Source organism: Burkholderia sp. MSMB617WGS (genome assembly GCF_001532025.2).
In the GTDB taxonomy this organism is placed as follows: Bacteria; Pseudomonadota; Gammaproteobacteria; order Burkholderiales; family Burkholderiaceae; genus Burkholderia; species Burkholderia savannae.
Genome location: NZ_CP013458.1, coordinates 1313139 through 1369417 on the forward strand (window position 1 = coordinate 1313139; position 56279 = coordinate 1369417).

Here is a 56279-nt window from a genome sequence, read left to right on the forward strand (position 1 = left end):
CGCCGAGCGGGTTGCCGCCTTCGCCCGCGCCGAACGTGATGCCGGGCACCGTGCGCAGCGCTTCGGTGAGCGTCGCCGCGCCGCTGTTCTGGATCAGCGCCTGCGGGATCACGGTGACGGACTTCGGCGTGTCGACGAGCGGAGCGGTGAATTTCGCCGACGAGGAAAAGTCGGCCTTGTAGCTGTGCTCGGCGGCGCCCTTGACCTGGATCGGCGCGAGTTCCTTGTCGTGATCGGCGGTCGCGGCGGGCGGCGCGGCGTCCTGCGCGAACGCAGGGCTCGCGGCGAGCACGCCGCAAAGGGTGGTGAATTTTCCGAGCTTCAACTCGTCGGAACGCGGCTTCATCAGTGGTATTTCCTCGCCAGATGTGACTCGATCGGGCGAAGCAACCGCCGGTGCGCGACGCACCCCACCCGAATATTACAAATTGTTTTCGGGCGCCATTTTAGTGAATATTTTTATAAATGAGAAGCGTTCTTGTTACGTTTTCTTGAGCAATCGCCGAAAAACCGGCTATCTGATTGAAAGATAAGGAACAAGCGGCTGACTACGCGCAGGCGGGCGCGAACCCGCCTGCGCGCCGCCCTGCGCGCCGGAATCAGTCGATTCCGTGGAACGTCGCGTCCTCGGGCCCGAGATACGCGGGCGGGCGCCAGGTCGCGTCGCGCATCGAGTGCTGGACCAGATGCTCGACGCCGAGCAGCACCGCGAAGATCGCCATGCGCACCGGAATCCCGTTGTCGGTCTGGCGGAAGATCGCGAGGCGCGGGTCGCGGTTCAGGTCGGTCGACAAGTCGTTCGCGCCCGGGCGGCTGTCGCGCGGCAGCGGGTGCATGATCAGCGTGTCGCGGCCGCACGCGGTGTCGACGAGCGCCTGGTTGATCTGGAAATCCGGCGTGTAGCCTTCGAACGATTCGTCGGTGAAGCGCTCCTTCTGGATTCGCGTCGCGTAGACGACGTCCGCGCCCTTCAGGCCCGCCGCGAGGTCGTGCGTCTCCTCGACCACGTGGCCGTTCTTCGAGATCTGATCGACGATGTACGCGGGCATTTCGAGCGTCGGCGGCGACACGAGCGTGAACTTGAGCCCGCGATACAGCGCGAGCAGCTTGACGAGCGAGTGAACGGTGCGCCCGTACTTCAGATCGCCGACGAGCGCGATGTGCGCGCCGTCGACGATCTTGCCGAGCCGCGAGAATTCGCGCTGGATCGTGTACAGGTCGAGGAGCGCCTGGCTCGGATGCTCGCCGGGGCCGTCGCCGCCGTTGATCACGGGCAGGTTGATCGCGCGCGCGAACTCGGCGACGGAGCCTTGCTCGGGGTGGCGGATCACGAGCGCGTCGACGTAGCCTGCCATCACGCGGCTCGTGTCGTAGATCGATTCGCCTTTCGCCATCGACGAGAACGTGAAGCCCGTCGTGTCGCACACCGAGCCGCCGAGCCGGCAGAACGCGGCGCCGAACGATACGCGCGTGCGCGTGCTCGCCTCGAAGAACAGATTGCCGAGCACCGCGCCCTCGAGCACGCGCGAAATCTTGCGGCGGCGGGCGATCGGCTGCATCACGTCGGCGACCCGAAAGAGCGCCTCGACCGAGTCGCGCGAGAACTGGTCGACCGACAGCAGTTGCGGCTTGCCTTCGAACAGAAACTGGCTTGCGAGCGGCGGCGGAGCATCTACGCGATGCGTATAGACTTCGGCGGATTCCGGGCGCGCGACGATCTCGGAGACGAAGCGCTCGACGATTTCTGGCATCCCGCGAGATTCCTGCGAATCGTCGGGCAAAAGCCACGTGTCGAGTGCGCGGCGGCTAATGCCGATGCGGTTCGCGAACGCGTCGCGGGTCATGTTGAGGCGGCGCATCGCGTCGCGCAGGAACGCTTGTTGAGGAACGGTCATCAGTCGGCTCGGCTCTCTAAAATATACGCGATGCGTATGGTAGGTCGACAGCGGCCGAAGTCAAGCGGAAAATGCGAACGAGTTGACGGATGACGGATGACGGATGACGGACGGCGGCGCGGCGCACGAAGCCGCCGTACGAGCCGCGACACGTTTAACAATTGCTTTGCCCCGTGCGGCGCGGCCCGTCCGTATAATCGGGACCAGTCCCCGCGCCTTGGCGCGGGCGGATTCGGATACGTCGGTCGCACGCCAAGCGCCCGCATTGACAAGGAGAGTGAGAATGAACCGCGCGATTGCCGCCGCCCTGCTGATCCTGACCGCCGCGCTTGCCGGCTGCAACACGATCGCGGGCGTCGGCCAGGACATTTCGAAGGGCGGCCAGGCGATCTCGGATACGGCCGAGAAGGCGAAGTAAGCGAGGTCGTTTTCCCGTTGAGGGAATCGCCGCCGTGACGGCGGCGGTATCGGCGGGCCCGGCGCGATGCCGGGCCCGCGTCGTTTCGGGCGGGCGCGAAGGCCGGGCCGCGCGCGCCATGATTCGCCGGCCTCGTCGTCGGCTCTCCTTCGAGCGGGCGTCCCAGACCGGCGAACCGCGCGCACGGCTCGGCCAGCCGGATCGGCGCGCCGCGTTCCGGCCGCGGCAGCCGGCATTCGGCGGCGCGCGACATTCGGCCCGCGACCCATGGCGCATGACTCACGGCGCATGACTCACGGTGCACGACTCACGACTCACGGCGCATGGCGCACGGCCCGCGACATCCGGCGCGCACGCGCGTCACGTCACAGCACGTTCATCATCGCGAGCGCGGTTTCCTGCAGGGGCGGCAGCACGCGCTCGAGCGCGGCTTCGGCGCTTTCGCCGCCGATCGGCATGTTGGTGCTGAGCGCGGCGACGACCTCGCCCTGGCGGTTCTTGAGCGGCACCGCGATTCCGCGCACGCCGACCTGCAACTGCTGCTCGATCAACGCATAGCCGTCGATGCGCGCGCGGTCGATCTTCTCCTGCAGGCGCGACTGGTTCGTCAGCGTGTGCGGCGTGAACGGCGGGAACTCGGTCGAGTCGAGCCACGCGCGCACCGCGTCCTGGTCGTCCTTGTACGCGAGCAGCACGACGCCCGGCGAGATCAGCGGCGCGGGCACGCGCGCGCCGAGCACGAAGCCCGTCGTCATCACGCGCGACACGCCGTTGCGCGCGATCACGACGAGCTCCCATTCGTCGAGCACGCTCACGTACGCGGATTCGTTGAGCGTCGCGCTCAGCTGCTGCAGATACGGCTGCACGGTGCGCGGCAGCCGCGCCGAGTCGAAGTACGACCAGCCCACCCGCAGCACGCGCGGCGTGAGCCCGTAGAGCCGCCCGTCCGTGTACACGTAGCCGAGCGATTCGAGCGTGAGCAGATAGCGGCGCGCGGCGGTGCGCGTCAGGCCGGTGCGCGCGGCGGCCTGGGTCGGCGTCATCCGCGCGTGCTGGCTGTCGAACGCCTCGAGGATCGCGAGGCCCTTTTCGAGGCCCGCGATCCAGTCGCGCTTGTCGAGCGGCGTCTTCTTCATGCTCGGCTCATGGGTGTTTCACGGACGCTTTTCATGCACGTTCGGCCGCCGGCGCTCAGGCGGCGCGCATCCGCGCGGCGACGAACGTCGAGATCAGGCAGCCGATCGCGAGATACGCGGCGACGAGGTGCCACGAGCCGCCGCCGAAGCTGACGAGCGCGACCGCGATGAACGGCGTGAAGCCGCCGCCGACGACGCTCGCGAACTGATAGCCGACGCCCGCGCCGCTGTAGCGGTACTCGGCGCCGAACAGCTCGGTGAAGAGCGGTTGCTGGACGCTCACGACCATGTCGTGCGCGACGTTCGCGAGCATCACCGAGAAGATCACGATCCAGACGGTCGCGCGCGCCTCGAGCGCGACGAAGAACGGCACCGCGCTCGCGAGCCCGACGAGCGCGCCGACGATGTAGACGCGGCGCAGCCCGAAGCGGTCGGCGAGCCACGCGAAGCAGGGGATCGTCACGCAGCTGATCGCGCCCACGAGAAGGCCGATGTTCAGGAACAGGTCGCGCGACATGCCGAGGTTCGACGTCGAATAGCTGAGCGCGAACGCGGTCACGATGTACATCGTGAACAGCTCGGCGAGGCGCAGCGCGACGATGTAGAGGAACGCCTTCGGATGGCGGGTCAGCGCCTCGATCACCGGCAGCTTCAGCTTGCGGCGGCCGTGCTCGACCTTCTCGACGAATTCCTGCGATTCGTCCATGCTCGCGCGCACCCACAGGCCGATCAGCACGAGCACGATGCTGAACACGAACGGCAGCCGCCAGCCCCACGCGTGGAACGCGGCGTCGCCGAGCGTGTGGCTCAGGATCGACACGATGCCCGTCGCGAGCACGAGACCGACGCCGTAGCCCACCTGCACGCCGCTGCTGTAGAACGCCTTTTGCTTCTGCGGCGCGCTTTCGACCGCCATCAGCGCCGCGCCGCCCCATTCGCCGCCGACCGCGAAGCCCTGCACCGCGCGCAGCGCGACGAGCAGCACGGGCGCCCACCAGCCGATCGTGCCGAAACTCGGCAGCAGGCCGATCGCGACCGTCGACAAGCCCATCAGCATCACGGTCAGCACGAGCATCCGCTTGCGGCCGAGCCGATCGCCGTAGTGGCCGAACACGACGCCGCCGAGCGGCCGGAACAGGAACCCGACGCCGAACGTCGCGAATGCGGCGAGCGTGCCCATCGTCGGGCCGACGTTCGGGAAGAACGCGTGGTTGAACACGAGCGCGGCGACGATGCCGTACAGCAGGAAGTCGTACCAGTCGACGACCGCGCCGACGAAGCTGCCGATCGCGGCCTTGCGGGCCTGGTTCTTGTGGATGGGTTCGGCGCCGACCGCGCCGGCTGCGTCAAATGCTGGGGTCATTCCTTGTCTCCTGTTGTCGTCGGCGCATGGCCGCCGCGGCCGCGACGCGTCTGCGGCGTGGCCGACGCGGCTCGCGCAAGCCGTCGTGCCGGGTTGACACGCAGCATAGGAGCGGCGGCGGCTTCGGAGCAACGGAACGGCACGTCATGATGAACGATCATCGAACGCAGGCGTGCGATTATCGAACGGTTTCGGGGTTTGCACTAGGCCGGCGCAAGCCCGTCGCCGGCGTGAACAGGCCCTGGGCGGGCGGCCGATGCGCGCCGCGCGTCGACACCGCTTGGCATCGTGAACGATTTGGTTAAAATTGCCGGCGCCGTCCGGCAATCGACGATCGCCCGCCGTCGCGCCGCGCCGCCGCGATTGCGCACGGCCGCGCCGATCGCAGGTCGCGTAAGATCTACCGCCAGCCCAGGAGACACCGATGCCCAGCCCCGCCAGCTCCCCGTCCAGCGCCCCCGCGTTTACCGGCCCGCCGGGCGACAATCCACTCGGGATGGCCGGACTCGAGTTCGTCGAATTCGCGTCGCGCGAGCCCGACGCGCTCGCGCGACGCCTCGGGCAGCTCGGTTTCAAGGCGATCGCGCGCCACGTCAGCAAGGCGGTCACGCTGTACCGCCAGGGGCACATGAACTTCCTCGTCAACGCGGAGCCCGACTCGTTCGCCGCGCGCTACGCGGACGAATACGGCACGGGCGTCTGCGCGATCGGCATCCGCGTCGACAACGCGCAGCGCGCGTTCGACCGCGCGATCGAGCTCGGTGCGTGGGCGTTCGAGGGCGAGCGGATCGGCGTCGGCGAGCTGACGATTCCGGCGATCCAGGGGATCGGCGCGTCGCACATCCATTTCGTCGACCGCTGGCGCGGGCGGGGCGGGCTGCGCGGCGGCGTCGGCGACATCTCGATCTTCGACGTCGATTTTCGCCCGATCGACGTCGCGACCGCGCAGGCCGACCTCGACTACGTCGGCACGGGCCTGCGGCAGGTCGACCACCTGACGCAGACGGTCGGCAGCGGCCGGATGCAGGAGTGGCTCGATTTCTATCGCGATCTGCTGCATTTCCGCGAGATCCACGAGCTCAACGCGAACTGGCACGTGTCGGAGGAATCGCGGGTAATGGTGTCGCCGTGCGGCGACGTGCGGATTCCGGTGTACGAGGAGGGCGCGCGGCGCACCGAGCTGATGCACGAATACCTGCCCGACCATCCGGGCGAGGGCGTTCAGCACATCGCGCTCGCGACCGACGACATCCTCGCGTGCACCGACGCGCTCGTCGCGAACGGCGTGGAGTTCGTCGAGCCGCCGGCGCGCTATTACGACGAGATCGACGCGCGGCTGCCCGGCTGCCGGATCGACGTCGACGCGCTGCGCACGCGCGGCATACTGGTCGACGGCGAGATCGGCGACGACGGCGTGCCGCGGCTTTTCTTCCAGACCTTCGTCAAGCGGCGGCCCGGCGAGATCTTCTTCGAGATCGTCCAGCGGCAGGGGCATCACGGCTTCGGCGAGGGCAACCTGCGCGCGCTCGCGCACGCGCGGGGCGCGGGCGGCTGAGCGGATTCGCGGCGTCGCCCGCATGCGTTTGCGGCGGACTCGCCGGGGCGGGCGACAGCGCTTCGCGCGCGGACGCACGTACGAACCTGCCAACGGGCACCCCGCCGCCGGCGCCGCTCATCCGTCGATCTTCTCGAACAGCAGCGATGTCGCGGTGAGCCCCGGTCCGAACGCCACCGACACGATCTTGCCGCCGACGGGCACCGCGTCGTCGCCGAGCATCGCCTGCCAGATGTGCGGCACAGTCGCCGACGACATGTTGCCGCACTGCTTCAGCACGTCCCAGCTCCAGTGCATCCGCGCGCGATCGACGCCGAGGCTCGCGACGATATGATCGAGAATCTTCGGCCCGCCGGGATGGATCGCGTAGAGCAGCGCGTTGCGCTCGCGCGCGAAGTCGATTCCGCATTGGCCGCACAGCTTCGTGAAGAGCGGCGCGATCGCGTCGCGTATGTAGAGCGGCACGCGTCGCGACAGATACATCTCGAAATTGTGCTCGCCGGGCTTCCAGGTCATCTCGTGGGTCGACGCTTCGATGATCGCGGTTTCCGCCGCGAGCAGGCGCAGCCCGCGCTTGTGCCGGCGGCGCGCTTCGTCGCCGCGATACGCGGAATACTTGATGAACCCGTCCGCGAACAGGGTGAGCGTGACGAGGTTGCCGCTCGACAGATCCGAAAAGTCGCCGTGGATCGACAGCAGCTCGGTGTGCACGACGTCGACGCGGCGCTTCGGTTTCGGCAGCAGGCAATGCGCGGCGGACAGATAACCGGACGCCATGTGAACGGGCGGAAACGCGCCGTAGCAGCCCATGTGGTACGAGTGCGTGACGTTCGTCGAGAGCCAGCGCTTGCGCGACACGAGCTTTTGCGCGGCGCTCGGCGACAGGTAGCCGGAGCAGCTCACATGGATGATGTCGTCCGGCGCCTCGCGCTCGTTTTGGTAGAAGCGCTCGAAACATGTGTCGGCGACTTCCGCGAAGTAGTCGAGGCGCTCGCCGAGCCCGCGCCCGCGCGGCGACTCGACGCCGACTTCGTTGAAGACCGCACGGTCCCACGTGTCCGGATCGCCGTTCAAGCGGGTCGACGAGGGAAGCGCGTGCAGTTGCCGGTGGCCGATGTGCTCGGGCGCGACGCCATAATGCCAGACGCGATCGCGAATGTAGGACGACAGATCGGTCCGGACGGCGTCGCCGACATCGACATCGTCGCGTTCGACTTCAAAGCGGCTCGATTCCCGGCCGCTCTTTTGCTCGATGAGCCATGCGATGTAGTCGAGCGATCGAGCCTGCGGCATCGGCGGCGACAATTGTTCGGAACGGAAATCCGTCAGCACGACGTCGAGTGATTGGGCCATGGCGATCTCCCTGTTCGAGTGGGGGATGGTGTCGGGAACGGCAAACGGCGTCGCGGCGGCTTGTGCGGAACGCGCGCCGGGGCGCGCCTCGGGGCTGCCGCGCGTCCCCGGCCGACGCGCGCCGATCGGCGCGCTAGCCCGCCGGCGAGCGAACCGGCGACGATTCGTCCGAGGCGGCCTCGCGCGTTGGCCGATCGATGAGGCCCAGGGCCGGAGCGGCGCGCGGGCGATTCGAGAAGACGCGCTATCGGCCGCGCGCGAGCGGCCCGGCGAGCCCCGCGATGCGCGCGGGCCGGACTGCTCCGCGCGGCGAGCGTCGCACGCGAATCATTTCTTGCCCTGCAGCGCGATGCCGACGTAGTCGCGCAAGCGCTGCACCGCGAATTCAACCGGCTTGCGCTTGCCCCATGTGAACGGCCGCGGCAGTTGCGATTCCATGCCGATGTCGCGAACGTTCCAGCGCAGCCCGCTTTGCATCGACGCGATCTCGACTGCGGTGTCCTTTTGCGTGCGCGTCAATCGGGTTTCGAGGTTGTCGAGCGCGTCAAGCACGACGCCCTCCGGGCCATAACGCTTGAACCAGACCTTGTCGTTGTAGTGCTCGCGGTACCACGCGACGAACTTGTCGGACAACTGCGATGTGCCGCCGATGCCGAAGCGGCTCGCGCCTTGCTGCAAGCGCTCGAACTGCTTTTCGGCGACATAGAAATCCTCGTAGGCGATCGCGCTCGTGAACGCCTTGCGCGGCGTCGTCAGATTGAAGATCACCTTCGCGAGCGGCGTGGCGAGCTTCTTCGACGAAGGCATCATCATCAGGAAGTGCCGGTTCGAATGCTCACGCGTGGGGACGATCAGCAGATAGATATGGACCGCGTACCATTCGCTCAAGTGCGGCTGCGCGAGCGTCGCGGCCGGCGAGAGCTCCGGATCGTAGTGATAGCGCAGATTCTGATGCCGCTCGCCCGCCACGCTTCTGCGGTGCACGTGCCTCGTGTGCAGCAGGTCGAGGAATCCCGCCGTCCACAGATCCCACGGCTGGTTGAAGTCGAACACGTCCGCCCTGAAGCAGGCCGGCAATGGCGCGTCGTCGCCGATGAGGCGCGTGAGCGGCTGTACGAACGGGATCGGCTCCGACGCGTCCGGATAGATCCAGATCAGCAGGCCGTCGTCGAGCGCCGGATAGCTGTATCGGCACGCGTCCATGCGATTCGACATGCCGCTCGGATGGCTGCATTGGCCGGCGCCGTTGAACTGCCAGCCATGGTAGCGGCAGACGATGTGTCCGTCTTCGACCGTGCCGATCGACAACGGCACCGATTTGTGCGGGCACAAGTCCTGCAAGCATTGAACGCGGCCGCTCGCGTTGCGGAACAGCGCGAGCGGCTCGCCGAATAGCGAGATGCCGTGCGGTAGCGTCGAGCCCACGTCGTGCGAGTAAGCGACGGGCCACCAGTTCTTGCGCAAGTCGTCGTTCGGCTGTCGCGGGCGGTTGCCGTGCGTGGTGTCGGTCTCGGTGATTTTCAGTTTCAGTGAGTGCATGTCGAACTCCTGTCGTCGAGATGCGGTGCCGTTGCCAGTTTCCTTCCGGTGGCGAGCGGTTCCGGCGCGCGCGGGCCGGATCTCGGAGGGCGGCGGCGAACGCTTGTCGTGTGGCGCGGCGTCGCGTGCGCAACGCGCCGCCCGCGAGCGATGTCGCCGGATGGGCGGACCAAGGCGGCGCGGAGCTGCTTCGAGTGCAATGATTCAACGCACGCCGGGCGCGACGGTGCGCTAATTGACGAAGCACGCTTGCGATGGCGGTCTCTAGCCGCAGCGCGCCGTTTGTCGGATGTCGTGGGGCAAACGCTTTTTCTACAAGATTTTTTTGCGATTTCGAAATCAGTATAGGTTCAGTTATTTTTTGTCGACGGCAACTTCATGGTATGGCCTCTCTAATCAATGACGATTTATTTTTAAAAAATAGCCAATTGTTTGATTTTGGCTGAATCATGAAAATCGGTATTGCGATCTGCTTGAAGAAAATTCTCGAAATCGCATTCATTTCGGATACGGCCCCGGCGATTCGCCGGCCGCGTGCGAATTAGGTCGCCACCAAGGTTTTCGTTGCACCGCGCCATACGATTCGCGCGGCGACCCCGCCCCGATTCGACGCGGCCGGCTCGCGCCGAATGCGCCAAATGCGCCGGATGTTCGTTTTCATCGCGTTTCCGTGTTTCGACTCGACTCGGCGTTTCGTTTCGAATGTTTACTTTATTTTTTGCGCGGGCACCGGTTTCAAACGACGACGAAGCGCGGCGGCGGCGGCTCGGCATTGCGATATGGGACACCCTCTGCGCGGCTCAAACGGTAAGCGGCGCGCACGCGCCGCCGGTTGGCGTTTTCGCACCTTTCACCCACCTTGACCCTCGGCTCGGCGAATGGCTCAATCAGTCAGCGCCGCGCTGGAATCCGCCAAGCGGGCCGCCGGCGGCGCGACCCGACCGAACAAGATCCAAGAGCAATTGGAGGAGATACATGAAGCTTGCGCGTTTCATTGGGGGCTGGAGTTTGGTGCTTGCCGCCTCGCTCGCCCACGCGGGCGTGTCCTGCCGCCCCGCGACGCCCGCCGAAGCGGCCGTCTACACGACGCCGTTCCAGTTTCCCGGCGTGAGCTCGCCGAAGGACGGCACCTGCTGGGTCAACAACCAGACCGTGACGGCGACGGACGGCACGCGTCTCACCGCGAACGTGTTCTTGCCGAAGATCACGAGCCCCGACCAGAAGTTTCCTGCGATCGTGATGATCTCGAGCTGGGCCGCAGCCGATTTCTTCGAGTATCTCGGCCAGCAGCGCAAGCTCGCGCAGGACGGCTACATCGTGCTCGCGTACACGGCGCGCGGCTTCTATCTGTCGGGCGGGCAGGTCGAGGTCGCGAGCCCGCAGGACGTGAAGGACGTATCGTCGGCGCTCGACTGGGTGTCGGCGAACACGCCCGCCGATCCCGACAAGCTCGCGGCGAGCGGCATTTCGTACGGCGCGGGGCTGTCGCTCCTCGCGCTCGCGCAGGACAAGCGGCTGAAGACGGCGGCCGCGCTCTCCGGCTGGGGCGATCTCGCCGATCAGCTCTACGGCGCGCAGTCGCCGAACGCGACGTGGAGCGCGGTGCTGTTCCTGTCCGGCAAGGTGACGGGGCGGCTCGATCCGATCGTCGACCAGTACGTGAAGGCGCTGCTCGATCCGAACACGACGCAGGCCAAGGCGGACGAGATCATCGCGTGGGCGCGGGTGCGCTCGCCGTCGACGTATCTCGACGCGCTGAACCGCCGCGGCGCGCCGGTCTTCATCAGCAAGAATTTCGAAGACGACATGTTCACGCCGAACTCGTCGCTGAAGCTGTTCTCGCAGTTGACGGTGCCGAAAAAGCTCGTGCTGAATCCGGGCATCCATGCGCAGGCCGAGATTCCGGGCGCGCTCGTCGGCGCGCCGAACGTTCCGTACGACCAGGCGCACCGCTGGTTCGACCGCTGGCTGAAAGGCGTGCAGAACGGCGTCGACACGGAGCCGAAGGTGTCGATGCAGATCAAGTTCACGAACACGCGCGAATCGTTCGACACGTGGCCCGCGAGCAACGTGCAGGCGCAGACGCTGTACGTCGCGCCGCGCGGCCCGCTGCGCTGGGATCTGTCGTGCCTGTGCAAGAAGGGCGTGTCGGGCGCGCTGCAGAGCGGGCCGAACCGCACCGCGGGCGGCGATCTGATCCAGAACTTCGCGGACACGACCGCGACGAGCGGCCCGATTCCGGTGCTGTCGACGTTCGGCGAGAGCCTCGGCGCGCCCGTCGTCAATCAGCTCGCCACCGTCAATCTCGCGACGGGCGTGCGCTACGAGGGCGCGCCGCTCGCGCAGCCGCTGCATCTGCGCGGCGTCGCGCAGCTGAACCTGCGCGCGACGCCGTCGCAGGCGCGCGCGCAGGTCGTCGCGTACCTGTACGACGTCGACGCGCTCGGCTTCGGCAAGCTGATCACGCACGGCGCGCGGACCGTGCACTGGGCGAGCCCGGGCGCGACGATCGATTTCCCGATCGAGTTTTCGGCGACCGCGTACGACGTGCCGGCGGGCCACCACATCGGCATCGTGCTCGACACGTACGACAGCCTGTATCAGCCGCCCGTCAATCCGGGCGAGCGCTTCGGCGTGACGTTCGAGTTCGATCCGAACAAGCAGTCGACGCTCGTGCTGCCGGTGCGCTCGTAACGCGCGCGCGACGCCGATCGACGGACGCGCCGCGGCGAAGTGACGAGGCGGCGCGCATCGGCGACGAAACGCCCGGCGCGAGCGGCCGGGCGTTGGCAAAAAAAATGGACGGCCGTATCGCTACGCCGTCCTCAAGCGCCTCTTTCGAGGTAGGGTATTCAGCCGTCGATTTTCGATCTCGTTCTGCTCGTGCCAGCCAGTTTGCTCCCCGTATGGTTCGGCCCCGTCGCGGCCCGGCGTGCGCCGGGCCTTCCTCGTGATGTCCGGCCTGCCTGTCTTTTTTCTATCCCCGTAGCTTTTTTCTATCCCCGTAGCGATTGTTCCGCGATCCGCGTGGCCGCCGCGCGTCACACGCGCGCGAGGCCGACCGGATCGATGATGCGAATCTGCTTGCCGCGCGGCGCGATCAGCTTGTCGCGCTGGAACTTCGACAACATCCGGCTGACGGTCTCGAGCTTCATTCCCAGATAGCAGCCGATTTCCTCGCGCGTCATCCGCAGGTTGAATTCCGCGGCCGAGTAGCCGCGCTTCTGGAAACGCTCGGAGATGTTGAGCAGGAACGCGGCGACGCGCTGGTCGGCCGTCATCGTGCCGAGCAGCATCATCTGGCTCGACTCGCGGACGATCTCGCTGCTCATCAGGCGATGCACGTGATGCTGCATCGGCTTCACGTCGCGGCACACGACTTCGAGCTGCGCGAACGGAATGATGCAGACGGTGCTGTCCTCGAGCGCGACCGCGTCGCTGTTGTGGCGGCCGGCGCACACGCCGTCGAGGCCCATCGTCTCGCCGACGATCTGGAAGCCCGTCACGTGCTCCTGGCCGTCGCGATGCATGACGACCGTCTTGAACGAGCCGGTGCGCACCGCGTAGATGCTCTGGAACGTGTCGTGCGTGCGGAACAGCGTGTCGCCGCGCTTGACCTGACGCGTCGAGCAGATCAGCGCGTCGAGCTTCGCGAATTCGTTGACGGTCAGGTCGGCGGGCATGCAGACGCTGCGCATCGCGCAGTTCGAGCAGCGCGTGGCCGGACGCTTGGCCGCGTCGTCACGCGCGGCCGCACGCACCGCTATCATCGCGCGCTGCTGCGCCGCGGGCGTCAAGGCGTTCTGCGTTTGCGCTTGCAACATGATCTGCTCCTGTCATTCGGCTGCGTGCGGTCGACGCGCGCTGGCCAGGGTCCTCACGGTGCGGCAGGCGGCGTCGACGTCGGCGGTCTTGTCGAAGAAGAAATCCGCTCCCGCGTCGCTGCATGCCGCGCGAAATGCCGGTCCGGACAGGTTGGTCAGCACGATCTTGACCACCTTCGGAGCGGCGCGCGTCAGCGCCGAAATCAACTCGAGTCCGCTGCCGCCCGTCAGTCTCAGCTCGATGACGGCGACGTCGGCGCCCGTTTCGAGAATGCCCGCGAGCGCGGCCGGAGCGTCCTCGGCCTCGCCGACCACCTCGACCCCGAGGATCGTCTCGAACAGCGACGTAAGGCGATCTCTGACCGGGGCCGCGTAGTCGGCGAGAAAGACTCTCAGCGGAGGAGTTGACTCGCGTGCATCCATGACCGGCAGTATGGTCGGCCCGGGCGCGGCGCGAAATCAGCGCCGGGTGAAAATGGGGTAGGCAATGGCGGGTTCGACGTAGGGATATTCCTACGAGGGATTGCGCGGATGCGGACAGGCGCCGGGGCGCGGGGCGGTGGAGGCGGAACGTGCGGCGGAAACGGCGCGCTCAGGGGGCCGGCGTCGAGGGCACGGCCGGCCCGGCCGTGGCGCATCGCGCGGAGGGCGCGGGGCGGCGAGCGGTCGAGTTGTCGAGCGGCGGCTCGTGGAAAGCGCGCCGCCGCAACGGCAGGCGGAATCGGGCCAAATCGATTCGAATCGGGCGGAATCGGTCAGCCACGGGCGACGAGCGCCGCCCGGTAAGGACGATAGCGGGCGAACGCAAGCGGCGAACCCGCGGCCGGCAGGCGGGCCGGGAAGCGCACGAACGAACGAGCGAGCGGCGCAGGCGCGCGCGGCCCGCCCGCGGCGACGCGCTCGATCAGACTTCGTCGCTGTCGTCGAACAGCTTGTGCCGCAGCGCGTAGCGCACGAGCGCCGCATCGTGCGGCATCTGCATCTTCTCGAGGATGCGCGCCTTGTAGGTGCTGACCGTCTTCGCGCTCACGTCGAGCGCCTGCGCGATCTCGGTGATCGTCTCGCCGGCGGCGATCCGGCGGAACACGTCGAACTCGCGGTCCGACAAGCGCTGGTGCGGCAGCGATTCGACGGGCTCGTTCAGGCTCTGCGCGAGCCGCTCGGCCATCGCGAGGCTCACGTAGACGCCGCCCGCCGCGATCTTCGTCAGCGCGCCGACGAGCTCCGCGCTCGCGCTTTCCTTCGTCATGTACCCGGACGCGCCCGCGCGAAACGCGCGCGACGCGTATTGCTGCTCCGCATGCATCGTCAGCACGAGGATGCGCAGCGCGGGCTTTTCCTCCTTGATCTGCTTGATGAGATCGATGCCGTTGCGGCCCGGCATCGACAGGTCGAGCACCAGCACCTGCGCGTCGGCCGAGCGCATCAGCTCGATGGTCGAGATGCCGTCGCACGCCTCGCCGACGACCTCGAAGCCCGTCGCGCTGCCGAGAATGTGACGCAGGCCGTCGCGCACGAGCGCGTGATCGTCCGCGATCAAGACCTTGATCATAGGAGCGCGTCCTGTTGCCGGATCGCCGCGAGCGGCAGCGCGACCTTGATCGAGAAGCCCTGTCCGGGCACGGAATCGATCGTGACGGTGCCGCTCAGCATGTGCGCGCGCTCGCGGATGCCGATGAGCCCGAACGACTTGTCGCCGTGCCTGTCGCGACGCTCGCCGGGCTGCACGCCGCGGCCGTCATCCTTGATCTGCAGCAGGCACAAGTCCTGGTCGATCGCGAGCGTGAGGTCCACGCGGGACGCGTCCGCGTGGCGCGCGACGTTGGTGAGCGCCTCCTGGACGATCCGGAACAGCGTCGTCGCGCCGGCGTTCGTGAAGCGCGTGTCGGCCGTGTCGAGCCGGCGCTCGACGTCGATCCCGTAGCGATTCGTGAAATCGTTTGCGAGCCATTCGATCGCGGGCACGAGACCGAGATCGTCGAGCATCACGGGCCGCAGGTCGGCCGCGATGCGCCGCACCGACGCAACCGTCGAATCGATGAGCCGCCGCATCCCTTGCAACTGCTGCTCGACGGCCGCGATCGGCTGCGCGTCGGCTTGCTCCTCGCGATGGCGGGCGAGTGCGATCGCGATTGCCGATACGTCCATCTTGAGCGCGGTGAGCTGCTGACCGAGATCGTCGTGCAGCTCGCGCGCGATTCGCGTCTTCTCCTCCTCGCGCACGTTCTGCAGGTTCGCGGACAGCTCGCGCAGCTCCTCGCGCGACTGGCGCAGCGCATTCTCGGCGCGCACGCGCTCGGTGACGTCGCGCAGCATCACCGTGTACAGCTTGCCGGAGCCGTCGCGGATCTGCGAGATCGACGCCTCGATCGGAAACTCCTCGCCGTTCTCGCGCAGCCCGAACAGCACGCGCTGGCGGCCCATCTGCCGCTCGGACACGCCCGTCACGCCGAACTGCTCGACGTGCTTCGCGTGCGCCGGGCGAAAGCGCTCGGGGATGAAGCGCGACAGCGACGAGCCGATCGCATCCATCGCGGACACACCGAACACGCGCTCGGCGGCCGGATTGAAGATCACGATGGTCTGCCTGTCGTCCACCGTGATGATCGCTTCCATCGACGAGCGGATGATGCCCATCATCCGCGCTTCGTTGAGCGGGCTGTCGTCGGCGTATTCGCTGCGCGCGCCGAGCCGGCCGACGAGCAGATACGCGAGCACCGCGAACAGCGCGGAGGTGGCCGCGCCGGCGACGAGCACCGTGGTCGCGACGGCGTTCGAGCGGATCGCCGCCCAGCGGTTCTCGGTCTTGTAGGCGAGGGTGAGCGGCGTGCCGCCGAAATTGAGCGGGTCCGCTCGCGTGAGCGGCGGATGCGACGAGTCCGCGCCGGCGTCGTCGCGATCGGTCGTGTAGACGAGCGCGCCGCGCTCGCCCGCCGTCAGGCGCAGGTCGATGTCGCGATCGTTCGACGTCGACAGCTCGACGAGCCGCCGCGGATCGAGCGTCGCGACCAAGAAGCCCGACGTGTCGGCGCGGCGGCGCTCCGCGGCGGGCAGCGCTTCGTTCGCGGCGTAGACGGGCAGGTAGAGCGCGAGCGTGCCGGCGCCGTTGTCCGGCGCGTACGTGCCGTCGGCCGGCGCCGCATGGGCGTCGAGCGTCGCGAGGCCGGAGTCGGCCGCGCGCAGCAGCGCGGCGCGCGCCTGCGGATCGACGCTCGCTTGCGCGGCGCCGACGATCGCTTTCGCGTCGATGAAGCCAAGCGAGCGGATCGGCGAGCGCGCACGGTCGAGATCGAGCTGCGCCTGATAGTTCGCCCAGCCGCCGGCGGCGGGCGACGCGTTCGAGCCGAGCATGCCGCGCGCGCCGCGCAGCACCGTCGTGGCGGTCAGCAGCTCCTGGCGCAGGGTTGTCGTCACATGTGCGGCGCGGCGCTCGAAACGGGCCTGCGCGGCGTCGCGCTCCTGCTGCAGCACGAGGCGCGCGACGCCGTACGACGCGGCGATGCCCAGCGCGGCGACGGCCACGGCCACGAGCGCGGCGCGCCGGTCGGTGCGGGACGCATCGCGCGATGCGCCAGGGCTGAACCCGCTGGCGGTCATGAATTCATACCTATGCTTCGTTATGCCGGTGTTGCTGGTTGGGGGGCATCGAGCGAATGCGCTCGATACGCGGCGGGTATTGGAATGCCGATATTTTGCGTGATTCCCGTCATTTTCGGCAATGCGACAACGCGGAGGCGCCGCGTGCCGAATTCTTTCAAATATTGCGCCGCGAGGCAATCGGTTCCCACCCGGCACAGCCGCGCGGACTCGACACGCGCGCGCGAGCCGCCGTCAACGTCCGCGAGCCGCGCATCGCATCGTGCGGTGCGGCATTCGCGCGACGGGCAAGAATGCGCCGCGCGCGCGATCGGCATTTTTTGCGCCGCCATGCGCGCGTCATCGATTTCACCGATATTCGGCGAGACCTCGCCATCGGCATTTTCCATGTCTTGGCGATCATTCGAATGGCGTGCGGCGCGAGTTTTCCGTTACCGATTATTTCGCTGCCGCGTCGGCGGATTCGGCCGCGCAATGGCGGCGCCCGGCCGATTTTGCATCGGATGCCGGCGCCGGCCCGATCGGCGCAAATGCCCGGCCGGCGCCGCGGCGCGCCGCCCCGGCCGGCGGCGGCGCGCGCTCCGCGCGGGCGCGACGGCGGCCGCGATTGGTTGCGTTACCTTTACTTTGCGAAGGGCCGTTGCTAGATTCAAAACCGTGCGCCTCACTCCCCCACAAGGATCGCCATGAGCCATTTCCTGGACAGGCTGCGCTTTTTCGCGACGGCCCGCCCGCAGTTTTCCGACGGGCACGGCGCGGTCACCGACGAGGACCGGAAGTGGGAAGAGGGCTACCGGCAGCGCTGGCAGCACGACAAGATCGTCCGCTCGACGCACGGCGTGAACTGCACCGGCTCGTGCTCGTGGAAGGTCTACGTGAAGGGCGGCATCGTCACGTGGGAGACGCAGCAGACCGACTATCCGCGCACGCGAGCGGACATGCCGAACCACGAGCCGCGCGGCTGCTCGCGCGGCGCGTCGTACTCGTGGTACCTGTACAGCGCGAACCGGCTCAAGTACCCGCTCGTGCGCAGCGCGCTCGTCAAGCTGTGGCGCGCGCGGCGCCGCACGATGGCGCCCGTCGACGCGTGGCGCTCGATCGTCGACGACGAAGACGCGCGGCGCGCCTATCAGAGCCGCCGCGGCCTCGGCGGCTTCGTGCGCGCGACGTGGGACGAAGTCAACGAGATCGTCGCGGCGGCGAATGTTCATACGATAGCCCGCCACGGGCCGGACCGCGTCGTCGGCTTCTCGCCGATCCCGGCGATGTCGATGGTGTCGTACGCGGCGGGCTCGCGCTATCTGTCGCTGGTGGGCGGCGTGTGCCTGAGCTTCTACGACTGGTATTGCGACCTGCCGCCCGCGTCGCCGCAGACGTGGGGCGAGCAGACCGACGTGCCCGAGTCCGCCGACTGGTACAACTCGACCTTCATCATGATGTGGGGCTCCAATGTCCCGCAGACGCGCACGCCCGACGCGCACTTCCTCGTCGAGGCGCGTTACCGGGGCACGAAGATCGTGTCGGTGTTCCCCGATTACGCCGAAGGCGCGAAGTTCGGCGACCTGTGGCTGCATCCGAAGCAGGGCACCGACGCGGCGCTCGCGCTCGCGATGGGGCACGTGATCCTGAAGGAATTCCACGTCGACGGGGCGAGCGACTATTTCTCCGATTATTGCCGCCGCTACACGGATATGCCGTGCGTCGTGCGGCTCGTGCCGCATGGCGCGGGCTACGTGCCCGAGCGGCTCGTGCGCGCGTCCGACTTCGGCGGCGCGCTCGGCGAAACCGGGCGTCCGGAATGGAAGACCGTGATGATCGACGACGCGACGGGCGAGTTCGTCGTGCCGGTCGGCTCGATCGGCTTTCGCTGGGCGCAGCAGGACGGCGGCGATCGCGGCAAGTGGAACCTGAAGGCCGAGACGTCGGCGGGCGACGCGCTCGCGCCGCGGCTGTCGCTCGCGAAAGCGCATGACGAAGTCGTCGACGTGCTGTTTCCGTACTTCGGCAACCAGCCGCACGCGCATTTCGATCACACCGCGCATCCGTCCGAGCTGTCGCGCAAGATCGGCGCGCGGCGCGTCGCGACGCCAAACGGCGAGATGCTCGTCGCGACCGTCTATGACCTGTTCGTCGCGAACTACGGAATCGATCAGGGCCTGGGCGGCCGCGACGTCGCGAAGACCTATGACGACGACGTGCCGTACACGCCCGCGTGGCAGGAGGCGATCACCGGCGTGAAGCGCGGCGACGCGATCGCCGTCGCGCGGCAGTTCGCGGAAAACGCGCACAAGACGCAGGGCAAATCGATGGTGATCGTCGGCGCGGGGATCAACCACTGGTTCCACATGGACATGACGTACCGCGCGATCATCAACATGCTGATCATGTGCGGCTGCGTCGGCAAATCGGGCGGCGGCTGGTCGCACTACGTCGGCCAGGAAAAGCTGCGGCCGCAGACCGGCTGGACCGCGCTCGCGTTCGCGCTCGACTGGCACCGGCCGCCCAGGCAGATGAATTCGACATCGTTCTTCTACGCGCACACCGACCAGTGGCGCTACGACCCGATGGACCCGGCCGCGCTCTTGTCGCCGCTCGCCGACAAGAGCCGCTTCCACGGCGCGCCGATCGACTACAACGTGCGCGCCGAGCGCATGGGCTGGCTGCCGTCCGCGCCGCAGCTCGCCGCGAATCCGCTGCGCGTCGGCGCGGACATCGCCGATCCCGCGCACGCGGGCGCGGAGATCGCGCGGCGGTTCGCGTCGGGCGAGCTGAGGATGGCGTGCGAGGACCCCGACGCGCCCGAGAACTTCCCGCGCAACCTGTTCGTGTGGCGCTCGAACCTGCTCGGCTCGTCGGGCAAGGGCCACGAATATTTCCTGAAGCACCTGCTCGGCACGACGCACGGCGTGCAGGGCGACGAGATCCGCGAAGGCGAAGGCGCGCGCCCCGAGGAAGTGACGTGGCGCGCGCAGGCGCCGCGCGGCAAGCTCGATCTGCTCGTCACGCTCGACTTCCGGATGTCGACGACCTGCATGTACTCCGACGTCGTGCTGCCGACTGCCACGTGGTACGAGAAGGACGACATGAACACGTCGGACATGCATCCGTTCATCCATCCGCTGTCGGCCGCGGTCGATCCGGCGTGGCAGTCGAAGAGCGACTGGGAGATCTTCAAGGGCATCGCGAAGCGCTTCTCGGAACTGGCCGACGGCCACCTCGGGGTCGAGCGCGACATCGTGCTTTCGCCGATCGCGCACGACAGCCCGGCGGAGCTCGCGCAGCCGTTCGACGTGCGCGACTGGAAGCGCGGCGAATGCGACGCGGTTCCCGGCAGGACGATGCCGGCCGTGACCGTCGTCGATCGCGACTATCCGAGTACGTACCGCAAGTTCACGTCGCTCGGGCCGCTGATGGACCGGCTCGGCAACGGCGGCAAGGGCATCGGCTGGGATACGAAAGACGAGGTCGCGCTGCTCGGCGCGCTCAACTATCGCGTGACCGAGGACGGCTGCGCACAAGGCCGCCCGCGGATCGACAGCGCGCTCGACGCGGCCGAGGTGATCCTCGCGCTCGCGCCGGAGACGAACGGCGCGGTCGCGGTGAGGGCGTGGCAGGCGCTCTCGCGCGTCACCGGCATCGAGCACGCGCATCTCGCGCATGCGCGCGAGGACGAGAAAGTCCGCTTTCGCGACATCCAGGCACAGCCGCGCAAGATCATCTCGTCGCCGACGTGGAGCGGAATCGAATCCGAGCACGTGTCGTACAACGCGGGCTACGTGAACGTGCACGAGCTCGTGCCGTGGCGCACGCTGAGCGGGCGGCAGCAGCTCTATCAGGATCATCCGTGGATGCGCGCGTTCGGCGAGTCGCTCTGCGCATACAAGCCGCCCGTCGATACCGGCAGCTACGCGCACATGGTCGGCCAGCGCTCGAACGGCAATCCCGAGATCGTGCTGAACTTCATCACGCCGCATCAGAAGTGGGGCATCCACAGCACGTACACGGACAACCTGCTGATGCTGACGCTCTCGCGCGGCGGGCCGATCGTCTGGATGTCGGAGCGCGACGCGCAGACGATCGGCGTCGCCGACAACGACTGGATCGAGTGCTACAACGCGAACGGCGCGCTGTGCGCGCGCGCCGTCGTGAGCCAGCGCGTGCCGCGCGGGATGGTGATGATGTATCACGCGCAGGAGAAGATCGTGAACACGCCGGGCTCGGAGATCACCGGCACGCGCGGCGGCATCCACAACTCGGTCACGCGCGTGTCGCTGAAGCCGACGCACATGATCGGCGGCTACGCGCAGCTGTCGTACGGCTTCAATTATTACGGCACCGTCGGCTCGAATCGCGACGAGTTCCTGATCGTGCGCAAGATGAAACGGATCGACTGGCTCGACGACGAAGATGAGCGCGAAGGCGGCGCGACTGCTGCCGGCGCATCGGCCGCACCGGCCGCACGCAATGCCGACGCAGGAGAAACGCGATGAAGATTCGCGCGCAGATCGCAATGGTGCTCAATCTCGACAAGTGCATCGGCTGCCACACGTGCTCGGTCACGTGCAAGAACGTGTGGACGAGCCGCGAAGGGATGGAGTACGCGTGGTTCAACAACGTCGAGACGAAGCCGGGCATCGGCTATCCGAAGGACTGGGAAAACCAGGAGCGTTGGCGCGGCGGCTGGAAGCGGCGCGCGGACGGCAGGATCGAGCCGCGCCTCGGCGGCAAGTGGCGGCTGCTCGCGCAGATCTTCGCGAATCCGCATCTGCCGGAGATCGACGATTACTACGAGCCGTTCACGTTCGACTACGCGCATCTGCAGGAAGCGGGCGACGCGCGCGCGATGCCTGTCGCGCGGCCGCGCTCGCTCGTGAGCGGCGAGCGGCTCGAGAAGATCGAGTGGGGGCCGAACTGGGAGGAGATTCTCGGCGGCGAATTCGAAAAGCGCTCGAAGGACTACAACTTCGATCACGTTCAGAAGGACATCTACGGACAGTTCGAGAACACGTTCATGATGTACTTGCCGCGGCTGTGCGAGCACTGCCTGAATCCGGCGTGCGTCGCCGCGTGCCCGTCGGGCTCGATCTACAAGCGCGAGGAAGACGGCATCGTGCTGATCGATCAGGACAAGTGCCGCGGCTGGCGAATGTGCGTGTCCGGCTGTCCGTACAAGAAGATCTACTACAACTGGCAAAGCGGCAAGGCGGAGAAATGCATCTTCTGCTATCCGCGCATCGAGGCGGGGCAGCCCACCGTGTGCTCGGAGACCTGCGTCGGCCGCATTCGCTATCTCGGCGTGCTGCTGTACGACGCGGATCGCATCGGCGACGCGGCGAGCGTCGAGCGGGAAACGGATCTGTACGGTGCGCAACTGTCGCTCTTTCTCGATCCGAACGATCCGGCGATCGCCGCTCAGGCCGAGCGCGACGGCGTGCCGGCCGCGTGGCTCGACGCGGCGAGGCGCTCGCCCGTCTACAAGATGGCGATCGACTGGAAGATCGCGTTCCCGCTGCATCCGGAGTACCGGACGCTGCCGATGGTCTGGTACGTGCCGCCGCTGTCGCCGATCAACGCGGCCGCGAACAGCGGCACGCTCGGGATGAACGGCTATTTGCCCGACGTCGAATCGCTGCGCATTCCGCTGCGCTATCTCGCGAACCTGTTGACGGCGGGCGACGAAGCGCCGGTGAAGCTCGCGCTCGAGCGGCTGCTCGCGATGCGCGCGTTCATGCGCGCGCGGCATGTCGATCGCGTCGACGCGCCGGGCGTGCTGAAGCAGGCGAGCCTGTCGATCGCGCAGGTCGACGAGATGTATCGCTATCTCGCGATCGCGAACTACGAGGATCGCTTCGTGATCCCGACGACCCATCGCGAATACGCGGAGGACGCGTTCGATCTGCGCGCGTCGTGCGGCTTCTCGTTCGGCAACGGCTGCTCGGGCGGCACGTCGGAGGCGAGCCTGTTCGGCATGAAGAAAGGCCAGCGGACGATTCCGATCAAGGAGGTGGAGCGATGAGCGACGCACCGCTCGAGCCGCGCGGCGCGGTATACGCGGCGCTGTCGGCGCTGCTCGATTATCCGGGCGACGCGCTCGTCGACGCGCTGCCTTCGATCGACGCGTGCCTGCGCGACGCGAAGGGATTGACGAACGGCGCGCGCGCGGGGCTCGCGCGCCTTGTCGCGTATCTCGGCGAGCGCGACTTGCTGACGCTGCAGGAGAACTACGTCGCGCTCTTCGATCGCGGCCGCGCGACGTCGCTGCATCTGTTCGAGCACGTGCACGGCGAATCGCGCGACCGGGGCCAGGCGATGGTCGATCTGCTGCAGATGTACGAGCGGCACGGGCTCTATCTGAGCGCGCACGAGTTGCCCGATTATCTGCCGGTGTTCCTCGAATATCTGTCGCGGCTGCCGGAGCGCGACGCGCGCAATCTGCTCGAGGAGACGGCCGAGATTCTGCAGGCGCTGGCAACGGCGCTCGCGAAGCGCGGCAGCCATTACGGCTTCGCGATCGGCGCGCTGTTGTCGCTCGCGGGCAAGGGGCGGGCGGACGTGCCCGAGTCGCCGGACGACGATGCGCACACGGCAGTCGATCACCGCGCGCTCGACGCCGACTACGCGGACGAACCGGTTCGCTTCGTCGGCGCGGAGACGCCGGGCGCGGCGGAGCCCGTGCGGTTTTACGACAAGCGGCCGGGCCGCTAGGGAAACGCTGATCAAAGGCCGGATTCGCGCTACTGAGCATGGCCCGACAAGGGTTTGCGGCGCTGCGAGCGATTGAATCAGTGTTTCCCCAGGTCGCGCAACGGGCCGCGCGCGGCCGTCTGGCCGACGGCGCGACGATGCGAAGGCCGGCGGCGCGGGCGGGCGGCGCAAGGCCCTGGCGCAGGATCAACGAAGTACCCGGCGAAAGTACCCGGCGAAGGATCAGGAGAAGCCCATGAGCGATTACTTGAATACGTTTCTGTTCGGCCTCTATCCGTACCTCTGTCTCGCGGTGCTGCTGATCGGCAGCCTGATCCGCTTCGATCGAGAGCAGTACACGTGGAAGAGCGATTCGTCGCAGTTGCTGCGGCACGGCGCGCTGCGGCTCGGCAGCAACCTGTTCCACTGGGGCGTGCTCGTCGTCGTGATCGGCCACTTCGCCGGCTTTCTCGCGCCGCACTGGCTCGTGTCGCCGTTCCTGTCGGCGTCCGCGCATCAGCTCGTCGCGATGGTGGGCGGCGGCGCGGCGGGCGCGGTCGCGATCGTCGGGCTCACGATCCTGATCGCGCGGCGGCTCGGCGACGCGCGCATTCGCCGCAACAGCCGCAAGTCCGACATCCTGATCGTGTTGATGCTCTGGGCGCAGCTCGCGCTCGGGCTCGGCACGGTCGTGCTGTCCGCGCGGCACATGGACGGCGCGATGTTCGAGGTGCTGACCGACTACGTGAAGGGCGTCGTCACGTTCCGGCCGGGCGTCGCGGATCTGCTCGCCGGCGTGCCGTGGACGTATCGCGCGCACATCCTGCTCGGCTTCACGATCTTCCTCGTGTCGCCGTTCACGCGGATGGTGCACATCTGGAGCGGGTTCGCGTCGCTCGCGTACCTGATCCGGCCGTACCAGCTCGTGCGCAAGCGTTGACGAGCAGCTGATGAATACGATCGACGAAACCCTCGACGCGGGGGCGCATGCGCGCGTGAGCGTCAACGGCGTCGAGATCGGCGCGGCCGAGATCGCCGACGAGCGCGCGCACCATGCCGACGCCGGCGATCCGCTCGACGCGGCGCGGCGCGCGCTCGTGGTGCGCGAACTGCTGCGGCAGCGTGCGATCGCGCTCGGCCTCTGCGCCGAAGGCGCGCCGCTCGACGACGACGCGCTCGACGCGTTGCTCGAGCGCGAGCTCACGCACTTGCCGCAGCCGGCGCGCGAGGACTGCGAGCGCTACTACCGGAACCACGCGGCGCGCTTTCGCCGGCGCGACATCGCCTACGCGAGCCACATCCTGTTCGCGGTGACGGACGCGACGCCGCTCGCGCCGCTGCGCCGCGAGGCCGAAGCGACGCTCGCGCGCGTGCTCGCCGATCCGCAAACGTTCGAGGCGCTCGCGCGCGAGCTCTCGAACTGCCCGTCGGCGAGCGTGGGCGGCAGCCTCGGGCAGCTGCTGCGCGGCGATTCGGCGCCGGAGTTCGAGGCGGCCGTGTTCGATGCGCCCGACCTCGGCGTGCTGCCGCGCCTCGTGAACACGCGCTTCGGCTTTCACATCGTGCGGATCGAGCGCCGCGTGCCGGGCGATCCGGTGCCGTTCGACGCGGTCGCCGCCGACATCGCCGCGTTCCTCGCCGAGCGCGTGCGGCACAAGGCGATCCAGCAATACGTGACGATTCTCGCGAGCGGCGCGCGCGTCGAGGGCGTCGCGTTCGGCGACGCGAACGGCCCGCTGGTTCAATGAACTGATCGGGAAAGGAGGGCGGACATGGTCTCACAGCACGATTCCGGCGCGCTCGACCATGCGCCGGCGATTCCCGCGCGCGCGTGGTCGGTGCTTTTCGCGAGCACGTTCGCGTTCCTCGTCTGCTTCGTCGTCTGGATGATGTTCGGCGTGCTCGGCATCCAGCTGCGCGAAGACTTGCATCTGAACGCGACCGAGTTCGGGATGCTCACGTCGACGCCCGTGCTGACGGGCGCATTGATGCGGCTGCCGCTCGGCGCATGGACCGACCGCTTCGGCGGGCGCATCGTGATGACGGTGCTGCTTGTCGTCTGCGCGGTGCCCGTCTATGCGGTCAGCTACGCGACCGCGCTTTGGCAGTTCCTGCTGATCGGGCTCTTTCTTGGCTGCGTCGGCGCGTCGTTCGCGGTCGGCACGCCATACGTCGCGCGCTTCTTCCCGCCACAGCAGCGCGGGCTTGCGATGGGCGTGTTCGGCGCGGGTACGGCCGGCGCGGCGGTCAATCTGTTCGTCACGCCGCTGCTGCTCGCCGCGTACGGCTGGCGCGTCGTGCCGCGCGTGTACGCGGTCGCGCTTCTCGTCACCGCGGCGATCTTCTGGTTCGCGTCGGCGCCCGATCCCGGCGCGGGCGCGCAAAAGGGCTCGTGGCTCGAATCGTTCGGGGTGCTGCGCGATCGGCGCGTGTGGAAGCTCTGCCAGTACTACTCGATCACGTTCGGCGGCTTTACGGCGCTGTCGCTGTGGATGCCGCAGTACCTGAAGAACGGCTATGGAATGTCGCTTGTCGCCGCGTCCGCGTTCGCGGCGGGCTTCTCGCTGCCGGGCTCGGTGCTGCGCGCGCTCGGCGGCGCGCTCGCCGACCGCTACGGCGCGCACGCGATCACATGGTGGGGGTTGTGGGTCGCGTGGATTTGCCTGTTCCTGCTGTCCTATCCGCCGACCGACCTCGTGATCCACACGGTCGACGGCACCGCGACGCTGCGTCTCCATATTCCGCTCGCCGCGTTCGTCGTGCTGACGTTCGTGTTGGGCGCCGTGTTCGCGTTCGGGATGGCGTCGACGTTCAAGTACGTCGCCGACGATTTTCCGGACAACATGGGCGTCGTCACCGGCATCGTCGGGCTCGCGGGTGGGCTCGGCGGCTTCCTGCTGCCGATCATCTTCGGCGCGCTCGTCGACTTGCTTCGCGTGCGCTCGACGTGCTTCATGTTCCTGTACGGGATCGTCTGGGTGTCGCTGATCATCCTCTATCTGGCGGAGATCCGGCGCGTGCCGATCGCGGGCGCCGCCGCGCGCTGAACGATCACGCGGCCTGCTCGGCGCCGGCAGGCGGCGCGTGCGGCTCGGCCGCGGCGCTGCGTTCGGCGCTCGACGGCGGGCGCTTGCGCGCGGAAGGTTCGAGGATGCTCGTCGCGTCGCCGAGGAAGAGCCAGTGAACCTGGCCGGGCGCGGACGCGTCCGATTCGCGGATCCAGTTCGCGCCGCAGGCGCGGCAGCGGAACTTGCCGATCATGAGCGGCTTGCGAAACAGCGGCCGCAGCTTGGTCGGCTTGCCGAGCGCATCGAGCGGAACATCGCCCGACTCCGGATGCCGCTCGGCGAGGAGCGGCTGACAGACATCACAAGGTATCATTGCTGCTTTCTACGGCACGGCACGACAAGGTGCGACACGGGCGCGCACGCGCCCACGAATCAGGCGGTGGTCTTGCGGCGCGGCTGCGGCTTCGCGGCGCCGCGCGGGGCGACCGGGCTGCGCGTCTTGTAGCTCACGCCGTGCTGCTCGAGATAATCCCGAATCATCTGACGCACGACCTGCGACGGCGTCAGATCCTGCGCGGCGCACAACTGCTCGAACGCCTTCTTCTTGAAGGGGTCGATCAGGACGGTCAGACGGGCGCTTTTCGTTTCCATGGCGGGACACAGTGGCATGTATGTTAATCAAATTATAATACACGCCGACTCCCGGACGATTTTTTGTCCGTTCCCTCATTTCCGGCGCAGCCGGGCACGCCCGCATCATGCGTCGACCGGTTCGCCGAACCGGCGCCAGTCGTAGCTCACGCCCAGTTCGATGCGCACGGCCGCCTCGACGAGATCGATGCTGTGCCCGCGGGCCAGCGCGTTCGCCCGCTCGATCATCGTCTCGAGCGACGGCAGCGGCGCATCGCTTTTCCACGCGAAGACGATCAGGTTCGACGCGCTGTCCTCGGCGGGCGCGAGCGCGGCCGAGGTGCCGAACACGTCGCGCAGTGCGGCGAGGCAATCGGCCACGCGCGGATCGTCGGTCAGCAGATTGACGACCAGCACGCCGCCCGCCGCCAGATGGCGGCGGCAGTCCGCGTAGAACGGCCGGCTGCCGAGCTCGAGCGGCAGCCCGCCGGCGTCGAAGCCGTCGACGATCAGCACGTCCGCGCACGCGTCGCCCGCGGACGCGACGTATTGGGCGCCGTCCGCGCACAGCACCGAGAAGCGCGCGTCGTCGGGCGGAATTCGGAACCGGTCGCGCAGCGCGATCACGTCCGGATTGATCTCGATCGACGTGATGCGCGCGTCGGGCAGGTGCCGGTACAGATATTTCGCGAGCGAGCCGCCGCCCAAGCCGATCATCGCGATCCGGCGCGGCTCGGAGTGCAGCAACAGAAAGCCCATCATCGTGCGCGTGTAGCCGAGCGCGAGCAGATCCGGGCCGTCGACATACATGCAGCTTTGCATCCCGCGATCGTCGAAGCAGAGCGACACGAGGTGCGGCGTCTCGATCACGACGGGCGAGTTCGCGTGCGCGCAGCGGTGCGGCGCGGACAGCGGCCCGGACGAGTTCGCGGGCATGCCGGGAAAGCGTGGTTGCATCGGCCGGTTCTCCCGCGCGTCAGTTCGCGCTCAAGAGCGACGCGAGCGAATGAAGCGCGTCTTCCTCGTCCGGGCCGCTCGACAGAATCTGCATCTGCGTGCCGCGCTTCGCGCGCAGCGCGACGACGGACATCACGTCCTTCGCGTTCGCGCGGCGGCCGTTCGCGACGACGACGATGTCGCTCTGGAAGCGGCCCGCCGCGCCGGCGAGCGCCTGGCCCGCGAACGCGGCGTCGTAGCGCCCCCATTTCAGGCCGATCTCGATCAATGCTTGTGCCACCGGGAATCCTTCAAGTGATTCGTTGCACGCGGGCCGTCGCGGCCGGCTCGCGCGCCTGCGTACTCAGTCTCAGTGCATCGCGCGCGCCTGCGCGCGGGCGAGGAACGCGAGCAGCTCGCCGTCCCATGCGCCATCCTGCAGGACGATTTTCGCCGTGTCGAGCGGCTTCATGTCGCGGTTCAGATGCACGAGCGCCAGCGAGCGGGGCGGGCACGGCCGCCGGAAGAAGCGCCCGTCGTCGTCGAGGAAGAGGCAGGGGCGCTGCCGGATCTGCGCGCTCGACACCGAGATCGGGTCCAGCACGTGGCGCGCCGATTCCTTCGGGTAGACGAAGATGACGTTCGTGCCGAGCGCCTCGAGGCGCTCGCACGCGGCCGAGAAGCGGTAGAGCATCTGAAAGCCGCGCTCGCCGCTCCTGCCGACGCCGACGATCACGAGGCCCTGCGCGCCCATTACGTCCCGCGGCACGCGGCGCGCGTAGTCGTGCGCTAGGAGCGCTATATGCATGTCGAACATGCGTGCGTCCGGGTCGGGCCGCGCATCGGGGGGCGCGTGCGGTTGAGCCAATCGCCGGAACGGGCCGGCGCGTGATCGATCATTTTCGTGCGCGGGAGTGTATATGCACATAACATTAACATGGTATGTGCGTGCTCGGAAAGTGGGCAGGTGCGCCGGGCGACGGGAGCCGATGCGCGGCAAGGGGATCGAAGCGGGCGCTGGCGCCTGACGGACGGCTTTCGGCGGGACGAATTGCGGGCGCAACCCGCGCAACAATGCTGCCGGCTTCGGCTTCGGCTTCGGCTTCGGCTTCGGCTTCGGCTTCGGCTTCGGCTTCGGCTTCGGCTTCGGCTTGGACCGATTGGCTGAACCCGCTGGAATTCGGCGCTCGACCGCACTTTCGCGCCCCGGGGTTCTCGTCGAGCGGCTCGAACGCGCCGCATGGCCGGCGCTCGGACGGTGGCGCTGGCGGTTTAGGGGCGCGAAGCGAAATCGCTCAACTGCGACGGGCTGCGCCCGAAGCCGCGCCAATGGCGATCGCCTCGCGCCGACGCGCCGACCGGCACGGGGCCGCGCTCCCCCCCCGTCGATGCGCCGTCAGCCCGCCCGCCTGCCGCCGCCCGGCCGGCTCGCCCATTCGCGCAGGTCATCGAGCATCGGGACGCCGGCCAGCACGACGAGCAGACCCGCGAGCGGGATCGTCACCGAGTAGCCGACGTGCTTGAAACCGAGCGCGCCCGCGAGGCCGCCCGAGAAGAACATCGCGAGCATCGTGCCGAGCACGCGCAGCTTCAGCCGGTTCGCGTACACGTCCGGCTCGCCGGGCTCGGCCTGCGTCGAATTCCAGTAGAACAGCTTGCCGAGCTCGATGCCGAGATCGGTGACGATGCCCGTCATGTGCGTCGTGCGGATCTCGGCGTTCGAGAGCTTCGTGATGATTGCGTTCTGCAGGCCCATGATGAAGCACAGCAGAACGACTGTGACAGGCACGAAGAACGTCCGCCAGAGCGCCAGATGGCTGCCGAGAAGGCCGAAGCACAGCAGCAGGAACGCCTCGAGCAGCAGCGGAAACGCATAGCGGCTGTGCAGCCGCTTGCGCCGGCCCCAGTTGACGAGCACGGCCGACGCCGCCGCGCCGAGCAGGAACGACGCAAGCGACGCAACGCCCGCGAACACGAGCACGACGTTGCCGAGCGCCGCCTGATCGGCGATCGCCGACACGATCCCGCTCATGTGCGACGTGTACTGCTTGACGGCGAGAAAGCCGCCGGCATTCGCGGCGCCCGCGACGAACGCGAGGGAAAAGCCGAGGTGCCGGTTGGCGTCGAGATTGCGATCCTTTCCGGCGAGGCTGCGAAAGTAGGCGACTGGCATGGCGTGACGTGGCGGCGGGCGAACCTGCGCATTGCGCCCGCGTGCCCGGCAACCTTCGCGTTCGAGCGCCGAACAGGCGCGAAGCGATGCGGGGCGCGACGGGGCGCGAGGCAATGCGGATCGACGCGTGTGGTGACAGATCGACAATGGTGCTAGGATGATAACGACATTATCATACTCTTGTAACGATATGGTCCTGCGTGGTCCTGCGATGACATCCCGCCCGGCGTCCGGAACCGATCAGGAGACAGGCGGCGCGGGCACGCGCCGCGCGCGCTGCGGCGCCGCATTCGCGCGGCCTTTCGCCGCTTGCGCGGCGCGCGCCGCTTCGCCATACTCGTTGGCACGTCCGTTGGCGCGACGCTAGGCGATCCGCGAGTCAAACAACATGGAACAGGGCCTGCTTCTCCGATGCGTGCTGTTCGTCGCGCTCGCGTGGCTCGCGCTCGGCTGCGCCGGACTCGCGAACATGCGTCGCACCGGTGCGGTCGCTCACGGTCTCTTTCCGCTCGGCGCGCTGGCCGGGCTCGCGCTCGCGGGCATCGGATTCGCCGGCGTGTTCGCCGAGCCGTCGACGGTCGTGCTGCCGCTCGGCCTGCCCGATCTGCCGTTCCATCTGCGCATCGACGCGCTGTCTTCCTACTTTCTGTTCGTGCTCGGCATGGTGACGGCGGGCGTCGGCGCGTTCTCGTCCGGCTACTTTCGCAAGGGCGAGGGCACGGCGCCCGGGCTCATCTGCTTCGAATACCACGCGTGCGCGGCAAGCATGGCGCTCCTCCTCGTCGCGGACGACGCGTACTGCTTCATGGTCGCGTGGGAGACGCTGACGCTGTCGGCGGCCTTCCTCGTGATGACGAATCACCGGATCGCCGAGATCCGCCGCGCGGCGTTCCTGTACTTTCTGATCTCGCACGTCGGCGCGCTCGCGCTGCTCTCGTGCTTCGGCCTGCTGCAGGCGGGCACGGGCGACTACACGTTCGCGAACATGCGCGTCCAGCATCTCGACGGGCTCGCCGCGTCGGCCGCGTTCTTGCTCGCGCTTGCCGGCTTCGGCGCGAAGGCGGGCGTCTTTCCGCTGCACGTCTGGCTGCCGGACGCGCATCCGGCGGCGCCGTCGCCCGTGTCCGCGCTCCTGAGCGGCTTCGTGCTGAAGGTCGGCCTGTACGGAATCCTGCGCACGGTGCTCGATCTGCTGCATGTGCAGGCCGCGTGGTGGGGCGTGCTGACGCTCGCGCTCGGCCTGTTCGGCGCGCTGCTCGGCGTCGTGTTCAGCACGATCCAGACCGACATGAAGCGGCTGCTCGCGTATTCGTCGATCGACAACATCGGGCTGATGTGCGTGAGCCTCGGCCTCACGATCCTGTTTCTCGGCTACCGTCTGCCCGCGCTCGCCGCGCTGTCGCTGACGGCGCTGCTGTATCAGATCGTCGCGCACGCGTGCTTCAAGAGCCTGCTCTTCCTCGGCACGGGCGCCGTGCTGCACGCGACGGGCGAGCGCAATCTCGGGCGGCTCGGCGGGCTGATCCGCTTCATGCCGTGGACCGCGTGGGCGATGCTCGTTGCCGTCGCCGCGAGCGCCGGGCTGCCGCCGTCGAGCGGCTTCGTGTCGGAGTGGCTGCTGGTGCAGAGCTTCCTCTTCACGCCGGGCCTGCCCGATTCGGTGCTCGGGATGACGGTGCCGCTCGTCGCGGCGCTCGTTGCGCTGACGGCCGCGCTTGCCGGCTATGCGATGGTCAAGTTTTTCGGCATCGTGTTCCTCGGCCAGCCGCGCGAGCCGAAGCTCGAGCGCGCGCGCGACGCGAGCCCGTGGGAGCGCGTCGCGTTCTGCTGGTTCGCGGCGGCGAGCGTGCTGCTCGGCCTCGCGCCCGTCCAGTACGTGAAGGTGCTCGACGCGGTGACGCGCTCGCTGATCGGCGCGGGCATCGGCGGCACGAACCACGGCTGGCTGCTGTTCGCGCCCGTGTCGGCCGCGCGCGCGAGCTACATGCCGGCGCTCTTCATGCTGTTCTTTCTCGCGTGCTGCGCGCTCGCGTGGCTGCTCGTGCGGCGCTTCTATCACGGGCGGCTCAGGCGCGCGGCGCCGTGGTCGTGCGGCCATCCGTTCGTGACCGCGCGGATGCAGGACACGGCCGAAGGCTTCGGCCAGCCGATCCGCGAGATTTTCACGCCGTTCTTCCGGATCGAGCGGCGGCTGCCTTCGCCGTTCGATTCGCGGCCGGAATACCGGATGAGCGTCGCGGATCGCACATGGCATTTGCTCTACGAGCCGGTCGCGGCGCTCGTGAATCGCGTCGCGGCGCTCGCCGGATTGCTGCAGACGGGCCGCATCGCGATCTACCTGACGTACAGCTTCGTCGTGCTGATCGTGCTTCTGACGGTGGTGAGACGATGGTGACCGCCTCCGGCATCCTGTCGCAGACGCTCGAGATTCTCGTCGCGCTCGCGGCCGCGCCGCTGCTGACGGGCTGGGTCGACCAGTGCCGCGCGTGGCTGCAGAACCGCCGCGCGCCGAGCATCTGGCAGCCGTACCGGATGCTGCACAAGCTGTTCAACAAGGAATCCGTCGTCGCGCGGCACGCGAGTGCGCTGTTTCGCGGCGCGCCTTACGTCGTCTGGGCGGCGATGACGCTCGCGTGCGCGATCGTGCCGACGCTGTCGACCGAGCTGCCGCTCTCGCCCGCGGCCGATGCGATCGCGCTCGTCGGCCTGTTCGCGCTCGCGCGCGTCGCGCTGTCGCTCGCGGCGATGGATATCGGCACCGCGTTCGGCACGCTCGGCGCGCGCCGCGAGATGCTGATCGGCTTCCTCGCGGAACCGGCGCTCTTGATGGTGCTGTTCTCGGCGTCGCTGATCACGCAGTCGACGCTCTTGACGAGCATCGTCGCCGCGCTCGGCCACCGCGAGCTCGTGATCTATCCGAGCCTCGCGTTCGCGGGAATCGCGTTCACGCTCGTGTCGCTCGCGGAGAACGCGCGGCTGCCCGTCGACAACCCGGCCACGCACCTCGAGCTGACGATGATCCACGAGGCGCTGATTCTCGAATATTCGGGCCGCCATCTGGCGCTGATGGAATGGGCGGCGAGCCTGAAGCTCTTCGCGTATTCGTGCATCGGCCTCGCGCTGTTCATGCCGTGGGGGATCGCCGAGGCGGGCAGTCCGCTCGCGCTCCTGCTCGCGCTGCCGGCGCTCTTCGTGAAGCTGCTCGTCGGCGGCGCGGCCCTCGCGGTGGTCGAGACGACGAACGCGAAAATGCGCCTCTTTCGCGTGCCCGAATTTCTCGCGACCGCGTTCCTGCTCGCGGTGATCGGCATGCTCGTCCATTTTCTGCTGGGGGCGTAGATGCACGGCTACGCGACGCAGCTCATCAATTTCCTCGCGGCGATCCTGCTGCTCTTGTCGTTCGCGATGCTGAGCCAGCGGAGGATCTTGTCGCTGATCCATCTGTATACGCTGCAAGGCGTCGCGCTCGTGTCGGCGAACCTGATCCTCGGCTTCGTGACGGCGGACACGCACCTGTACGTGTCCGCCGCGCTCACGCTGCTGCTGAAGGTCGGGCTGATTCCGTGGATTCTGTACCGGCTCGTGCAGCGGCTCGACGTGAAGGCCGACGTCGAGCCGCTTCTCAACATCCCGGCGACGCTCGTCGCCGGCATCGCGCTCGTGATCGTCGCGTTCAACGTCGCGGCGCCGATCAGCCGGCTCGCCGAATCGGCCGCGCGCGGCACGCTCGGCATCGCGCTCGCGTGCGTGCTGCTGTCGTTCATGATGATGATCACGCGCGCGAAGGCGATTCCGCAGGTGATCGGCTTCCTGTCGATGGAAAACGGCCTGTTTTTCGCGGCCGCGGCGGCGACCAACGGAATGCCGATGATCGTCGAGCTCGGGATCGGGCTCGACGTGCTCGTCGGGATACTGATCCTCGGCGTGTTCATGTTCCAGATCCGCGAGCAGTTCGACAGCCTCGACATCCACCATCTCGAGAAACTGAAAGATGAATGACGTCTTCGCGCTGCTCGCGTCGCTCGGCATTCCGCTCGTCGCGGGCGGATGCCTCGCGCTCGTGCGCAGGCAGCACGTCGCGCGCGCGCTGAACGTCGGCTTCAGTTTCCTCACGTGCGCGGCGACGCTCTTGCTCGCCGCGCGCACGGTCGCGCACGGGCCGATGTACGCGGTGGGCGAACTCTTCTTCGTCGATCCGTTCAACGTGTTCCTCGTCGCGCTGACGGCGTTCGTCGGCTGGACGACGTCGCTGTTCTCGAATCCGTACATGCGCGTCGAGCAGGACCGCGGCAAGATGAGCGACGCCCGGATGCGGCTCTATCACTGCATGTACCAGCTGTTCATTTTCGCGATGCTGCTCGCGCTGCTCACGAACAACGTCGGCGTACTGTGGGTCGCGATGGAGGCGGCGACGCTCGCGACGGTGCTGCTCGTGAGCGTCTACCGCAGTGCGGCGAGCCTCGAGGCCGCGTGGAAGTACTTCATCCTGTGCGGCGTGGGCATCGCGCAGGCGCTGTTCGGCACGATCCTGCTGTATCTCGCGGCGGGCCGGCAGCTCGCCGGCGGCGACGCGCTGCTGTGGACGAGCCTGAACGCGGTCAAGACGCAGCTCGATCCGACGATCGTGTCGATCGCGTTCGTGTTCCTGCTCGTCGGCTACGGAACCAAGGTCGGGCTCGTGCCGATGCACAGCTGGCTGCCCGACGCGCACGCCGAAGGCCCGACGCCGATTTCGGCGGTGCTGTCCGGGCTGCTGCTGAACGTCGCGCTGTACGCGGTGCTGCGCTGCAAGGTGCTCGCCGACGGCGCGCTCGGCAACGGCCTGCCGGGGCGCCTGCTCGTCGGCTTCGGGCTCGCGTCGGCGCTCGTCGCATCGTTCTCGCTGTTCCGGCAAAGGGACGTGAAGCGGCTGTTCTCGTATTCGTCGATCGAACACATGGGGCTCATGACCTTCGCGTTCGGCCTCGGCGGCCCGGTCGCGACGTTCGCGGGGCTGCTGCACATGACGGTGCATTCGCTCGTCAAATCGGCGATCTTCTTCGCGGTCGGCCACGCGGCGCAGAAGGCGCGCACGCAGTCGATCGACGGCATCCGCGGGCTCCTGCAGGTCAGTCCGACGGTCGGCTGGGGGCTGATGCTCGGCGCGCTCGCGATTCTCGGGATGCCGCCTTTCGGCGTGTTCGCGAGCGAATTCCTGATCCTGACGACGGCGATCGCGAAGCTGCCGTGGAGCGCGCCGTTCCTGCTCGTCGCGCTCGCGGCGGCGTTCGCCGCGATCTTCATGCGCGTGCAGCGGATGGTGTTCGGCGAATCGAGCGTCGCGACGCTCGAGCATCCGCCGGCGCTGCTGCCGGTGTTCGTTCATCTCGGCCTCGGCTTGATGCTCGGGCTCTACGTGCCGCCGTATCTCGCGACCTGGTATCGACAGGCGGCGGCGATGATCGCGGGGTAGGCGATGCGGATCGAATCCTTGCAACTCCCCAGCCGGACGCGCCTCGCGAGCGAGATGGGGCTGCCGCACGTGGCGTTCGCGTCGGTCGACGCCGACGCGTGGACGCGCGCCGCCGAGACGATCCGCGAGGCCGGCGGGCGGCTCGTCGCGCTTTGGGGCGGCGAGCCCGCCGCCGGGCGCTTCGAGGTGTGCGCCGCGTACGAGCTCGACGACGGCCTGTTGTGGCTGCGGCTGCCGGTCGAGCCGGCGGCGAATGAAGAGAATGAACCGAACGAAGCGGTCGAAGCGGTCCAAGCGGGCAAGGCCGGCAAGGCGGACGAAGCCGGCGGGACGGGCGATGGAAGCGACATGGGCGACATAGACGACATGGGCGACTACCCGGACCTGTCGACGATCTTCGCCGGCGCGACGCGAATGCAGCACGCGGTCCGCGACCTCGTCGGCCTGCGCGCGCGCGGCGCGACCGACGTGCGGCCGTGGCTCGCTCACGGCGCATGGCCGCGCGGCTACCATCCGCTGCGCAAGCGCGCGACGGGCCGCGAACGCTTCGAGATCGCGACGGCCGACTATCCGTTCGTGCCGGTCGCGGGCGACGGCGTGCACGAGATCGCGGTCGGGCCGATTCATGCGGGCGTGATCGAGCCGGGGCATTTCCGCTTCTCGGTCGTCGGCGAGAAGATACTGCGGCTCGAGGAACGGCTCGGCTACGCGCATCGCGGCGTCGAGCGGCTCCTCGAGCGCGCGGGCGCGTTCGAGGGCAGCCGGCTCGCCGCGCGCATCGCAGGCGATTCGACGGTCGCGTTCACATGGGCGTACTGCATGGCGCTCGAGCAGGCGCTGACGGTTCGCGTGCCGGCCCGCGCGCTGCGGCTGCGCGGGCTGCTGCTCGAGCGCGAGCGCGTCGCCAATCATCTCGGCGACCTCGGCGCGCTCGGCAACGACGCGGGTTTCGCGGTCGGCCTCGCGCAATTCTCGTGGCTCAAGGAGGACTGGCTGCGCCTGAACGACCGGATCTTCGGGCATCGCCATCTGATGGATCGCGTCGTGCCGGGCGGCGTCGGGCGCGACGTCTCGGCGGACGACGCGGCGGCGATCGTCGCGCAATGCGACCGGATCGAGGCCGAGGTGCGTGCGATGCAGACGATCTATGACGACCAGTCCGGCTTGCAGGACCGTTTCGCGGGAACCGGGCGGCTCGCCGCGCAGACGGCCGCGCATTTCGGCGTGTGCGGATTGGCCGCGCGCGCGAGCGGGCAGGCGCGCGACGTGCGCGTCGACCATCGGCTCGCGCCGTACGACGCGGTGCCCGTCGAAGCGCACGGCGACCCACGCGGCGACGTTGCCGCGCGGGTCGCCGTGCGCTTCGCCGAGACGTACGAATCGGTGCGCGCGATTCGCGCGCTGCTCGACGATCTGCCGGGCGGCGCGATCGCGGCCGAGATCGAGCTCGCCGCGATCGCGCCGGGCAACCCGGAGGAGGCGACGGAGGCGGGAAGGGCGGAGGCGGCGGCAGGCGCCGCCCACGATGCGCGGCGCGGCGTCGGCTGGATAGAAGGCTGGCGCGGCCCGGTGCTCGTCGCGCTCGAGCTCGACGCGCGCGGCGCCGTCGCGCGTTGCCATTGCCACGATCCGTCGTGGCAGAACTGGCCCGCGCTCGAGCATGCGATCATCGGCAACATCGTTGCCGACTTCCCGTTGATCAACAAGTCGTTCAACCTGAACTACGCGGGGCACGACCTGTAATGTGGCAGCTCATCAAACAGATCGCGCGCACCGGCCGGCCGGACGAGCCCGCGCCGGCGGGCGAGGACGCGTGGCAGCGGGACGCGCGGCGTATCCGGCAGGAGATTCTCGACATCCTCGGGCGCGCGCTGAGCATCCGCGCGATCGACGCCGGCTCGTGCAACGGCTGCGAGCTCGAACTGCACGCGCTCGGCAATCCGTACTACAACATCGAAGGATTGGGGATCAAGTTCGTCGCAAGCCCGCGGCATGCGGACATGCTGCTGATCACCGGGCCGCTCACGCTCAACATGCGCGACGCGGTGCGCCTCGCGTACGAGGCGACGCCCGCGCCGAAGCTCGTCGTGGCGGCGGGCGACTGCGCGTGCACGGGCGGCGTGTTCGCCGACAGCTACGCGGTGTGCGGGCCCGTCGAGAAGCTCGTGCCGGTCGACCTGACGATTCCGGGCTGCCCGCCGCGGCCGATCGACTTGCTGCGCGGGATTCGCGGCGCGCTTGAGCGAGCGCGCCCGGGCGGGCGCTGATTCCCCGACTTCCTCGACGCACCCGGGCGCTCCGGGCGAGACAAGGCCGCGTGCGGGTTCGGATTCGAATCGATTCCGGCACGCCGGCGGCCGGTGCGTCGCGCGACATCGCGCACCGGGCTTCGACACGGCGATTCCTCTTCGCATCGACATACGTTCAAACCGTTCGATCGGCGTTCGGCGAAGGCCGGCGGGGCTGCGCGCCCGATCTGCGAACGTATCCATTCCGTCTGTAGGGGAATTCCTACGGCTGTTGCGCATAATCCTACGCTGCTCTCGTCTTTTGCTGATTTCCAATCAGGCACTTTTTATCGCACCCTTCACGGATCGAAAAATACAAAAATTGCCGCGCCTGCTTGAAGCTGTACTTGATCCGGTCTCTCGCCAGTTTCCCGAAAGACGCGAACACTCACCGCGACGGCCGGGTTCGGCCGAGCGAGCAACGCAATAGAAAGGCACGAAGTCGATGGGATTACTGCGGAGTTTTCGAGCCTGGTGCAAGCTGCGGCGCCTGCCGCCGATCAAGATCGAGACGAAAGCGGCCGAAGCGGAGAACGAGGCCGCGACGCACGCGAAATGGGCGGTCGTCATCCGCAATGCGGACGGCGCGCGCGTCGGCGAAGCGATATACGGCCTTTCGCAATTGACCGATCGGCTGTACGTGCACAGCCTCGAGATCGCGCCGTCGGAGCGCCGGCGCGGCTACGCGCTCGCGTTCCTGATGATGCTGAATCGCTATTACAAGGTGCCGATCGTGCCGATGTCCGAGATGCCGGGCGGCAGCCCGTTCTGGGTTACCGTGAGCAAGCTGCGGCCCGGCGGCCTCGCCGTGCAGTTCGAGCAAAGGAGCGACGCTGCGGACAAGCCGCCGCCGCGTGCGTAGCGGCGTCCGGAAACTGAGCGAAAGGAGCGGGCGGCGTTCGGCCGCCTTTTTTTTGTGCGACCGATTCGTCGATGCTCAATGCCGTGTCGTATCCGCGCCCGGAAGGGGATGCACGCTGGGCGGCGACGGGGCGCGTTGATTGCCGGCGCGGCGAAGGGCGTCGTTTTGTCGTATTGTCGTTTCGGAGCGGACGCGGGCGACACGAAGATGGCGCGGCCGTCACGAAGCGATCGCATTGACGAAGCGAATCGCTTCGCGGCAATCGGCGCTTGCACCTGTCGCTAGCCGGGTGCCGCAGCGCGACGCCGCTGGAGGCGGCATCGAAAGCGCAATCAAAGCGGCATCGAAAGCGCGTGTCGCCGCTCGCCACGCCGCGCCGGAATCGGCGGCGCGCCGACCCGCGCGGCCGCGAAGCGCACGGCAGCCGGTGCGCGCAGCCGGCCGTCGACGCGCCTCAGGCAGCCGGCGCGTGCACGAGCAACAGTGGAATCTGCGTGAGCCGCGCGACGCGCAGCGCGACGCTGCCGAGCAGCCAGCGCGACACGCCGCGCCTGCCGTGCGTGCCCATCACGAGCAGATCGGCGGGCCAGCGGTCGGCCTCGCGGACGATCGTGTGCGCGACGTCGTCGCTCGTCCGGTCGGTGCTGACGACCGCGATGCTCGACTGACCCGGCGCTTCGTCGAGCAACTGGCGCGCGACGGCCAGCGCCTTCTCGCTTTCCTCGACGAACGCGTCCTCGAGCACGTGGATCGGCACGAAATCGGTGAGCCGCACCGCGCGGTCGATCACGTAGATCGCGCGCAGATGCGTGTCGGGCGTCGCGAATTGCGCGCCGTAGCGCAATGCGTGCGCGGCGATCGGGCTGCCGTCGGTCGCGAACATGATGCGCTTCGGCGCATGCACGGCCGATTCGACGCCGGAGGGCACGAAAAGAATCGCGCAATCCGTCCTCGCGAGCAGCGGCTCGGATACGCTGCCGTCTACCCAACGAAGCAACCCCTGATACTGATGCGAGCCGACGACGAGCAGATCGGCATTCCAGTCGCGTGTTTCGTCGAGCAGCGCGTCGACGACGTCGCCGCCTTTCTTCGCGAGGTCGACGATCGCGGTTTCGAGCGCGACGTCGGTGCGACCGAATGTGGTCGTCGCGTCGCCGAGCACGTTCGACGCATCGTTGACGAGCTCGGTGTGCGCCGCCGCAAACTCGGACGGTGCGAACGTATGCGGCAGCGTATACGCGCGCGGCGTGTCCACGACGCTGACAAAGCGTACGGCCGCGCCCGCGGGCACCACGCGCTTCAGGTAGTCGACCGCGCGCTGCGACGCCTTCGACGCGTCGATCGCGACGAGAATGCGCCCAGGCAGCGACAGCGGAGCGGGATTTGAGGTATCGGTGGGCATCGTCGACTCCATCAATGTATTGGGCGCGCCAACTATCGGGTCATTGTGCGGCACCGGCCCCGCCATTCGTTGAGCGAAATCAATCTTTTCGAGCGCCGCGAGGCGGCGCGCGGGCGGCGGGGCCGTGCCGCGTAATCGCCGCGCATGCCGCTGCGGCGCGGCGTTTCGCCGGTAACGCGATGCCGAACCGGCCGGCTTCACACGTTTTGCTCGGATCGAAGCGCCGTTGTGCGCGCAGGGGCGCGCACATAGAATAGTTGCGCGCACAATGCATCTATTCGAATCGAACGCATCGCCGTCGAGCGGCGCGCATCGGTTGTCTTGCAATGCACCGTGCGCGCCGCCGCTTTCTCCATCCGAGCGTCATCCGATAAGGACTTCCAATCATGTCGCAGCCGCATCTCCATCTTTCCCCGACCGCGATCTATCCGTTCGACGCGCGCGGCGTCGCGAAGCGATTCCGCCATGCGGCGATCTTCGGCGCGATCGACGCGCTTCAGTCCGGCGAAACCATGCGCTTCGTCAACGATCACGATCCGCTCCCGCTCCTCGAACAGATTCGGCAGCATTATGGCGAGCGGGTCGGCATCGAGTATCGGCAGCGTGAGCCCGGCGCGATCGTGATCGATTTCATCGTTCAATGACCTATGCCGGCGGTCGCGCGGGCAGTGCGCCGGCCGTCGCGACATCCCCGCTCGCCGGCTGCGACGCACCGCGTTCGGCGCGTCGCGCGCGACAGCCGGCGAGCGGCCCGCAACAAGCGATAAGCTGATCCAGACCGTCATGCATTCATCCGACCGATTTCCCGATTTCTTCGACGCCGCGCCGCGCATCGCGTTGCGCGATCCGCTCGCCGCGTTCCTCGGTGCCGCGCACGACGGCGGCGCGATCGAGTACCGCTACGCGGACGTCGTGAAGCTGGCAGGGCATTCGTGTCCGACCGTCGCGTCCGCGTACCTGATGACGCGCGCGGCGCTCGGCGCGCTCTACGGCGGCGTGCCCGCCGAGCGCGGCGCGATTCGCGTCGCGTTGCGCGATTCGGCGACGGAAGGCGTGACGGGCGTGGTGGCGAACGTCGTCGGCCTGCTGACGGGGGCGACGTTCGATACCGGGTTCAAGGGCATCGGCGGCCGGTTCGACCGCCGCCGTCTGTTGACGTTCGGCGAACCGATGCCGGGGCAGCTTCGCTTGACGCGCGTCGATACGAATGCGAGCGTCGGCGTGTCGGCGCGGCTCGATCGCGTGCCGGGCGATCCGCGAATCGCGAATCTGCTGCCGCGCTGTCTCGCGATGACGGCGCAGCCCGAGGACGTCGCGTTGTTCCGCGAGCTCTGGCAGGCGCGCGTGCGCCGGCTGCTGCTCGAACATGCGGACGACGCCGACGTGATCGTGCTCCACCGTTGACGCGCGATGGCGGTTGCGGCGCGGCGCATCCGACGCGCGCTGCGGAACCGGCGTCGCGCTTGCATGTCGGCGTCCGGCGGACGGCGCTCGCTTGCGGCGTCGGCGAACGGATGCCGCGAGCAAGCGGCAGGCCGAAAGCGGCAAATCAAACGTCGCTCGACGAACGCCGCCTAACCGACGACCAGCTTCGTCGAAGCGAGCATCAGCGGCAGCCCGGCGAGCGCAAGCCCGGTCGACACGAGGATCATGCCGGCGATGTCCTCGGTCGGGCCGTCGTACTGCTGCGCGATCAGATGGCTCAGCACCGCGACGGGCATCGTGCAATGAACGACGAATGCGCCCGCGGCGACGCTCGGCAGCCCGAGCAGCAACGCGAGCGCGAGCTCGACGCCGAGCCCGCCCGCGACCCGCACGACCGCGAGCACCGCCACGCGGCGCAGGCCCGCGAGCCGGATGTTCGCGAGCGATGCGCCGAGCATCAGCAGCATCAGCGGCGGCGCCATGTTGCCGAGCTGCTTCACGCTCGCCGCGAGCGGCGCGGGCAGATGCAGGCCGTTCAGCGTCATGAAGAGCGCCGCGACGACTGCCCAGATCGTCGGACTGACGGCGATCGATTTCCACGAAGCCTGACCGGACAGCAACCAGACGCCGATCGTGAAATGGCCGATCTGCACGAGCGCGGAGAACGCGACCGCATACAGCAGGCCTTGCTCGCCGAAGGCGAAGAGCGCGACCGGCAGGCCGAGATTCGACGTGTTGGGCAGCATCAGCGACGGCAGGTATTGCCGCATCGGCAGCCTCAGCACGCGCAGGAAGAGCGCGCCGAGCGCCGCGAAGCACACGAGGGCGACGGCGCCCGCCGCGAACGTGTGGACGAGCACGCGCGCGGTCAGGTTCGGCCGGTCGAGCGACGACAGCAGCAGGCACGGAATGCCGATGTTCGATACGAGCGCGCTCAGGCACGCCGCGTTCATCGGAAGCTTGAGCCTGACCCACAGCAGGCCGATCAGCGAGCACGCGAAGATCGGAAAGACGACCAGCGAAAAATCGTTTTGCATTCGGACGATCCCGAAGAGACGGCGGCATGTGCCGACGATGCGGCACGCCGCGCGCCGGCCGTTGCATGATGCATTCTCGGCGGCCGGCGCGCGGCGTTCGAAACGCGAAGCGGGCGAGCGTCGGTGGTCAATCGTCGCCGAAGCCGAACACGAGCTGACGCTCGAGCGCGCCGTGACCGTCGAAATTCAGCCGCCGCATGTTGCGCCGCTGATCGGGCGGATAGCCGGTTCTTCCGTGGGTGACCGCGGTGTTGTCGCCGATCAGGATCTGCCCGGGCTCGAGCGGAAACAGCAGCACGTTGTCCGGATCGGTCAGGAAGCGCGCAAGGCTGTCGTACATGTCGGCGGCGGCGGCCGCGGGCGTCGCCGTGGCCGCGCCGTCGTTCATCCTGAACTTGATCGACCAGCCGTCGTCCTCCGCCTTGAACACGGGCGCCGTGCTCTTTTGCGTCGTGCGCTCGATCGTCGGCGCGTCGGCGCGGGCGAGCGGCGCGACGTCGCCGTAGCGATCGACGATGTGACGGTACGCGGCCTTCGCGCTCGACAGCGTCGACAGGCCGCCCTGGTGCGACGGCCTCACGCATTGCAGCGTGATGATCCGCTCGGGCGCGTCCGAAAATGCGCCGTCGGTATGCGGCAGATGCGCTTCGTGCGACGAGTCGATATGGCCGTCGACCGGTTTGAATGCGTTGATCGGCACGACGCCGTCGCCGTCCGCGCGCTTGTGCGGCGCGGCGTTGCCGAGCAGTGGCTTGAGCGCGAGCAGATTGTCCCTTTCCGACGATTCGCAGTCGAGGATCACGAAACCATAGCGATTGAAGGTCCCGACCATGTCGGAGATCTCGTCGCCGGTCATCGTGCCGGGAGAGTGGATCGGCAGCGTCACTTCGGCAAGCGGCAGCGTGCTGTCGAACGGTTGGCGTAGCGCTTGCGCGCAAAGGCTGGAAGTCTGAGTCAACATGATCGGCCCTCGGAACGTGGATTTCACACGGTTGACGCCCAAGTATTTCGGTATGCTTATCAATGGGCGCTGTCTCCTCCTATGTCTGTCTTTCTACTTTCCATCTTTTATATTACAGATCATTAACCGCGTTGCGATTTTGTTTACAAATAGACAGGTCTTTCTAATTTGGCGTCGGAAATCCGCGCGTAGAAATGATGTGGCGTGAATTTGCAGATGGAGTGCGGACAGATTTTGATTCCGCCCAGACGTTAATGTGCCGATGCCGATCGAAATTGCCTCGGTCGCGTTCGCTCTGTTCGAGCGCCCGGCGCGCCGCGAAAGCATTGGCGCAATGTCGGAATATGCAAACACGGTCGAAATTAGAAAATTCGTGCGCGAGCGCCCGCATCCATCATTCGCAATTGAAAAATCAGAATATTCGAGCGTTTAAAAAAGGAAAAATCAATGACGCGGGTTCGGCGATCGCGCCGAACGGGATCGATAACGGCTGCACATGGATGGCGGATCGATTCGCCGGCGCCCATTCCGGAAACGACGAAAACGATTTCGGCGAAGGCGCGCAAATCGGGCGCCTCTGCTCGTGCGCATCGCTTGAAACGAGGTGTCGGACGGTTATTCGGCCGGATCGAGCAGCGACAATTCGTCGACGAACCGCACGGCGAACGATGCGGTGCCGCGCGCATCCGCCGCGCGCTCCGCGGCGATCGCATAGATCGCGTGCGCCGCGCCCGCCGCGGCGAGCGGCGCACCGCGCTGCGCGAGAAGCGCCGCGATCAGCGCACCGAGCGCGCACCCGGCCCCCGTCACGCGCGTCAAGCGCGCGTCGCCGCCCGCAACGGCGAGCGTGTCGACGCCATCCGTCACGTAGTCGGTCGGCCCGCTCACCGCGACGATCGCGCCGCTGCGCCGCGCGAGATCGCCGATGAACGCGAGCGCGCTTTCGGAGCTCGCGGTCGTGTCGACGCCCTTGCCGGCCGAAGCGCCACCCGCGAGCGCGATCAGCTCGCTCGCATTGCCGCGGATCACGGTCGGCTTGAACGCGAGCAGGCCGCGAACGATCGCGTCGTAATCAGGCGCCCCCGCGCCGACCGCGACGGGGTCCAGCACCCAGCGCGTGCCGGCCTCGGCTGCGGCGCGCGCGGCCGTGCGCAGCGCGTCGGCGCCGCTGCTCATCAGCGCGGCCGTGTTGATCCACAGCGCGCCGGCGCCGGCGGCGAAGCGCGCGGACCAGTCGGCCGCCGCGCCGATCGCGGGCGCGGCCCCGACGGCGAGCAACACGTTCGCGCTCAAGTTCGCGGCGACGTAGTTCGTGAGTCCGTACACGAACGGTGCCGCGTGCTTGACGGCGGCCAGTTCGTGGCGCACGGATGGCGTGTTCCAGGAGATCGATTCCATGTCGTGGTTCCTTGTCGCGTTAGCGCTCATGCGCACGCGTGAATGCAGGTGGGCGCGGGTTGGCCGATCGGGCGCGATCGGGCACTGAAGCAAGCCCGTCCCATCGGCCATCGCGAGAAGGCGCGGCTCGCGCACTGTAGCCGCTGTGGCGCGCGCATGCGCCGATCGGCGTCAAGTGTTTGCAGAGCGACTCGCCGTGACTCGATGCGGCGGCCGGCGCGCGCCCGCGGCCTCACGCGCCGCGCCGCTTCGATTTCTCTGCGGGCATCGACAGAATGTCGAGCGCCTGTTGCATCAGCTCGATGCTCTGACTCTCCTGCATGATGCCCGCGTGCAGCACGAGATGCTGCAGGCGACGATCCTTCGTGTTCATGTCGTGCGCGAAATCGCGCGCCTCGATCTCGCGATAGAGCGCGAGCTTTTGTCGATGCAGATCGAGCCGCCGCTTGATTTCGTCGCCGAGCCCCGTCGGCCCGACGACCGCTTCCGCGCGCAGCCGGATCATCAGCTCGTCGCGCAGCGGCTTCGGATCGTCGTGTTGCGCGATCCAGCGTTTGAGCTCCTTGCGGCCCGCGGGCAGTATCCGGTACGCGCGTTTGCGCCCGCGAGCCTGCTCGACGGGCGTGGATTCGACCCAGCCTTCGTCCTCGAGCCGCGCGAGCTCGCGGTAGATCTGCTGATGCGTCGCGTGCCAGAAGTAGCCGATCGAGCGGTCGAAGCGGCGCGTCAGCTCGGAGCCTGAGCCCGGGCGTTCGGCGAGGGAGGTGAGCAGCGCGTGAGGCAGGGACATTGACGAGCGGGCGAGTGGTCGAAACCCTTGCATCTTGCCATACCGCGCAGCGTCCGCCCGTTTAGAGCGCTCACTTTATGCAACGCGTTGCAATTGAAAGGCGATGTCGATATATTTATGCAACCCGTTGCAAAAAAAGAGCGACCGATGACTTACTATCCCCACCTGACGGCTCCACTGGAGCTCGGTTTCACGTCGTTGAAGAATCGCGTATTGATGGGCTCGATGCACGTCGGGCTCGAGGAAGCGCCCAACGGCTTCGAGCGGATGGCCGCGTTCTACGCGGAGCGCGCGCGCGGCGAGGCGGGGCTCATCGTCACGGGCGGGATCGCGCCGAACGAGCGAGGCCGGATGATGCCGGGCGGCTCGATGCTCACGACGGAGGAAGAGGCCGAGCGCCACCGGATCGTCACGCGCGCGGTGCACGACGCGCACGGCAAGATCGCGATGCAGATCCTGCACTTCGGCCGTTATGCGTATCACCCGTCGCTCGTCGCGCCGAGCGCGCTGAAGGCGCCGATCAACGCGTTCACGCCGCATTCGCTGTCGGCGAGCGAGGTCGACGCGACGATCGACGATTTCGTGCGCTGCTCGGCGCTCGCGCAGTACGCGGGCTACGACGGCGTCGAGATCATGGGCTCCGAAGGCTATCTGATCAACGAATTCATCGCGGCGCGCACGAACCATCGTGACGACGAATGGGGCGGCCCATACGAAAATCGCATCCGCTTTCCGGTCGAGATCGTGCGGCGCGTGCGCGAGCGGGTCGGCGCGAATTTCATCATCATCTACCGGCTGTCGATGCTCGACCTCGTCGAAGGCGGCTCGACGCTCGACGAAGTGATCCGGCTCGCGCAGGCGGTCGAGGCGGCCGGCGCGACAATCCTGAACACCGGCATCGGCTGGCACGAGGCGCGCATCCCGACGATCGCGACGAAGGTGCCGCGCGCCGCGTATGCGTGGGTGACGAAGCGGCTCGTCGGCAAGGTCGGCATTCCGCTTGTCGCGACGAACCGGATCAACACGCCGGAAATCGCCGAGCAACTGCTCGCCGAAGGCTATTGCGACATGGTGTCGATGGCGCGGCCGTTCCTCGCCGATTCGCAATTCGTGCGCAAGGCGCGCGAGGGCCGCGCCGATGAGATCAACACCTGCATCGGCTGCAACCAGGCATGCCTCGACCACATCTTCAGCGGCAAGATCACGTCGTGCCTCGTCAACCCGCGCGCGTGCCACGAGACCGAGCTCGTGATCGCGCCCGCCGCGCAGCGCAAGCGGATCGCGGTGGTCGGCGCGGGGCCCGCGGGCCTGAGCTTCGCGGTCACGGCCGCCGAGCGCGGGCACGAGGTCGAGCTGTTCGAGGCGTCGCCGGAGATCGGCGGGCAGTTCAACGTCGCGAAGAAGGTGCCCGGCAAGGAGGAGTTCCATGAGACGCTGCGCTATTTCCGCCGGCAGATCGAGCTGCACGGGCTCACGCTGCATCTGAACACGCGCGCCGACGTCGCGCGGCTCGCGGGCGGCGGCTTCGACGAAATCGTGCTCGCCACGGGCGTCGTGCCCCGCGTGCCCGACATCGACGGCGTCGATCGCGCCAACGTGCTCGGCTATCTCGACGTGCTGCGCGACGGCAAGCCGGTCGGCGCGAACGTCGCCGTGATCGGCGCGGGCGGAATCGGCTTCGACGTCAGCGAATATCTGACGCAGACGGGCGAAAGCGCGAGCGTCGCGCCGCCGAAGTTCTACGCGGAATGGGGCATCGACGTCGGCTACGAGCAGCGCGGCGGCGTGCGGATGCCGCACGTCGACGCCGCCGCGCGCAACGTGCATCTGCTGCAGCGCAAGGCGTCGAAGGTCGGCGACGGGCTCGGCAAGACGACGGGCTGGATTCACCGGACGTCGCTGAAGTCGCGGCGCGTTGCGATGTCGTCGAGCGTGTCTTACGAGCGGATCGACGACGCAGGGCTGCACGTGACGATCGACGGCGAGCCGCAGACGCTCGCGGTGGACAGCGTCGTCGTCTGCGCGGGCCAGGAGCCGCAGCGCGAGCTGTACGACGGCCTGCGCGCGGCGGGCTGTTCGGTGCATCTGATCGGCGGCGCGCACGTCGCCGCCGAGCTCGACGCGAAACGCGCGATCCTGCAGGGCACGAGGCTCGCGGCATCGATCTGACGCGGGCGGCTCGCCGCGCCGCACGTGCCGATGCGCGTGCGGCGCGGCATCACGGCAGATCACGGCACGTCACGTCGCACGACAGTGCGACATCAACCATTGACTGACAAGGAGACGCGACATGACTTCGATTCCCGCCGGCGTGCACCCGGCCGTGCTGCCGTCACTCGAGCGCTGGCACGCGATGGTCGCCGCGCACGACATGACCCGGCTGGCCGATATCGCCGATCCGAATGCGGTGTTCCGCTCGCCGATCGCGCATTCGGCCTACGCGGGCGCGCCCGCGCTGGTGCTCGCGATCGGCACGGTCATCAACGTATTCGAGGATTTCGTCTATCACCGGCAGCTCGCGACCGACGATGGCCTGAGCGTCGTGCTCGAATTCAGCGCGCGAGTGGGCGACAAGCAGTTGAAGGGCGTCGATCTGATCCGCTTCGACGAAGCGGGCAAGATCGTCGAGTTCGAGGTGATGGTGCGGCCGGCAAGCGGCTTGCAGGCGCTCGGCGCCGAAATGGGCGCGCGAATCGGCTCTCGCCTGCCCGAGTTTAAATCGAATGTGTGAACGATAAGCGAATAAAAATAGAAATAGAGATTTTCGCTTTATAAAACACTAATAGCGCCTTCAGGCTAAATATTACGATTGCATTGCTTTAAACTTCGAAACGGGTCGCGCGGGCGTTGTGCCGCGCACGTGTGACCGCCTCTTCTCGTCGATGATCCGCGAACGAATTCGCGGATCGTTTTATTTCGAATACGCGACAGTCGTGTTTCAAGACATGGCGGAACACCGATCTTCCGATCGGATTCGCGCGTGCGCGCGTCGGCGCGCACGCGCGACGCCGTTGCGCATGCCGACATGCAGTGATCGATCAAGCAGTGGAGGAGACTGTTTCGTCCGCTCGCGCATTGGCGCGCGCGGCGAACTCGCAGGTGCGACGGAAAAAATACCAATTGGAGGCCTGATGACTTGTTTCGTTGACCAACTGAAGTTGATTTTCGATCATTATCCCGGTCTTTGGGGCTGCCAGGACAGCCAGTCGCGATTCATTCACGTCAACGATTCGTTCGCGCGAGTCGTCGGCGTGCACAATCCGCGCGAGCTCGAGAACAAATCCGCATTCGATCTGCCGTGCGGATCGTCGAATTGTGCGGACCAATTCCAGGCGCAGGACCGCGAGGTCCGCGAAACCGGCCGGGCGATCAAGGTGCTCGACATCCACCCGTATGCGTCGGACGTCTGGATGGCGTTTGTGTTCACGAAAATTCCGCTTGTCGACAGCAACAAGGAAATCGTCGGCACGATCTTCCATGCGGCGGAGGTGTCGCAGCTCGACATGGTCACGCTCGGCCGCGTGATCGGCGATTCGTACACGGGCAAGCGGGTCGGCGATCCGTTCGAGCAGGGCACCTACCGGATCGATTCGCCGAGGGACGCGCTCGCGCTGACCGAGCGCGAACGGCAGGTGCTGTTTTTTCTCGCGCGCAACAAGACGGCGAAGGATGTCGCGAACATCCTCGGCTTGTCGGCCCGGACGATCGAGCAATACGTGGAAAACCTGCGCTGCAAGTTCTCCGCGTCGAGCAAGAACGAGCTGATCGATCTGGCGTCGGGCGCCGGCTATTGCAACCGGATTCCGCAATCGTTGCTGCGCAATCAGCTATCGGTGGTGCTCGAGCGCGCCGCGCCGCAAGGGCCGGCCAGCGCGCTGGCGGCTGCCGGGCAATCCGCCGTCGTCGCGATGCTCTAGCCGAGCGCGCCGCTCGCGACGCGAGCGAGCGGCGCGTCGTCGTGCGGCTCGGCGGCGGGCGTCGGCTCCCACGCGGCGGGCGCGACCGCGAGCAGCCGCTTCAGTTCGAGCACGATCGCGTCCGCCGGAATGCCGCTCGGTCGAATGCCGTCATGGCCGAGCCTCGGCATGATGTGCTGCACGCCGTCGTACTGCCAACGGCACGCGTGCGGCTCGACCGCCTGCAGCGCGCGCGCGAAGATCGACAGATCGCGCCGCGGCCGCGGCGCCGCCGACACGCGTTCGACCCACCCCTCGTAGCGTTGATGCACGACGACGTCGCCGTGCGCGACGAGCGCGAGCGTCGACAGCGGCGTCCGGTTGTGGAAGCCGATCGGCGATAGGCCGAAATAGCGCTGCGACGCGCATCCGCGCAGCGCGTTTGCGGCGGGCAGGCGAAACACCGCGAGGTCGAGTTCCGGATGCTGCTCGAGCGCCGCGTCCGGATGATCGAGCAGAGCCTCGGTCGACGCGTGGTGCCGGTCGGCGTCGAGCCAGAGCTCGCCGGGTATCGACGGCGCGTCAAGCAGATCGCGCAGCACCGGCAGCAGCGCGCGGAAGACCCGCGCGATGCGCGTGCTTTCGTCGCGCGGCGCGCCGATGTCGCGCGTCGCGCGCGCGACGACGGCATTCAGCGCGAACGCGAGCCGCCGCGCGGTGTCCGAGCGGCCGCGCGCGAAGTCGCCGAAGCGGGCGACGTCGACGAGCAGCGCCTGATGGCGCAGCGCATGATCCGGCGCGATCAGCCCGTACACCGACGCGAGCCCGTCGAGATCGAAGTGATCGGTCGTCACGTGGCGCACGTCGATCTCGTCGAGCCTCTCGGGCACGAAGCGCAGCACGCTCTCGGTCGACAGGTTCGCCTTGTATCGCGCGGGCGTGCGGTTCGCCGGCCAGTGCGACAGCGTAAGCCGCGTCGCCGCGTTATGGGTCGCATCCGCCGAGATGTTCGGCACGTCGCGCGCGTGCTCGAACGGCAGGAACGAAAGCCGGTCGCCGGGCGTGAGCGTGACGGCCTCCGGCTGCGACGCGGGCGCGGCGTCGGCTTCGCGCGCGAGCGCGGCCGCGATGCGCGCGGCATCGGCATCGGCATCGGTTTCGGCATCGCGCAGCGCCAGCTCGCCGTGACCGCCGAAGTCGTAATGGAGCGTGCCGAGATTGCGTCGGCGCAGGTCGAACGGGTTGCCGTCGCGCGTGACGGCGCCGCCGCCGGCGATCACGTTTTGCAGATCGATGAACTGGTTTTCGCGGATCGCCACGACGCGGCCCGCGAGCAGCCGCAACTCGACGCCGTCGAGCCGGGCCGCGACGTCGTCGTCGAACCGCACGACGTGATCGCCGTCGTGGAGGGAGAGATGGGTCGTCATCGCAGTGATCCTGTCAAGTCAAGTTGTCGTACCGAGGTGGAACAGCAGATAGGCGGCGATCGACCAGACGACGAGCGCGATGTGGGTCAATTGCAGGCCTTCCTGCCGTATCCAGTAGCCGTACCACAGCCCGCCGAGCAGCAGCGCGAGCGCGCACGCGGCGAAGCCTGTCGCGCCGGCGTCGAGCCACGGCAGCGCGGGCGCATGCGGCGCGGGCGTCGCCAGGCACTGCCAGAGGCCGCCCCACATCGCGATCGCGGTGAACGCCTGCAGCAGCACGATGATCGCGAGCGCCGCGCGGTGCAGGCCGCGAGACGTCGTCGCGCGGCGCAGCAGCGGCGTGTCGACGGGCGGGTCCTGCTTCAGCAGCGCCATGCTCATCGTGCGGCCGACGGTGTTGGTCGTCGCCGCGAACGTCTGCACGTTGTTGATCGTGACGATCGTCGCCCATCCGGCGATCGCGAACGCGTGCAGGCTCTTGAATGAATCGATCTCGGTCAGCAGGCTCATCGTGCGTCGTGCTTGTCGTGTTGCGGGGATCGGCAGGGCGACGCGCGCCGCGCGCCGCGATGGCGGCGGCGCGCGCGGCGGTCATCGGGCGCGCACGCGCCGCGCGACGAGCGCGGCGAGCACGGGCGCCGCCGCGAATACCGAGAAGAGCCACGCGGCCGCCTGCTGTGCGCCCGCGAGGCCGCCCGGCTCGGAGAAGCCGGCGAGGTTCGCGACGAGGCCGGCGAGCGCGGAGCCGATCGCGGTTGCATAGAGCTGGACGGTGGTGATCGACGTCGAAGCGAGATCTTCCTGGCCAGCCGGCGCGCTCTGCAGCACCTGCGTGAGCAGATGCGGCCAGCCGACGCCGATGCCGACGCCTACCGCCGCGAGCGCCGCGCACAGCACCGCGAGGCCGGGCCCGGCGCTCAGCAGGTGCGACGGCGGCACGACGATCGCGAGCGCGACGAGCGCGAGCACGACGAGAAGCGGCCCGCCGCGCACGAGCGCCTGCGCGGTGCGCGCGCTGCGCCCCGAGCTGAACAGCGAGCCGGCCGTCCAGCCGGCCGCCATCAGCGCGGTCAGATAGCCGGCGAGCAGCGGCGGGTAGCCGTGAATGATCTGCAGGAAATACGGAACGAAGATCTCGGTGGTCATCCCGATCACGAGCAGGCTCATGCACGCGTAGATCGCGCCGAGCGGCGCGCGCACGTCGTACGCGCCCGTCGGCAGCAGCCGGATCGTCGCGCCGCGCTCGAAGCGCGCGATCAGGATGGTGATCGCGATGCCGGCCGCGACGCCCGCGACGTTCGCGACGATCTCCCTCGACAGGCTCGCGACCGACACGACGAGCACCGACACCGCGAGCAGCAGGATCTTGCCGATCGCGGGCCGCGCGGCCTGCGCGCCCGACGCCTCGCGCGCGGGCAGCTGGACGATCACGATCAGCGCGAGCACGACGGCGACGGGCACGAGCGCGACGAACGCGAGCCGCCACGTGCCCGACTGCGCGAAGATCCCGCCGATCGCGGGCCCGCACAGCGTCGCGACGCCCCACATGCCGGACACCATCGCCATCGCGCGCGACCACAGCCGCTCGTCGAACACGATGCGAATCAGCGCGTAGCTGAGCGCGAACAGGATGCCGCCGCCGAAACCCTGCGCGGCGCGGCCGACGAGCATCCACGGCATGCCGTTCGCGCCCGCGCACGCGAGCGTGCCCGCGCAGAACACGACGAGCGCGACGAGATACGCGGCGCGCGGGCCGAAACGGCTCAGCACGTTCGCGGACAGCGGCGCGCCGATGATCGAGGCAGCCATGAACAGCGTGGTGTTCCATGCGTAGTACTCGAGCCCGCCGATGTCGCGCACGACCGAAGGCAGGATCGTCGTCGCGATGTAGATGTTGATCGCGTGCAGCGCGACGCCGCCTGCGAGCGCGATCGAGCGCAAGCCGTTGCGGCCGGACAGCAGCTCTCCCCACGAAGGGGCGGTGATGGAACTCATGGACTACCTCGTCGATTGCTGGGTTGGATGGGCGTCAGGATGGCGACAGATGCTGCGAGATCAGGTGCGGATTGCTCTCGAGCATTTCGATCTCCGGAGAATAGACTTCGATTTCGAGCCCGTCGGGGTCCTGGAAGTAGAAGGCGGTGCGCACGCGGTCCGGGCCGGCGTGATAGCCGGGCGCCGGGCCGTTGCCCTTGACGATCCTGATGCCGCCGTCCGCCTCGACGAGCGCGGCGATCGTCTTCACGCCGTCCGGGTCCGAACGCACGCCGAAGTGATAGCCGGGCGGGTAGGCGACGGCGTCCGCCTGCTCGATGAAGAAATCGAAGCCGTTCAGCTCCATTACAACCTTCTTCGGACCGAGGTTGTAGCAGTAAGAGGCTCCAAAGATTCGGCGGTAGAAATCGACCGATTTGTCCAGATCGCGCGCAAGGATGTTGATGTGGTTCACGCGCAGCGCGCGCGGCTGGCCCTGCTCGGGTTCGTCGCGCAGCCGGCGCCACATCTTGATGCACGCGGTGAACGTCGCGAAGCTCGCGAGCCAGTCGCGCGCGATGTCGGACGACGCGTCGGCCGCCGTCAGCTCGAGCGCGAGCGGATAGCAGAACGCGCTCGAATGGCCTTCGCGCCAGACCGCGGGCGCTTCGCCTTCCGTGCCGGCCGGATCGATGCGGATCTGCGCGGCGGCCGCCCAGCCGGCCGTGCCGGCGCGCTCGGCGCTCGCCTCGGCCGACGCCGAGCGGGACAGCACGAACACGCCGTCGGGCGCCGCGCCGTTCGTCTCGGGCGCGCGCAGCCGGTAGCCGGCCGCCGTGCATTGCGCGGACAGCGTGCGCGTGATCCGTTCCGCGTCGGCGGGATTGACGTCGAGATTGATCAGTTCGAAGACGAGCATGGTTAGACCTCGCCGGCGGGACGTTGACCGATGAGCAGCGTGTAGCGGCCGATCGAACGCTCGCTGACCGACAGGCCGTTGTCGCGCACGACGCCGGCGATCCACGGCGTCGGATGCAGTTCGCCGTGATTCGTGTTCACCATCATGTGCAGCGAGAAATCGGCGGAGAGCGCGGGCGTCACGCGATCGCCGTTCATCGTCATCGTGAGGATCAGGAGGGCGCCGCCCGGCTTCACGAGGCCGGCCGCGTGGCCGATCACGGCGCGCGCCTCCGGATCGTCGAAGTAGTGCAGGCAATCGTTCAGCATCACGACATCGGCCGCGCCGCCCTCGAAGTTGCGCGCGTCGAGCAGGTTCTTCTCGAAGAACTCGACGCGGCCGGCCAAGCCGTGCGCCTTGACCGTCTTCTGCGCGGCGTCGCGGGTCGTCGGCAGATCCCAGATCTGGCCCGTCAGCTCCGGGTGGCGGCGCAGCACTTGCGCGAGATACGTGCCGTGGCCGCCCGCGAGATCGATCACGGTGCGCGCGCTCGCGAACACGCCCAGGCCGCTCACCACGTCGACCATCGGTTGGCTCAGGCGCACCATCGCGTCGTTGAACGCGTCGCGCGCGCGCGTGTCGTGCGCGAAGCGGCTTTCCTGCTGGAACGCGAGCGGCTTCTCGCTGCGCAGGATCTCGCCCAGGCGCGGCCAGTTGTCCCATTGCAGATGCTGATGCTCGACGATCGGGCCGATGTAGTCGGCGCTCGTGGTCGTCAAGTAGCGCGCGGTCAGCTCGGTGCTGCGGAACGCGTCGCCTTCCTTGGCGAGCAGGCCAAGCGCGACGAGCGCGTGCAACAGGATCGCGGCCTTGCCCTCGACCATGCCGAAGCTCGCCGCGACTTCGGCGGGCGTGCGGCTCGTTTGCGTGAGATCGAACAGCTTTTCGGCGACGGCGTAATGCAGGATCGCCGATTGCCGGTATTGGTCGGACAGCTTCACCAAGTCGACCACCGAAGTCAGTGCCGCCTTGTCTTCGGTCGACTCGTAGATGGTCTCGACAGCAGATGCGTTCATTGAGGTCCTCGTTCGATGTGGTGCGGGGAAAAAACGGTGCGCGACGCTGGGCGCCGCGCGGCTATTGAAGTACGGCGCGCCCGGGCGGACGCGCGAGACGGCGCAGCAGGATGCGCTGGCCGCAGCCGATCGCGAGATGCTGAAACGGCCGCAGGCCCCAGCGGTGCGCGACGTCGTCGATCGACGCGACGAGCCGCGGCGCCGGTACGGGCGCGCCGCAGCGTGACGGGTGCACGTAGAGCAGTAGCTCGTCGGCGAGATCGCCTTCGAACAGCGCGTCGCACAGTGAGAGATCGGCATCGACGAACAGCTCGTTCGCGCCCTGGGCGGCAAGACGCGCGAGCGCGTCGGGCAGGGGCAGGTCCGCTTCGGCGTCGATGCCGGCCTCGATCGATGCGCCGGCTGACGGCGCGTGGGCCTGGCGAGCGCCTTCGCGATGCAGCGCGAGCGTCGGCACGCCTTCCGCCGTCGCGGGCGCCGCGTCGAGCGCCGCGCAGTCGCACGAGCGAACGAGGTAGCGCGGCGCGGCGCCGTTCCTCGCCGCAGCGTAGGCCGGGCCTTGCGGCGCGAGCACCACCGAGCTGCGCGCGCGCCAGTGCCGGATGTCGTCGCGGGACTCCGATTCCGTCACGTCGAGCACCGTTCGGTCGATTTCGTCGAGCGGCCCGTCGATCGACAGGATCAGCTTCGCGCGCGTCCATGGCCGGCCGCGCTCGATCCGGCTGAAGAAGCCGATGTTCAGCTCGCGCGCGTAACCTTCCATCAGCCCCTGTTCGACGACGATGCCCGCGTCGGCGAGGCGCGCGGCGCCGCGCCCGGCTACCTGCTCGAACGGATCGCGCGCCGCGATGACGACGCGCGCGACGCCCGCCGCGACGAGCGCGTTCGCGCACGGCGGCGTCCTGCCGTAATGCGCGCACGGCTCGAGCGTCACGTATGCGGTCGCGCCGCGCGCGCGCTCGCCGGCCTCGCGCAGCGCGTGCACTTCCGCGTGCGGCTCGCCCGCGCGCCGATGCCAGCCGGTGCCGAGCACCTCTTCGCCGCGCGCGATCACGCAGCCGACGCGCGGATTCGGATGCGTCGTGTAAAGACCCTGTTCGGCGAGCCGCAGCGCGCGGGTCATGTGCGCACGGTCGATGTCGGAAAACGTGCTCATCGTCGGCCGTCCGTCGAGGATGCGGCGCGCGCCATTCGTGCGGGGCGGCCGCGGGCGGGCGGCATCGATGCGCGGCGCGCGCGCCGATCGGCGATCCGCGCGGCGCTCATCGCGACTCCACGAGCC

At 68.0% G+C, this 56279-nt stretch carries 52 protein-coding genes (2 of these 52 cut by a window edge); 22 read left to right on the forward strand and 30 right to left on the reverse strand.

The genetic code is table 11. The annotated features are described in order from the left end of the window. A protein-coding gene (locus tag WT60_RS26340) for a TonB-dependent siderophore receptor (protein ID WP_059581992.1) crosses the window boundary here: on the reverse strand, positions 1-346 show its start. It extends 1901 nt beyond the left edge of the window; the window shows 346 of its 2247 coding nt (coding positions 1-346); the start codon lies at positions 344-346; its stop codon lies beyond the left edge, outside the window. A 253-nt stretch (positions 347-599) separates the two neighbouring features. Beyond that, entirely contained in the window at positions 600-1895 is a 1296-nt protein-coding gene (locus WT60_RS26345; RefSeq protein WP_038745432.1) for an aspartate carbamoyltransferase, read from the reverse strand. A 283-nt stretch (positions 1896-2178) separates the two neighbouring features. On the opposite strand from WT60_RS26345, the gene WT60_RS26355 reads away from it, so the two are divergent. After that, positions 2179-2313 (forward strand): entericidin A/B family lipoprotein, encoded by a 135-nt coding sequence (locus WT60_RS26355; protein WP_010109044.1) that lies wholly within the window; start codon positions 2179-2181, stop codon positions 2311-2313. Positions 2314-2678: 365 nt separating this feature from the next. On the opposite strand, the gene WT60_RS26360 is transcribed toward WT60_RS26355, so the two are convergent. Beyond that, positions 2679-3449: an IclR family transcriptional regulator C-terminal domain-containing protein gene (locus tag WT60_RS26360; protein WP_038745429.1), complete on the reverse strand. Its 771-nt coding sequence runs from the start codon at positions 3447-3449 to the stop codon at positions 2679-2681. 55 nt (positions 3450-3504) lie between these two features. Continuing rightward, on the reverse strand, positions 3505-4812 hold the full coding sequence (gene shiA, locus WT60_RS26365) for a shikimate transporter (RefSeq protein ID WP_060356193.1): 1308 nt from the start codon (positions 4810-4812) through the stop codon (positions 3505-3507). Positions 4813-5236: 424 nt separating this feature from the next. Between shiA and WT60_RS26370 the strand changes: the two genes are divergently transcribed. After that, the gene (locus WT60_RS26370) at positions 5237-6367 is read left to right on the forward strand and encodes a VOC family protein (RefSeq protein ID WP_060356192.1); all 1131 of its coding nucleotides are present in this window, start codon (positions 5237-5239) and stop codon (positions 6365-6367) included. Positions 6368-6484: 117 nt separating this feature from the next. Here the strand turns inward: WT60_RS26370 and WT60_RS26375 are convergent, their stop codons facing one another. From WT60_RS26375 to WT60_RS33995, 3 genes are all read right to left on the reverse strand, one after another. Then, entirely contained in the window at positions 6485-7720 is a 1236-nt protein-coding gene (locus WT60_RS26375) for a 3-oxoacyl-[acyl-carrier-protein] synthase III C-terminal domain-containing protein (protein WP_038745423.1), read from the reverse strand. A 327-nt stretch (positions 7721-8047) separates the two neighbouring features. Then, positions 8048-9259, reverse strand: coding sequence for a Rieske 2Fe-2S domain-containing protein (locus WT60_RS26380; RefSeq protein ID WP_060356191.1), 1212 nt, complete (start codon positions 9257-9259; stop codon positions 8048-8050). A 413-nt stretch (positions 9260-9672) separates the two neighbouring features. After that, entirely contained in the window at positions 9673-10047 is a 375-nt protein-coding gene (locus tag WT60_RS33995) for a hypothetical protein (protein ID WP_145986882.1), read from the reverse strand. A gap of 187 nt (positions 10048-10234) precedes the next feature. On the opposite strand from WT60_RS33995, the gene WT60_RS26385 reads away from it, so the two are divergent. Further along, positions 10235-11953 (forward strand): CocE/NonD family hydrolase, encoded by a 1719-nt coding sequence (locus tag WT60_RS26385; RefSeq protein WP_059581983.1) that lies wholly within the window; start codon positions 10235-10237, stop codon positions 11951-11953. A 347-nt stretch (positions 11954-12300) separates the two neighbouring features. On the opposite strand, the gene WT60_RS26390 is transcribed toward WT60_RS26385, so the two are convergent. From WT60_RS26390 to WT60_RS34755, 5 genes are all read right to left on the reverse strand, one after another. Further along, positions 12301-13029, reverse strand: coding sequence for a helix-turn-helix domain-containing protein (locus WT60_RS26390; RefSeq protein ID WP_226377337.1), 729 nt, complete (start codon positions 13027-13029; stop codon positions 12301-12303). Between the two features lie 66 nt (positions 13030-13095). After that, a complete protein-coding gene (locus WT60_RS26395; RefSeq protein WP_038745415.1) occupies positions 13096-13506 on the reverse strand; it encodes a response regulator transcription factor in 411 nt (136 codons plus the stop codon). A 481-nt stretch (positions 13507-13987) separates the two neighbouring features. Further along, positions 13988-14635 (reverse strand): response regulator transcription factor, encoded by a 648-nt coding sequence (locus WT60_RS26400; RefSeq protein ID WP_038745413.1) that lies wholly within the window; start codon positions 14633-14635, stop codon positions 13988-13990. Then, a complete protein-coding gene (locus WT60_RS26405) occupies positions 14632-16680 on the reverse strand; it encodes a PAS domain S-box protein (protein WP_038745411.1) in 2049 nt (682 codons plus the stop codon). The genes WT60_RS26400 and WT60_RS26405 overlap by 4 nt, the downstream gene beginning before the upstream one ends. Before the next feature lie 20 nt (positions 16681-16700). Continuing rightward, a complete protein-coding gene (locus WT60_RS34755; RefSeq protein WP_162483260.1) occupies positions 16701-17069 on the reverse strand; it encodes a hypothetical protein in 369 nt (122 codons plus the stop codon). Positions 17070-17366: 297 nt separating this feature from the next. Here WT60_RS34755 and WT60_RS26415 point away from each other — a divergent pair, with 297 nt between their 5' ends. The 6 genes from WT60_RS26415 (at position 17367) to WT60_RS26440 (ending at position 26411) form a co-directional block, all read left to right on the forward strand. Further along, the gene (locus tag WT60_RS26415; protein ID WP_060356189.1) at positions 17367-21170 is read left to right on the forward strand and encodes a nitrate reductase subunit alpha; all 3804 of its coding nucleotides are present in this window, start codon (positions 17367-17369) and stop codon (positions 21168-21170) included. Further along, positions 21167-22696: a nitrate reductase subunit beta gene (gene narH, locus WT60_RS26420; RefSeq protein ID WP_038745407.1), complete on the forward strand. Its 1530-nt coding sequence runs from the start codon at positions 21167-21169 to the stop codon at positions 22694-22696. Before WT60_RS26415 ends, narH begins: the two co-directional genes overlap by 4 nt. After that, positions 22693-23385 carry a nitrate reductase molybdenum cofactor assembly chaperone gene (narJ, locus tag WT60_RS26425; RefSeq protein ID WP_038745404.1) on the forward strand — a complete coding sequence of 231 codons (693 nt, stop codon included), beginning with the start codon at positions 22693-22695 and terminating at the stop codon, positions 23383-23385. Before narH ends, narJ begins: the two co-directional genes overlap by 4 nt. A gap of 235 nt (positions 23386-23620) precedes the next feature. Next, a complete protein-coding gene (gene narI / locus WT60_RS26430) occupies positions 23621-24304 on the forward strand; it encodes a respiratory nitrate reductase subunit gamma (RefSeq protein ID WP_038745402.1) in 684 nt (227 codons plus the stop codon). 10 nt (positions 24305-24314) lie between these two features. Beyond that, positions 24315-25112 carry a peptidylprolyl isomerase gene (locus WT60_RS26435; RefSeq protein WP_038745399.1) on the forward strand — a complete coding sequence of 266 codons (798 nt, stop codon included), beginning with the start codon at positions 24315-24317 and terminating at the stop codon, positions 25110-25112. Between the two features lie 24 nt (positions 25113-25136). After that, positions 25137-26411, forward strand: coding sequence for a nitrate/nitrite transporter (locus WT60_RS26440; RefSeq protein ID WP_060356188.1), 1275 nt, complete (start codon positions 25137-25139; stop codon positions 26409-26411). Between the two features lie 4 nt (positions 26412-26415). Here WT60_RS26440 and WT60_RS26445 read toward each other — a convergent pair whose 3' ends face one another. The 6 genes from WT60_RS26445 to WT60_RS26470 all read right to left on the reverse strand — a co-directional run bounded on the left by WT60_RS26445 (position 26416) and on the right by WT60_RS26470 (position 30111). Next, positions 26416-26745 (reverse strand): hypothetical protein, encoded by a 330-nt coding sequence (locus WT60_RS26445; protein ID WP_038745394.1) that lies wholly within the window; start codon positions 26743-26745, stop codon positions 26416-26418. A 59-nt stretch (positions 26746-26804) separates the two neighbouring features. Then, a complete protein-coding gene (locus tag WT60_RS26450; protein ID WP_059581960.1) occupies positions 26805-27023 on the reverse strand; it encodes a ribbon-helix-helix protein, CopG family in 219 nt (72 codons plus the stop codon). 105 nt (positions 27024-27128) lie between these two features. After that, positions 27129-27938, reverse strand: a complete 810-nt coding sequence (locus WT60_RS26455) for a spermidine synthase (protein ID WP_052145027.1) — start codon at positions 27936-27938, stop codon at positions 27129-27131. A gap of 40 nt (positions 27939-27978) precedes the next feature. After that, the gene (locus WT60_RS26460; protein ID WP_059581955.1) at positions 27979-28239 is read right to left on the reverse strand and encodes an HPr family phosphocarrier protein; all 261 of its coding nucleotides are present in this window, start codon (positions 28237-28239) and stop codon (positions 27979-27981) included. Between the two features lie 69 nt (positions 28240-28308). Next, a complete protein-coding gene (locus WT60_RS26465) occupies positions 28309-28755 on the reverse strand; it encodes a hypothetical protein (RefSeq protein WP_038745383.1) in 447 nt (148 codons plus the stop codon). A 579-nt stretch (positions 28756-29334) separates the two neighbouring features. Beyond that, positions 29335-30111, reverse strand: coding sequence for a YoaK family protein (locus WT60_RS26470; RefSeq protein WP_038745380.1), 777 nt, complete (start codon positions 30109-30111; stop codon positions 29335-29337). 388 nt (positions 30112-30499) lie between these two features. Between WT60_RS26470 and hyfB the strand changes: the two genes are divergently transcribed. From hyfB to WT60_RS26510, 7 genes are all read left to right on the forward strand, one after another. After that, positions 30500-32506, forward strand: a complete 2007-nt coding sequence (hyfB, locus tag WT60_RS26480) for a hydrogenase 4 subunit B (protein ID WP_059581941.1) — start codon at positions 30500-30502, stop codon at positions 32504-32506. Then, a complete protein-coding gene (locus WT60_RS26485; RefSeq protein ID WP_038745375.1) occupies positions 32500-33450 on the forward strand; it encodes an NADH-quinone oxidoreductase subunit H in 951 nt (316 codons plus the stop codon). The genes hyfB and WT60_RS26485 overlap by 7 nt, the downstream gene beginning before the upstream one ends. Beyond that, positions 33451-34110: a formate hydrogenlyase gene (locus WT60_RS26490; protein WP_038745372.1), complete on the forward strand. Its 660-nt coding sequence runs from the start codon at positions 33451-33453 to the stop codon at positions 34108-34110. Then, entirely contained in the window at positions 34103-35563 is a 1461-nt protein-coding gene (locus WT60_RS26495; RefSeq protein WP_038745369.1) for a hydrogenase 4 subunit F, read from the forward strand. The genes WT60_RS26490 and WT60_RS26495 overlap by 8 nt, the downstream gene beginning before the upstream one ends. A 3-nt stretch (positions 35564-35566) precedes the next feature. Further along, on the forward strand, positions 35567-37306 hold the full coding sequence (locus tag WT60_RS26500) for an NADH-quinone oxidoreductase subunit C (RefSeq protein WP_060356187.1): 1740 nt from the start codon (positions 35567-35569) through the stop codon (positions 37304-37306). Then, positions 37306-37830: an NADH-quinone oxidoreductase subunit B family protein gene (locus tag WT60_RS26505; protein ID WP_038745362.1), complete on the forward strand. Its 525-nt coding sequence runs from the start codon at positions 37306-37308 to the stop codon at positions 37828-37830. Before WT60_RS26500 ends, WT60_RS26505 begins: the two co-directional genes overlap by 1 nt. 466 nt (positions 37831-38296) lie before the next feature. After that, positions 38297-38713, forward strand: coding sequence for a hypothetical protein (locus WT60_RS26510; RefSeq protein WP_038745359.1), 417 nt, complete (start codon positions 38297-38299; stop codon positions 38711-38713). A 454-nt stretch (positions 38714-39167) separates the two neighbouring features. Here WT60_RS26510 and WT60_RS26515 read toward each other — a convergent pair whose 3' ends face one another. Next, positions 39168-40127: a universal stress protein gene (locus tag WT60_RS26515; protein WP_059581929.1), complete on the reverse strand. Its 960-nt coding sequence runs from the start codon at positions 40125-40127 to the stop codon at positions 39168-39170. A 374-nt stretch (positions 40128-40501) separates the two neighbouring features. Here WT60_RS26515 and WT60_RS26520 point away from each other — a divergent pair, with 374 nt between their 5' ends. Continuing rightward, positions 40502-40759, forward strand: a complete 258-nt coding sequence (locus WT60_RS26520) for a DUF2249 domain-containing protein (protein ID WP_038745355.1) — start codon at positions 40502-40504, stop codon at positions 40757-40759. Positions 40760-40898: 139 nt separating this feature from the next. Beyond that, complete coding sequence (locus tag WT60_RS26525; RefSeq protein WP_038745353.1) at positions 40899-41519, forward strand: hypothetical protein; 621 nt, start codon at positions 40899-40901, stop codon at positions 41517-41519. Between the two features lie 170 nt (positions 41520-41689). Here the strand turns inward: WT60_RS26525 and WT60_RS26530 are convergent, their stop codons facing one another. Next, positions 41690-42577 carry an AEC family transporter gene (locus WT60_RS26530; protein ID WP_038745351.1) on the reverse strand — a complete coding sequence of 296 codons (888 nt, stop codon included), beginning with the start codon at positions 42575-42577 and terminating at the stop codon, positions 41690-41692. Positions 42578-42704: 127 nt separating this feature from the next. Beyond that, complete coding sequence (locus tag WT60_RS26535; protein WP_060356186.1) at positions 42705-43538, reverse strand: TauD/TfdA family dioxygenase; 834 nt, start codon at positions 43536-43538, stop codon at positions 42705-42707. Between the two features lie 262 nt (positions 43539-43800). Between WT60_RS26535 and WT60_RS34760 the strand changes: the two genes are divergently transcribed. Next, the gene (locus tag WT60_RS34760) at positions 43801-43971 is read left to right on the forward strand and encodes a hypothetical protein (RefSeq protein WP_186448659.1); all 171 of its coding nucleotides are present in this window, start codon (positions 43801-43803) and stop codon (positions 43969-43971) included. Between the two features lie 182 nt (positions 43972-44153). On the opposite strand, the gene WT60_RS26540 is transcribed toward WT60_RS34760, so the two are convergent. Further along, the gene (locus WT60_RS26540) at positions 44154-44936 is read right to left on the reverse strand and encodes a hydroxyethylthiazole kinase (RefSeq protein ID WP_038745495.1); all 783 of its coding nucleotides are present in this window, start codon (positions 44934-44936) and stop codon (positions 44154-44156) included. Between the two features lie 232 nt (positions 44937-45168). After that, positions 45169-45726 carry a PadR family transcriptional regulator gene (locus WT60_RS26545; protein ID WP_059581913.1) on the reverse strand — a complete coding sequence of 186 codons (558 nt, stop codon included), beginning with the start codon at positions 45724-45726 and terminating at the stop codon, positions 45169-45171. 147 nt (positions 45727-45873) lie between these two features. Here WT60_RS26545 and WT60_RS26550 point away from each other — a divergent pair, with 147 nt between their 5' ends. The 3 genes from WT60_RS26550 (at position 45874) to WT60_RS26565 (ending at position 49643) form a co-directional block, all read left to right on the forward strand. Then, on the forward strand, positions 45874-47895 hold the full coding sequence (locus tag WT60_RS26550) for an NADPH-dependent 2,4-dienoyl-CoA reductase (RefSeq protein WP_059581908.1): 2022 nt from the start codon (positions 45874-45876) through the stop codon (positions 47893-47895). 121 nt (positions 47896-48016) lie between these two features. Next, a complete protein-coding gene (locus tag WT60_RS26555) occupies positions 48017-48457 on the forward strand; it encodes a nuclear transport factor 2 family protein (protein ID WP_038745345.1) in 441 nt (146 codons plus the stop codon). 400 nt (positions 48458-48857) lie between these two features. Next, complete coding sequence (locus WT60_RS26565; protein WP_038745343.1) at positions 48858-49643, forward strand: helix-turn-helix transcriptional regulator; 786 nt, start codon at positions 48858-48860, stop codon at positions 49641-49643. On the opposite strand, the gene WT60_RS26570 is transcribed toward WT60_RS26565, so the two are convergent. From WT60_RS26570 to WT60_RS26600, 7 genes are all read right to left on the reverse strand, one after another. Next, entirely contained in the window at positions 49640-51049 is a 1410-nt protein-coding gene (locus tag WT60_RS26570) for a DUF6687 family protein (protein WP_060356185.1), read from the reverse strand. The two genes, WT60_RS26565 and WT60_RS26570, sit on opposite strands and share 4 nt — an antisense overlap. Before the next feature lie 18 nt (positions 51050-51067). Further along, positions 51068-51559 carry a DUF2165 family protein gene (locus WT60_RS26575; RefSeq protein WP_060356184.1) on the reverse strand — a complete coding sequence of 164 codons (492 nt, stop codon included), beginning with the start codon at positions 51557-51559 and terminating at the stop codon, positions 51068-51070. An 81-nt stretch (positions 51560-51640) separates the two neighbouring features. Then, a complete protein-coding gene (locus WT60_RS26580) occupies positions 51641-53044 on the reverse strand; it encodes an MFS transporter (RefSeq protein WP_038745337.1) in 1404 nt (467 codons plus the stop codon). Positions 53045-53078: 34 nt separating this feature from the next. Further along, a complete protein-coding gene (locus WT60_RS26585; protein ID WP_059581897.1) occupies positions 53079-53942 on the reverse strand; it encodes a VOC family protein in 864 nt (287 codons plus the stop codon). A gap of 2 nt (positions 53943-53944) precedes the next feature. Beyond that, a complete protein-coding gene (locus WT60_RS26590; RefSeq protein ID WP_060356183.1) occupies positions 53945-54997 on the reverse strand; it encodes a methyltransferase in 1053 nt (350 codons plus the stop codon). Between the two features lie 61 nt (positions 54998-55058). Next, positions 55059-56153 carry a bifunctional diaminohydroxyphosphoribosylaminopyrimidine deaminase/5-amino-6-(5-phosphoribosylamino)uracil reductase RibD gene (gene ribD, locus WT60_RS26595; RefSeq protein WP_038745332.1) on the reverse strand — a complete coding sequence of 365 codons (1095 nt, stop codon included), beginning with the start codon at positions 56151-56153 and terminating at the stop codon, positions 55059-55061. Positions 56154-56259: 106 nt separating this feature from the next. Next, positions 56260-56279: the end of an SUMF1/EgtB/PvdO family nonheme iron enzyme gene (locus tag WT60_RS26600; protein ID WP_060356182.1), read on the reverse strand. The gene runs 964 nt beyond the window's last position; the window shows 20 of its 984 coding nt (coding positions 965-984); the start codon falls outside the window, past its right edge — the gene reads right to left on this strand; its stop codon occupies positions 56260-56262.

What these genes read in the sequence shown, in the direction of transcription:
- WT60_RS26445 (WP_038745394.1), bottom strand. Translation starts at nt 26,745, where the DNA reads ATGATACCTTGTGATGTCTGTCAGCCGCTCCTCGCCGAGCGGCATCCG.
- WT60_RS26555 (WP_038745345.1), top strand. Translation starts at nt 48,017, where the DNA reads ATGACTTCGATTCCCGCCGGCGTGCACCCGGCCGTGCTGCCGTCACTC.
- WT60_RS26515 (WP_059581929.1), bottom strand. Translation starts at nt 40,127, where the DNA reads ATGGAGTCGACGATGCCCACCGATACCTCAAATCCCGCTCCGCTGTCG.
- WT60_RS26520 (WP_038745355.1), top strand. Translation starts at nt 40,502, where the DNA reads ATGTCGCAGCCGCATCTCCATCTTTCCCCGACCGCGATCTATCCGTTC.
- WT60_RS26450 (WP_059581960.1), bottom strand. Translation starts at nt 27,023, where the DNA reads ATGGAAACGAAAAGCGCCCGTCTGACCGTCCTGATCGACCCCTTCAAG.
- WT60_RS26500 (WP_060356187.1), top strand. Translation starts at nt 35,567, where the DNA reads ATGCGGATCGAATCCTTGCAACTCCCCAGCCGGACGCGCCTCGCGAGC.
- WT60_RS26505 (WP_038745362.1), top strand. Translation starts at nt 37,306, where the DNA reads ATGTGGCAGCTCATCAAACAGATCGCGCGCACCGGCCGGCCGGACGAG.
- WT60_RS26550 (WP_059581908.1), top strand. Translation starts at nt 45,874, where the DNA reads ATGACTTACTATCCCCACCTGACGGCTCCACTGGAGCTCGGTTTCACG.
- WT60_RS34755 (WP_162483260.1), bottom strand. Translation starts at nt 17,069, where the DNA reads ATGGAAAATGCCGATGGCGAGGTCTCGCCGAATATCGGTGAAATCGAT.
- ribD (WP_038745332.1), bottom strand. Translation starts at nt 56,153, where the DNA reads ATGAGCACGTTTTCCGACATCGACCGTGCGCACATGACCCGCGCGCTG.
- hyfB (WP_059581941.1), top strand. Translation starts at nt 30,500, where the DNA reads ATGGAACAGGGCCTGCTTCTCCGATGCGTGCTGTTCGTCGCGCTCGCG.
- WT60_RS26495 (WP_038745369.1), top strand. Translation starts at nt 34,103, where the DNA reads ATGAATGACGTCTTCGCGCTGCTCGCGTCGCTCGGCATTCCGCTCGTC.
- WT60_RS26435 (WP_038745399.1), top strand. Translation starts at nt 24,315, where the DNA reads ATGAATACGATCGACGAAACCCTCGACGCGGGGGCGCATGCGCGCGTG.
- WT60_RS26440 (WP_060356188.1), top strand. Translation starts at nt 25,137, where the DNA reads ATGGTCTCACAGCACGATTCCGGCGCGCTCGACCATGCGCCGGCGATT.
- WT60_RS26525 (WP_038745353.1), top strand. Translation starts at nt 40,899, where the DNA reads ATGCATTCATCCGACCGATTTCCCGATTTCTTCGACGCCGCGCCGCGC.
- WT60_RS26470 (WP_038745380.1), bottom strand. Translation starts at nt 30,111, where the DNA reads ATGCCAGTCGCCTACTTTCGCAGCCTCGCCGGAAAGGATCGCAATCTC.
- WT60_RS26570 (WP_060356185.1), bottom strand. Translation starts at nt 51,049, where the DNA reads ATGACGACCCATCTCTCCCTCCACGACGGCGATCACGTCGTGCGGTTC.
- WT60_RS26485 (WP_038745375.1), top strand. Translation starts at nt 32,500, where the DNA reads ATGGTGACCGCCTCCGGCATCCTGTCGCAGACGCTCGAGATTCTCGTC.
- WT60_RS26415 (WP_060356189.1), top strand. Translation starts at nt 17,367, where the DNA reads ATGAGCCATTTCCTGGACAGGCTGCGCTTTTTCGCGACGGCCCGCCCG.
- WT60_RS26390 (WP_226377337.1), bottom strand. Translation starts at nt 13,029, where the DNA reads ATGATAGCGGTGCGTGCGGCCGCGCGTGACGACGCGGCCAAGCGTCCG.
- WT60_RS26510 (WP_038745359.1), top strand. Translation starts at nt 38,297, where the DNA reads ATGGGATTACTGCGGAGTTTTCGAGCCTGGTGCAAGCTGCGGCGCCTG.
- narJ (WP_038745404.1), top strand. Translation starts at nt 22,693, where the DNA reads ATGAGCGACGCACCGCTCGAGCCGCGCGGCGCGGTATACGCGGCGCTG.
- WT60_RS26580 (WP_038745337.1), bottom strand. Translation starts at nt 53,044, where the DNA reads ATGAGTTCCATCACCGCCCCTTCGTGGGGAGAGCTGCTGTCCGGCCGC.
- WT60_RS26530 (WP_038745351.1), bottom strand. Translation starts at nt 42,577, where the DNA reads ATGCAAAACGATTTTTCGCTGGTCGTCTTTCCGATCTTCGCGTGCTCG.
- WT60_RS26345 (WP_038745432.1), bottom strand. Translation starts at nt 1,895, where the DNA reads ATGACCGTTCCTCAACAAGCGTTCCTGCGCGACGCGATGCGCCGCCTC.
- WT60_RS26395 (WP_038745415.1), bottom strand. Translation starts at nt 13,506, where the DNA reads ATGGATGCACGCGAGTCAACTCCTCCGCTGAGAGTCTTTCTCGCCGAC.
- WT60_RS26535 (WP_060356186.1), bottom strand. Translation starts at nt 43,538, where the DNA reads ATGTTGACTCAGACTTCCAGCCTTTGCGCGCAAGCGCTACGCCAACCG.
- narH (WP_038745407.1), top strand. Translation starts at nt 21,167, where the DNA reads ATGAAGATTCGCGCGCAGATCGCAATGGTGCTCAATCTCGACAAGTGC.
- WT60_RS26380 (WP_060356191.1), bottom strand. Translation starts at nt 9,259, where the DNA reads ATGCACTCACTGAAACTGAAAATCACCGAGACCGACACCACGCACGGC.
- WT60_RS26375 (WP_038745423.1), bottom strand. Translation starts at nt 7,720, where the DNA reads ATGGCCCAATCACTCGACGTCGTGCTGACGGATTTCCGTTCCGAACAA.
- WT60_RS26355 (WP_010109044.1), top strand. Translation starts at nt 2,179, where the DNA reads ATGAACCGCGCGATTGCCGCCGCCCTGCTGATCCTGACCGCCGCGCTT.
- WT60_RS26455 (WP_052145027.1), bottom strand. Translation starts at nt 27,938, where the DNA reads ATGCCCGCGAACTCGTCCGGGCCGCTGTCCGCGCCGCACCGCTGCGCG.
- WT60_RS26465 (WP_038745383.1), bottom strand. Translation starts at nt 28,755, where the DNA reads ATGTTCGACATGCATATAGCGCTCCTAGCGCACGACTACGCGCGCCGC.
- WT60_RS26385 (WP_059581983.1), top strand. Translation starts at nt 10,235, where the DNA reads ATGAAGCTTGCGCGTTTCATTGGGGGCTGGAGTTTGGTGCTTGCCGCC.
- WT60_RS26490 (WP_038745372.1), top strand. Translation starts at nt 33,451, where the DNA reads ATGCACGGCTACGCGACGCAGCTCATCAATTTCCTCGCGGCGATCCTG.
- WT60_RS26565 (WP_038745343.1), top strand. Translation starts at nt 48,858, where the DNA reads ATGACTTGTTTCGTTGACCAACTGAAGTTGATTTTCGATCATTATCCC.
- WT60_RS26370 (WP_060356192.1), top strand. Translation starts at nt 5,237, where the DNA reads ATGCCCAGCCCCGCCAGCTCCCCGTCCAGCGCCCCCGCGTTTACCGGC.
- WT60_RS26545 (WP_059581913.1), bottom strand. Translation starts at nt 45,726, where the DNA reads ATGTCCCTGCCTCACGCGCTGCTCACCTCCCTCGCCGAACGCCCGGGC.
- WT60_RS26590 (WP_060356183.1), bottom strand. Translation starts at nt 54,997, where the DNA reads ATGAACGCATCTGCTGTCGAGACCATCTACGAGTCGACCGAAGACAAG.
- WT60_RS26585 (WP_059581897.1), bottom strand. Translation starts at nt 53,942, where the DNA reads ATGCTCGTCTTCGAACTGATCAATCTCGACGTCAATCCCGCCGACGCG.
- shiA (WP_060356193.1), bottom strand. Translation starts at nt 4,812, where the DNA reads ATGACCCCAGCATTTGACGCAGCCGGCGCGGTCGGCGCCGAACCCATC.
- WT60_RS26400 (WP_038745413.1), bottom strand. Translation starts at nt 14,635, where the DNA reads ATGATCAAGGTCTTGATCGCGGACGATCACGCGCTCGTGCGCGACGGC.
- narI (WP_038745402.1), top strand. Translation starts at nt 23,621, where the DNA reads ATGAGCGATTACTTGAATACGTTTCTGTTCGGCCTCTATCCGTACCTC.
- WT60_RS26575 (WP_060356184.1), bottom strand. Translation starts at nt 51,559, where the DNA reads ATGAGCCTGCTGACCGAGATCGATTCATTCAAGAGCCTGCACGCGTTC.
- WT60_RS34760 (WP_186448659.1), top strand. Translation starts at nt 43,801, where the DNA reads ATGCCGATCGAAATTGCCTCGGTCGCGTTCGCTCTGTTCGAGCGCCCG.
- WT60_RS26360 (WP_038745429.1), bottom strand. Translation starts at nt 3,449, where the DNA reads ATGAAGAAGACGCCGCTCGACAAGCGCGACTGGATCGCGGGCCTCGAA.
- WT60_RS26405 (WP_038745411.1), bottom strand. Translation starts at nt 16,680, where the DNA reads ATGACCGCCAGCGGGTTCAGCCCTGGCGCATCGCGCGATGCGTCCCGC.
- WT60_RS26540 (WP_038745495.1), bottom strand. Translation starts at nt 44,936, where the DNA reads ATGGAATCGATCTCCTGGAACACGCCATCCGTGCGCCACGAACTGGCC.